The sequence below is a fragment of the Leptospira saintgironsiae genome, assembly GCF_002811765.1.
GTDB lineage: Bacteria > Spirochaetota > Leptospiria > Leptospirales > Leptospiraceae > Leptospira_B > Leptospira_B saintgironsiae.
The window spans coordinates 57,672-115,342 of the sequence record NZ_NPDR01000003.1; the positions used below are offsets into that span (position 1 = coordinate 57,672).

The following is a 57,671-nucleotide window of genomic DNA, read 5'->3' on the forward strand; positions in this document are numbered from 1 at the left end:
GCTTCCGACCAGCTTAATAATCCATTTGGGGTCGCAGTGGATCCCAATGACGGAGGAGTCTGGGTCGCAGATTATTGGAATAACAGGGTTATGCATTATAAACAGCCCATTACAAACAGCATGCAGGCGGACATAGCAATTGGCGTACTAAGCTTAAGTGGCGCAGGAAGCGGGGCCGCGTCGAATACTACAATAAGCAGTCCCACTGGCGTTGCAGTCGATCGAGCAGGAAATCTCTGGGTTGCAGATTGGGGAAATAATCGGGTTTTACAATTTAAGCCTCCTTTTGCAACCGGAATGCAGGCAAGTATGGTTCTAGGGCAGCCTAATTTTTCTACCTTAGGTGGAGGAACAAGCCGCTTTGCCTTACAGGGCCCGAATGGAATTAGCATCCAGCCAAATGGGGCAGTTTGGGTAGCCGATGCGAATAACGGAAGGGCTGTCCGTTTCTCCCCTCCGTTTAGCCTTGGGCAAGGAGCAGATAGAGTTCTTGGCAAACCTGATTTTAATGCCGGCTTTGACGGCACTGCTACTGCAAAAAATATTGGAAGCGTTGTTTCTGTGGTAGTTGCTCCTTGCGGTCTATGGGTAACTGATTCTTTTAATAGGCGAGCCCTCTTTTTTCCTTAAAAGATTTTTGGCGAACCCGCTTTGTATTATTTAAAATTATAATTTTCTAATACAATTGCAATTCCTTGTCCTCCTCCAATACAAAGAGAGGCGACTCCATATCTTAAATTCCTGCGTTTGAGTTCGTAAGCGAGTGCTAATGTTACTCTGGTCCCACTTGCTCCAAGTGGATGGCCGATAGCGATTGCTCCACCGTTCACATTTGTTTTTTCTGGATCCAATCCTAATTCTTTGATCACTGCCAAGGTTTGAGAAGCGTATGCTTCATTGATCTCGAAAAGATCTATATCTTCCAGGCTTAGTCCTGCATTTTGGAGAGCCTTTGGAACTGCGAACACCGGTCCTAATCCCATCATTTTAGGATCGCAACCCACATTAGCATAACCTAATATGGAGGCTAACGGTTTTAATCCGTTTTCTTTTGCCCAACCTTCTGAAGCGAGTAGAACAGAGGCTGCTCCATCATTGATTCCTGATGCGTTTCCTGCAGTGACTGTCCCATCTTTCAAAAATGAAGTTGGTAAATTTTTCAATTGAGGTAAACATTCTTCTCCTCTGATTTGTTCGTCTTTGTCTAGTAAGAAAGGTTTTTTACCTCCAGTTTGAATGGGTATGATTTCAGAGGAGAAGGTTCCGCTTTTTGTGGCCTTCTCCGCTCTTACTTGAGAAATTCCGGCCCATTCATCTTGTTCTGATCTTGAGATTTTAAAATGTTGTGAGATATTCTCCGCAGTCATTCCCATGGTAAGATCTGCAAAACAATCTGTGAGACTTTGGGCCAATCTATCTTCTGCAATTGTATCCCCGTATTTGTTTCCCCATCTGGCACCTTTTAATACAAAGGGAGCATTGCTCATGGATTCTGTTCCTCCGGCGAGGATAAGATCGTTTTCTTTGGAGAGAATTTTGCGCGCTCCAATTAGAATACTTTCGAGTCCAGAACCACAGAGCCTATTAACTGTAAGCGCACTAGATTGTTCTGCAAGCCCGGATCTAAGAGAGATATGTCTAGCAAGATAAGCAGAGTCTTTATTGTCCTGTATTACATTTCCATAAATAGATTCTTCTATTTTAGATGGGTCCACTCCAGTTTTACGAATAGTTTCTTTAGCAGTAATCACTGCCAAGTCAGAGGAGCTATAGTCTTTTAATCCTCCGCCAAATTTTCCAAAAGGTGTTCTTACCCCGTCCACTATGACTACCATCTTTTGTCTCCTCATATGTTGTATATGCACTATATATTGCTTAAAAGTCTATCAAATTCAATTATTCATTAGACCTGGTTTTGGGTTTCCAGAACTGGAATTTTTCTGACTTCTGAAAGTATCCTTAAGGTTTCCTGGAATTTAGGTTTTCCTAATGATTTAGTAAGCTCGCTTTGTGCTTCTTCCCAGAGTAGAATAGCCTCTGCTAATTTGTTTTCTCCCTTTTTAGTAAGAGAAAGATTTCGGATATTCCCTGCTTCTTTTTTTTCTATCCGGATCAGATTATCCCTTTTTAGGATCTCTAAACTTCTTTGCAGGGTTGTTCTATCAATATCAGTGAGCCTAGAAAGATCTGTGATACTACATTCTTCTTCATGTCCAATTCCTACTAAGATGCTGAATTGTGTGATCCTAAGCCCAGAAGGTTTAAGTATAGAATCATAATAGGAAGTAACTAATCTTGCAGTCCTTCTTAAACTTACGTTTAGACAAGATAGTCCTATTTTTTTGAGTTCTAAAGAGGAAGGTTTAGTTTTCATATCTTCTGACCAAATGGTGTGTATGCACTATTCTCGGGTCAAGCTTAAAAATGCTCATAGAGCTAAGAAAGACCAGCTAAAACCGGAAGGTAATTTTCCCGATTTTAGATGATCGTCTATACTTAACTCTTAGCGAACTGCTTTCATGAGTTCTACTAATTGGTCTAGAGCTGCGTTCCAACCGTCGTGAAAGCCCATCTCTTCATGTTTTTTTCTCGTCTCTTCGTCTTTATGACGAGCAAGAACATGATACTTAGTTCCATTACCATGTTTTTCTAATGTAAGTATCGCTGTAAAAAATCCGCCACTAACAGTAGGTTTAAAACCTGGTTCGAAAATATCTGTGAATACAAGTCTCTCATTTTCAACGATATCTAAAAAACATCCACTGTTCGGGAATTCTTGTCCTTCCGGAGACAACATTGTTGTACGGAAGATCCCACCTGGCTTAAGATCGATCTCACAATCGATAGTTTTCCAAGGGGCAGGGGTAAACCATTTTAGGATATGTTCCGGAGTGGTCCATGCTTTCCAAACAAGCTCTGTAGGAACATCCACGATCCTCTCAAGAACTAGATCTGTTTTTGGGTCCGGTTGGTAATAGTTAGTTTTTGCCATTTTCTTTCTCCTTCATTTCAAGTAAGTAACTGTCCAGTTGATCGAGCCTTCTGTCCCAATGGGTGCGTTGTCTGACAAACCAGTCTTCTCCCGCTTTCATGGTGTCTTGGGTAAGTTTATAAGTTCTTACACGACCCACTTTTTCGGAACGAACCAGAGAAGAATCTTCCAACACACCTAAATGCTGCATGAGAGATGGAAGGGCCATTTTAAAAGGCTCTGCCAATTCTCCTACGGTCGCGGGCCCCATGCTCAAACGTTCTAAAATGGACCTCCTTGTGGGGTCCCCAAGAGCATGAAACATATTATCCAGACTGTTACTATACTTAGGCACTTACCTAACTATAGCATAAGAATAAACTTAGGTAAATACCTAAGTTTAAAAAATATGAGAATTTTGGGAAAAAAGTTTGGGGATGTCGAAGTTACTACATTTGGGAATTTTTGCGATCTTAGCGGCTTTGTGTGAGTTTATTGCAGCCCAGCGCCAGGAATCGAAGCGGAAATCCGGCGGTGCGCCGTTTATGGCGAACCGCTGATTGGAGCGGAGAGTCCGGTGCCGTGAAACGGCAGGCGCCCAGACTCTTTAAAATTGAAATCTATGATTTAAAAGGAAAATCTCCCAGATAATCTTTCTTCCCAAGTTCGACTCCGTTATGTCTGAGAATATCGTAAGCAGTTACTATATGAAAGAAGAAGTTCGGGATCATATGATGAAGAGCGTATTCTTTTCCTGTCAGGGATTTGCCTTCCCAACGAGGTAGAGAAATTTTAATATCGGAAGCGTCTTTATAATCTTCCGGTTTCAGCCCTTTCAGAATGCCTACAACGGAATCGATCCGGTCTGTTATTTCAGAAAGAGTTTTTTCCTTATCATCATGAGATTGGAATTGTTTTCCGGTTAAGCGAGCTGCACCTAATTTTGCTGTATCGCAGGCCAACTGGATTTGGCGGATAAAATTGTATTGGTCCGGAGCGAGTCTTGAGTTTAATAGAACATCTATTTCGATCTTTTTGGATTCGGCGAAACTTTTGCCCTTATCTATAAATCGTTTTAGATGATCTAAATTTTTGATTACTTGTGTTACTGTGATTTCGTAAATCGAAATGTCTGACATACTTCCATGGAAAGCTCCGATAAGGATCCAGCAAGCCTTTAATCCGATTGGATTGTTGTAAATTTTATTGGTCCTTGGTATAAAACTTCAGAAACAATCTGAATCTGATTCTATTGCGCCTATTGAAATGGATCCGGCTCCGGATGGAGTAAATGGGCTGGACGAATTTGTTCTTATGCTTCCATAAAAATCAGTTTGTATAAATGGGAATGCAGTGATCGGAAGTGTAATTGTATTTAGATCAACTCCACCATAGATAGAGGAACATGGAGAATTTGCGGATGTTGGAATTCCAACGGGAAGATTAAAATTCCAGATCTTCTCTATATCAATCGTATCTGCAAATTTAGGATCTGCACCGTAACTATTGGAAAAGTCTCCTACAGATTGTCCAGAAATTGGATGAGCACAATCTTCTTGGTTTAATGTGCTTCCGCAGAAGATATATTGGTCGAAACCTATGACAACTGGAACACTTACAAAATAATTATTTCCTCGAATGACCGAAGGTGTCTCTGGAGGACTTCCAAAAATAAGCCCAGCACTATTCGCTGCTAAATTTCTGGAGAAAATTTGGTTATTTAGAATTTTATGAATTCCGAATCCTGCCTGAGTAAATATTCCTGCGGATGTTCCAATGGAAGAATTTGTAGAATTCCCTATATAAATATCATTATTTATAATATTACTAGAATCTACTGCGTCAGTAAAGATGATCCCATAAGAATTTTCAGAAACCAAACTTGGATTTAAGTATTGATAAGCATTGATTTTATTTTCTGAAATGATCGCTCCTTCAAAAATTCCTGTTTCTATCCAAACTCCTGCGCTAAATCCTGCAGGTTCTATACTAACCAGTCCGTCTAAAATATTTCTGGAAAGTATGATAGGTTGTGCAGCGGAACCGGATCCTTCTAACATTGCTCCTATAGAATGAGATCTTCCTGAACCTCCTCTTAGCCAATTTTCAGTCACGATCACATTATCAGATTGATTGATTATGAGTCCTGCACGGATCCCAAATCCATTTGAGTTTGTTTCATTTCCAAAAATCATATTTTTAGAAATAATGATTTGTCCTAGATTGTTCCTTGAATCTAAAACTTGGATCCCAGTGGAATAATCTCCTATCAAATTCATCTGTATTTGAAAGCCGCTCACCGAAAGATTTGTAGTGGGAGAACTTAAAGAGGTAGTGGAGATCAAAATTGCATTACAAAAATTTGAGAAGGAAGTCCCACAACTGGAAAGAGTATCATCTACAATTCTTGTAGGATGAATGCTTGGATCAGAATCCAGATCCGGAAATCCAGGAGCAAATCCACCGAATAGGGAAGTAGTTCCTCCTAAGAAAATTTGGGAGATGGGAGTATAACTTCCTTCTGCAACAAAAACTGAACAAATAGATCCACTTAAATCGCATTCTTGGACACCTTTTTCTATACTTCTACAGAAAGCACTTGGACCAAAACCCGTTCCACATCCTGGATCATCTATTCCATTATTTTCATCTACTAAACGAATATTCGAAGAAGTTACAAAATCATAATGGATTGGATTTCCATTTTGGATAGGAATGCTTTTTGCAGTACAACCGATTAATTCGAAAAATGAATTTCCAGGAGGTCCCCATTTATCTGGAGAATTCGGAAGGATTACAATTGTATCGTCATCAGGACCGGAAGGATAAGTGATACTTGGTGGATTCCCAAGAGAAGCCACATTATTTTTTCCAGCAATTATAATCGGATCGAAACTACAACTCCCAGGATCTACTCCATGAAAAGAAAGCCGGATAGAAACTTTACCATTCGGAGTCAATATCTTGGACTTAGGAAAAATTTCTAAAATGGAAATACAATCCAGAAGAAGAGTTAGTGCGGCCCCGGACATGTTTCCATTTCCCGAACCATTCGGAATAAAAGAGCAGGAATGACTTGTAGGAATCGATACAAAACTAACGGAATAATTTGCGGAATCTCCTACTTTATGTGCGAATGTTTTTGTTCCATCTCCAGTAAAAGTGATTTTATCAGATTGATTCTGGAGAACTAAAGGAGAAGTTCCTGCAATCGAAGGATCTAAACCGATCACTTTGACTGATAGATCATAGAATACTTTTCCACAACTTATAAATATTACAGTTCTTGGATATATAATTGGTCCATCCGGATTGCTGATCTTGCATTGTTGTTGGACAGAAGCTCCGGATATTCCTATTACGGAAACTGAATATTCATTTCCCATTTTGACCAGTGTGGGGAATGTTTTAGACCCATTACTCGGAAAATCCAAAGTTTCTCCTAATAGATTGGAAACAGTAAGAGTTCCTGAACTTAAGCCCGAAACTTGGACAAAAACTTTGATAGGAGTATTGAATGCATCTATATCTGTTTTTAAAGTGAAAAGATCTAAAAGTGTAGATGCTTGTGGCGGTTTATAACAATATATATTTGATAGAAAGAAAAGAAGAAAAAATAGGACCCTGTAAGAATAATATTTCATTTTTCTTAACAAGGATCCGCTTAAAGTTTACTGGATGGAAGTCTGGGGTGGAAAATCCACAGAATTCCCTGGAGAAGAGATTTTGATCGGGTAGAACGTATGAGTGCTTCCATCAAAATTAGGATCGAAAATATAAACTCCATCTCCTAATGCGCCTGCACTTGTATAACATCTGGAAGTTCTGCAAGTAGTGGAACTTCCCATCGTAAAGTTCATTCCAAGTACACTTCCTGAATAATTTGTAACAGTTCCGAGAGCGCCACTGGTAGAATTCAAAGGAGAATGATATACATCAAAGAATGAGGAACCACTTTGGGTACATCTTAGATCATAACCCAACAAAACTCTTGAACCTATATTTCCTGGAGAAGGAACATAGGTTTGGAATCCAGTGCCGTTTGGATTACATCCATTTGGGAGCGTATCCCTTCTGATCTGTGTAGGAACTCCTGACAAATTTCTCCATTCCATTAAGCTGGAATCGATTGTGTTATCAGTGATTCCCATATTGGATCTATTAAAGAAAAGCCATACATCTGAAGAAGTTCTTACAAATTTTGGATAAGCTGCACCAGCAGAACTTACTGGAAAGATTGCCCCGGTGGAACCGGTTCCGGAAGATAAGAACAATTGATTTACCTGAGTTGCTGCAGCATCCGTAAAACGATATACAGCTAGGTAATTATTAGGTGCATCATCCGTATCATTATCATGAAATTCGAATGCAGTTACATATTTACTTCCATCCCAAATTACATCTGAATATCCGAAAGTGGATCCTACTGTTCCAAGAACTGATTTGATGGTTGTAGGAGTTCCAATTAATGTCCCATCCGGATGAATTCGTACATATCTTGCTAAATTTGGGAAAGAAGTGCTTCCTCCGAACTCTACAAACACAACTACGAACTCGTCCAGATCAGCATTATAAGCAGAAGATAATGTACTGATCTTAGCACCCGAACCTGTGGAAGCGGTTCCTGAAACAGTAATATCTGAACCTATAGCAGTTTGTTCTATATCCAAAAATCTAGCTTTGATTGTATTTCCTGCCGAGGTCCAAACCGCTAGGTATTTGCTTCCTGACCAAACAAGATCTAACATAGGCAATCCTGCACTTGTGCTGAAAAACATAGGAGTTCCTACAACACTAGAGGTCTTCTGATTCACCTGATATAGATTCATGACCGGAACACTTCCAGAAAACCAAGTCCCGAAAACTGCTAAATTTCTTTCGCAGTCAATTTTAGAAGCAGCAACTAAACCTGCTTTTCCTGAATCCCCAGTAAGAGTGCAATTCTGCCCTCCAGTAAAAGTTCCTAGATCGATTGTAAAATTTGTGCCTGCATCTAATGCATCTGCGAAGGAGAAGGTTCCGTTATCCGAAATTTGGAGTGTTTGGGTCTCTGAAGTATCCGTATTTGTCAAAGTTAGATTCATCTCTTTACCTGATTTATTCAAGTATCCGATAACGTTAACTTTAACAAGAGAAGGTCCTGGAGTATTACTCCCAAAAACTCCTATGTTTCCGTCGAATGCGATTGCGCCTATCGCAGAGGAACTTGCGTCTATACTGACTGCTTTTGCGTTATTACATCCAGTAAAAAGAAGTACGATCAAGAGTAAGACGGTCACGAATAGGGCAGCTTTTAGAAGAATATCCTGGACTTCCTCGTCTTTCAGAAACTTTTGCATGTCTTAACTCCCTCGTATAACTCTCGTTTGTTTTAGGGTCGGCTTCTGAAAAAACAGACAAGTCGTTCCGGTAAATTTGATGGGAAAACGTGGCTGAGAGGGGAGTTCGGAACGAACGTTACTGATTGCGGAATGGGAGTATGGTTAAGAAATCTTCTTGGTTTTTGTTCCTAAAAATATCCGTTCAACTCTATTAGAAATGCGTGAGGATTAAAATTACTTCCCTTATAATTTGGGATCTGGTAACCGAATGAGATCGAATATTTTTCACTTACATTATAGGAAAAGCCGCATACGGAAACTCCTAGAGAATTCACTCCGGAGATACTATCACATAAAAAATCCAAACGATTCGGAATGATCTCCACGCTGAGTCCGTACATAAACCCGCTTAACTGGACACCGGGTTCTGGACTCGGAAGTAATTTCTGTTTATATCTTCCGAAGAACGCGTTATTTCCCATGTAGGCCCCTAAATAAAATTTCGCACCCAAACTTTTTAGCTCATAAGAACTCATACCAAAATTGAAAGTGGCAAAATTTGAATCGGAGGCTGTCTGGGCGAGACTTACGCCTGACTTTGTTCCGAAACTGAACGCGAGAGATTCAGAAACTTCTATTTTTTTCTGATAAATTAAGAGTAAGTTTGGAGAAACATAAGCTTCTGGATATAAAGTATTAGTAGTTGGGTAATTTCCAGTTTGGGGAGAGTAGGTTTGCAAAAAATAATTACCAGCATACAATCCGATCTCTTGGTTATCTCCTAATCCATACATATACGTTGTATCGAACTGAGTTCTATCAGAATAGAATATGACTTGTTCTTGTAGAAAATTTCTGTCTTTTCCGGTGATTTTCATGTCCGGCACATTGAATAGATCTTGCTGGGAAAATATAAATCCGGAAGGAAGCAAGAATAGTTTAGAATATATGAATACCCTTTTAATAGAAGGGAAAAATTTTTGGCTCAAATAGAATTCCTTTGATCCGTAAACGCATAAATATCCTTACAAAAAAGAATATTTGAGATTTATAATATTCTCCGCATCAAGCGAAGGTTTGGATTAGGAAAGAATAGGCGGGGGTCTTGCGAATAAATAAGGTTCTAATTTAAAAGAACGAAGATCCGTTCTGGAAAAATAGATGAAGCAGATTAAAAAAGATCTTTTTAAATTACCGAAAGAAGAGGGATCTTTTTTGTTCTTATCCTTTTGATGATAGTCTTCATTTTGATCTAATTGGGTAGAATGGTTCGAGGAAAATCTAGGTTTAGATTTTTGAGAAGGAAGTCTGAAACTGGAGGAATGACTTCTTTTATAAAGTAGATAGTTATTATATGCAGTTTCCTCGTAATCGTTTGGTGCAGTCAGGAAAAATGCAACCAAGGCCAGGATGAATAGATTCAAGCGAGGCATTCAGAGAAACCTAAGGACATTTTTTAAAAACCAGCCAAAATGAAAATTAGAAATTTCGAAGATATCCCTCAAATGAGGGAGTAAGTTTTTTTTTCTAATTTTCCGGTTTGTTTCTCAAATTTTTATAATTGGGTTGTAACAGCGTCTGCTATCGAATGTAAATATATTTGCATGCGAAAATTTCTGGAAAAAGGAATTCCTTACGGGATAGCGGCACTTCTTCTTTTCTTTTTAGAATCCTGCTCGCTCAAATCCATGAATCTTGCATTCGAAGCTCTGCTTGAGGCTCAGATTGCATGCGTAGTTGCAGGAGATACCTGCGTAGACGCAAGCACCACTCCACCGCCCGCTGATACAACTGCTCCTACAGTCACACTCACAAACCTTCCCACCACCGGGAGACCTACAGTGGAAACAGGATTTCTTATAGGAACTTCTTCTGACGATACCTTGGTTTCTGCAGTGCAGATTAGTATCGATGGAGGGGCTTATAGTACTGCGAGTGGAACTACTAATTGGCGTTTTGCATTGCCTACAGGTTCTTTAACTTGGAAGCATGGATATTTTCATTCTATCGATATCAGAAGTGTGGACTCCAGCGCAAATATTTCTACAATACTGAGTTTGAATGTTAGAAAAGGTTATAATCGAGATCTGAACGGGGACGGTTATGCCGATATAGTCGTCTTGGCTCCTGGAGATGCTTCCGGAATGGGAGCGGCCTATATTTTTAATGGAGGAGCATCCGGAATTGCTGCGACAACTCCAAGTGCGGCGGACCATTCTATCACAGGACAAGGAAGAATGGGATATGCATCCGCGATGGGGGATGTAAACGGGGATGGTTACGGAGATCTTGCGATAGGAGCTTCAGATTATTCAGGATTACAAGGGATCACTTATATATTTCACGGAAGCACTTCTGGTATTATTACGAACACAGCTGCAGGTGCAAACCGGATCTTAAATTATGCCGGTTCAAATGAATTCGGTTATGCGATTGCACTCGGGGATGTGAACGGGGACGGATATGATGATCTTGCAAATGGTGCCTATCATGTTTCCGGATATTCAGGACTTGCATTTATTTATTATAGCACAGGATCTGGAGGGATTTCCTCAACCGCTGGCACTACTATTTCAGGTCCAGGCGGAAGTAATTTTGCCTGTGGGCTAGGACTCGGAGATATAAATGGAGATGGATTCTCTGATCTGATCGTAGGCGGAAATGCATATGCAGGTGGTAATACAGGAGGAGTCTGGATCTTCCATAGCGCTGGATCTGCCGGAGTCACGGTGAGCTCCTATACATCAGCAAACACTACAATAGTTGGAGAGTCTGCGAGTAATTTTGGGATCCGTATATATACCGGAGATGTGAACGGGGACGGATATGCAGATCTTGCTGTAGGAGCTCCTCAATACGGTAGCTATTATGGAAGAAGTTACGTATTCAATAGCACCGGGACGACAAGTGGGATCACTGTTTCTGCAGCTACAAGTGCAAACACGATAGTCAGTGGCTTTTCTGTAAGTGCTGTAGGACTCGGTGTTGCGCTTGGAGACATTAACGGAGATGGATACGATGATTTTGTTACAGGCGCTCAAAGTTATTCTTCTTCGCAAGGGAGAGTTTATGTAAATTTAAGCGATGGTGCTCAAGCCTCTAACGGTTCTGTAAATTTAATTGTGGGGGAATCTACTAATCAATCTTTTGGAAATGCTCTCATGATCTCCGACATAAATGGGGATGGTCTAGGAGACTTGATTGCTGGAGCAGTTACTTATCCGGATGGGGTTGCATTATCCGGAAGAGTTTATATTTTTCACAGTATCGGTTCCGGGTATCTGGCGACAGTTGCAAGTTCTGCAAATACGATTATATCAGGGGGCACTGGAAGTGAATTCGGAAGTAATCTCGTAGATGCAAATATTCCGAAGGACCTATATCCTAAATTTTTAGGAGTTTGGACCTTCGGAAATTTAGAGAATTATAGGATCCAAATTTAAGAAATCTGAATATTTAGGTCAGTTTCGGTCTTCTTTTTTCCTTCAAAGCACTCATTGCTTCTAATAGATTTGCGACTACTTTTGGATCTTCAAAACTACTCTTAGTAAATTCCAACTGGGATTCGAATTTATCATTGATCTCTTTATTAATTGCAGCCTTGGTTCTTCTATACGCGCTTGGAGCAATCGCCATTACTTCATCCAATTTTTTCAAAACAAGTTTACGTAAATCTTCCTTATTTTCTGCAGTTTCGTTGATTAAAGAAATTTCCTTTGCTTCTCCTGCTTTATAAGCAGTTCCCAAAAGACAAACCTCGTTTAAATATTCTGATTTTACAGTGATCTTCAATTTATCAATAAAGCTGATAGGAAGAGGAAGCCCAACAAGAACTTCAGTAAATGCAATCCTTGCCTTACCTTCTAACATAAATTTGAAATCGCAAGCGAGAGTCATAACTGCACCGCCGCCCATAGCGTAACCGGTTACTTCTGCAAGAAGTGGTTTTCCAAAACTCAATAGTTTGCCGAATAGGATCACAATTTGACCCATCTCCGCTGTGAGTTTTTCTCTAGGAGTATTTAAGATATTCTCTGCATCAATTCCGTTGGAAAAAAATTTAGGATTATCGGAACTTAGAAGGACTGCACGGATGCTATCGTCCTTATCGATCTCAGCCAGGATATTTTCCAGCTCTATCATATTCTCTCTGGTTAGAGAATTCTGATCGTTAGTTTGTATTTTGATACATTCTGCTCTGCCGTTTTTTAATTGGATTGGTTCCCTTAAATAGTTCATAGGGCATGATTAGGAACTCTAACATAAGTGAGCTACTCGAATTTTATGGTTTAAATCACAAACTAATCATGCCCGTGCATTCTGATCTTAAATTTTATCTAAAACCTCCGGATGCGCTTATTCTTTCTCCAGTAAGCCAATAAGAATCTTCTGAAGCTAAGAACAAAGCCACCTTTGCGATATCGTCTGGTTGACCTAATCTTCCCAGAGGAGTTTTAGAAATAATCTGTTTCTCCATATCACTTCCGATCATCCCAAGTCTATGAGCTCCTTCTGTTTCCACACCGCCGGGAGCGATCGTATTCACTCTAATCTTTTTAGCACTAAGCTCCAATGCCAATACTTTGGAAACAGTATCAAGTGCTCCCTTAGTAGAAGCATATACAACTGAATTCGGTACAGGAATTTCACTGACTACAGAACTAATATTGATCACTGATCCACCCTCAGGTGCAAAATGGCTCAAGGATTCTTGTGTCGCAAGAATCGGACCAAGGACATTCGTATTCATTTGTCTATGGAATTCATCTTCCGTAACTGCTTCCAAAGGAGCGAAGTCGAAAATTCCTGCGTTATTCACTAGGATATTTACCGAACCGAAAGCCTTCTTTGTTTCTGAAAATAAACGTTTAACGTCGGAAGATTTAGACATATCACCTTGCACTGCGATTGCCTTACCTCCACTTTTTTCAATTTCTGCTACGACCTTCTCTGCTCCTTCTTTACTAGAAGAGTAGTTCACTACTACGGATGCACCTGCGGAACCTAATGTTTTTGCGATACTTGCTCCAATTCCTTTGGAAGCTCCTGTTACAACTGCGACTTTACCTTTCAACTGACTCATAAGATCACTCCTGATTATTCGGATCTAATAATTTTATAGTTAGACAAGTATCAAAGTATTTGTTTTGAAAAATATTTCGATATTTCGATAATTATCAAAATAAGGAACGAAATAGGCGTCGGTCGGTTTTATTTATATTTGGGAAAGTTTGTCCAGATAGGCTTTAAATACATCCCTTCTTAGGATAATATTTACGAATTTGCCGTCTTTAGAGGTTTCTATCAGACCTGCATTTTCCAATTCCTTAATATGATGAGAAAGAGTAGCAGGGCTTATATCTTGGGATTTGTTCAGAGCACTGCAGGCAGTAGGTTCTTTAGTTGAGCCTATACATTGTAAAAGTTGAAATCTTCTAGGCTCAGCAAGTGCTCTAGAAATTTTAGTAAATTCCTTTTCAGTGAGTTTGACTGGCTTTGGGTTAGGCACTCTCTCCATGATTACTTCTTTAGACGGTTCTGTCTAAGAGAAATTTTCATTTTTGAGAGCCCCTTTTTTTCACGAATAAGCTTCTGAAACAGAGACAATTCTTCTTACTGCTGAACACATATGAACTTTTTGGAAACAGAGCAGCTATCATTGCCGGAGCTGATGGATCCTGAGCCCAGAGCATTTCCAATTCCATACTGTCCTGTAATCCCTGAGCTGATATCGTCAGTCCACATATTACAATGATTACTCGCGGTGGTCCAGTTGGAGTTCAAACCTGTCCAGAAAGAGTCGGATCCACTTGCACTGAATGCTGTGGTCAAACTTCCAAAACTGAAAAGTTTAGAAGAATTTGTAGTAAATACTTTATTAGAATAAGGTAAACTACCACTCTTCAAATAATAATCTCTACTAGCATCTAAGACCCAATTAGTTTGTCCTGTTGCATTCGTTCCTGTAGTAGTGGCAACTCTTGTGGAACCATCTACGATCAAAGCCTTATATGTGGCACTGCCCATATCTGTTGGTTTATTTGGATCAGCACCATCATTACAACTATCATCTGCGACTGTCATTCCTGAGTTCAGGTTCCCACTTTTCGTAAGTGAAGTCACCCAAATCAGCTTATCATTATCCAAGTTTTGGACTCCACAATAATCGGGTGGCTGATACTGGTCAAAAGTTGCATCGCTGCTTGTTAAAAGACTGAAAGATACACAACTATTCTGGGTTCCATCTACTCTATTATCATTTTTACCTGTAATAGTAATGGTCTTATTCACATTATAATCAGAAGAGGTGAATGTAAGACTTGTAGGACTCACATTTGCACATTCGGTGCTTCCAGATTTGCAGGAAAGAGTGAATGTGACATCTCCTGTAGGTGGAGAAGCAAGTCCAAGTTTTACTTTGAATGTCGCACTTGTACCGTCTTCACTCGTATCTCCTGATATATTCGAGAATGTTAATACTTGCTCGTCGTCAATATTTCGGATAGGGGTAGAAGGGGCGGTATATGTTAATCCTCCTGTTGCTGCCCCATAAACGATATTATATAGAACATTTCCATCTACAAGTGCATCGTCCACACCAGTTGCTACGATCTTATTTGTTCCAGAGGAGATCATAGTATTCCAGTTTCCGGAAGTGATTGTTGCAGAGGCAGACACATTTCCTTCTGTAGTATCATCACTGGAAGCAGGGACTGTTACTGTAGAACTTGGAGAAGATTGTGAGATTAAGTAAATAGTCGCAGTTCCTCCACCTTCACTTGTGGAGAATCCTCCGGATCTTCTGCAGGAAGAGATCAAATTAGAAACATCATTATCACAACTATAATATACGAAAGAAGGATTTTTGACGAATGTGGTGCTTCCATATTTATCATCAGTAGTCGTTGTAGAAGTGGAAACCGTATAATCATGGTTTCCTTCATTTGCACCATTGGAACTTCCTGTTACATAAACTTCTCTATCTTGGTTCCATCCTCCTGCGACATTTTTAGCAGGAGTAAATACTAAGCTAGAAGTATTTAAGATTCCATCGTTAGTAGTGCTTCCACTAGAAAGATTTAAAGTAACATTAGAAAGAGGCTGAGATCTTAGTCGGATGGTAAACTTGGAATATGTTTGAGGGTCCAGTTTGGCTGAATCATCAGTAGCAAACCCATTGAGGGAGACCGAAGAATTACTTGTGAGAGTAGTATTTCCATTCGCAACGATCACAAAACCAGCGGTATCATCATCCAAATTGTTTACTGTAACAAAATTCGGACTAGGAGTTCTGTTGCTGTATTTAGAATCAGAACTTGTTGCTTTGTTCACTCTAACTTGGTACTGAACATTTCCGTCCATCACATCATCGTCTACACCTGTTACCACAACGGATTGAGGTGTATTCCAATTAGAAGGAGTGAATATAACCTGTGTTTGATCGATCGTACCTTCTTGGTTACTTGAGTTTACAGAGTCTTTCTTTTCGTTAAAAGAAACAGTGACATTGGATGTAGGTTCACTTGTAAGAACTACTGTGAAAAATGCATTTTGTCCCGCTTCATTCGTATTCGTGCTTAAGGTAGAAACTGTAATCCCTGGGCTATCATCGTCAGTAATATTTACTTTTACATCAGGAGGATTCTCATTTCCATAATCTGTAGCTGTTCCTAAAACTACATTTACGATCACGTTCCCATCTGCGATCTGATTATTGATTGGAGTTACAGTAACAGTTTGAGGTGTATTATAATTTGCTGGAGTGAATGTAAGTAGAGAAGTATCTACAGTTGCCCTGGATAGATTTGAACTAGAGACTGGAATTGTTACATTGCCAGGAGGTTCTACAGTTAATACTACTGTGAATGTTTTTGCCGTTCCTGCTTCATTGATATTTAATGTAGTAGGCGTGACTATTATTGCAGGTTCTTCATAATCTATATTAGTGACAGAAACAGAAGGTAATATTATATTATTATAATTTGTATCTGGGCTGGTGGTATTTCCTAGATTGATCTTGTACTGGATATTTCCGTCTGTAAGGACATCATCCACTCCGGTTATTGTTACAACTTGAGGAGTGTTAAAATTCCCACTAGTAAAGGTTAAAGAAGAAGGGGATACTGTTCCTTCTGAAAGATCGGAACTTTGTATAGTAGGAATTACAACATTGGCAGAAGGTGGCTTACTCAAAACTACAGTGAAGCTGGCCGTATTTCCTTTCTCGGTAGTTATCAGGTTTTTTTTAGGAGAAACTACAATACTATATGAATCATCATCTATCACTGTAATCCCTATAGAAGGAGTGAATAAACCATTATATGATTTGTCCTCGCTTGTCGCTTTTCCTACGTAAAGGGAAATGTCTTTGTTTCCTTCTATAGCTAAATTGTCTATACCTGTGATCGTAATTGTTTGAGGAGAATCCCAGTTGCCCGCAGTAAAAGTCACCGTAGGAACAGAAACGGTGGCGCGATCAGTATGGCTCAGGCTAAGAGGTAGGGTAACGTCCGCGGTCGGGATCTTATTCAGTCGTATCTCTATATCCAAGGTCCCGTTCGTAGGATTTTCGGGAACTGCATAAGAATAATTGGGAGAAGTAATAGTGACCCCGTTTGCAGCCTGTGAATATTTTTCACTCACTCCGAAGAGTATATAATCCAAAGAATTCGTCGAACCCTTACATTGTAGCAAAAGTAAAGCCAAAAGAATAGAGATAGAAATTGGATGCCTTTTACGGATTCGTTTCATCGACCTCGGTCCAGTAATATTCTGTGATTAAGTCTACGCATTCTCAGACGAATATTTACTCTAACCTTTTTCAGATATTTCGTAAAAAAGTTTTAGACTATTCCTTAAGTGCCAAGTGATAGTTTTCTTTTTAAGAAAATTTTAGAACTTACATAAGACTTTGCGAATATTATAAAAAAATAGTATCTTATCCGAGATCCATCCTGCACAAGGGTCATAACTTTCTTCTACTATCCGAATTCGAGTGCTGATTTATAATTCTCGTATATTATTTCTATTCTTCTTAGCCGTATCGTTTTTCTTTCTGGACTGCGCTCGGACTAGATATGCCATCGTTGAGTCTAAAACATTCCAAAAATTTTGCGGATGTGTTCCAGAGGATGAAATCCCTGCTAACTCTAAAGAAGAAGCCTTAGGTAAATTAAGCGAAGGCTCTTTAGATGATTTAGGAACTCCTAATTACCTGGAAATCATGTATAGGGGTTTGAAAAAGGCATTCGAGTATTCTGGTACAACATTTGAGCAATCAGAAGAAGGGCTGAAAGCCCCGGGTGTAGAGCTCAAACGAATAGAAGAAGATAAAAAATTAAGAGAACTTTTGATCATCATAGACGGGGACGTTGCATTTCCTTCCGGTAGATCTACTCTGACCCCCAAGGCAAAAGAACTTATCTCTAAAATCGCGGACGCGTTAGTTGCTTATCCTGAAACGAATGTTCGGATCGGTGGACATACTGATACTCCAGGTTCTTTCACTTCAAATTTAAAATTGAGTAAGGAAAGATCCCAGGCAGTAAAACAAGAACTTAAACAATCTCATGAGATTGCAGAAGAAAGATTTAAGGAAGTGGATGGATACGCAGATTTGCGTAAGATCGTAGATACTTTCTTCTCTGAAAAAAAGAATCGAAGAACCGAAGTATATGTCGGAACAGTTCGGATCGTGTATTAAGAGGATCCGAATGAAGTTCTTTCCAATTTTGAATTTTAGAATTTTATTAATCTTCTTCCTATTATTACCTTTTGTAAATCCAGTTTTTGCCCAAGGCCAAGAACCTGAAAAAGCAGAACAACAGCCACTGCCTAAACAGGATGATACTCCTAAAGAAACTTCTTCTTGGTTTAATGATCAGAATGATAAGTTCAGTAAAGTTTTTGAACATAGGCTGATGTTTCGTACAGGTGCAGGGATTGGAAATCTTTCTCCTGCAGTATTGAATGAAACAGGTCCCGCTTGGTCCAAGGATTCTATTTTAAGAAATATAATGGATCCGGATTCTCCTCCTTCTTTCCCATATAAAGAAGCTAAATCCTTAGGAGTCCAAACCCAGGCTTGGGATATCAGTTATGGGTGGAAAAATCGTTTTGAGATCCAATCTGCAAGAAATTCTGCATTAGGAAAATATGGTAAAGAAGAACCTGCTTCCACAAGTTTTATTACTCCTAGAACGGATCTATATTGGACTTCCGCATTCGAAGGGAATCGGTTGCTTAGATTTAATGGTATAAATGATCATTTAAGATTTTCTTATATTCATCCATTTACTTCTAGATTCAGGATCGGGCCTTCTATAAATTTTCATAGATATACGGAACAGGATACTAGTTCTTATGGATCTTATTCCACTTCTCGTCCTGGTGCTCCAGTGCCAGATAAGGCGACCTGGTCTGTTGGCGGAAATGTGGAATCTAATTTTTCCATGAAGGGAATACTGCCTGGGATCTATCTGAAATTCAAAATAACTGAATGGTGGGAGATCCGTTCTCGTTTGGAATATTTGGATAGAAAGGGAAATTTTTCCGCAATCGGGACCCAAGTATTGCAAGAGTCAGTTTCAGGAGGACCTGGAACGTATAGTATTTCCGTTCCGGCTTATGGCGGTAAAGTTTCAGATAAGGGAACGATCTTTATGTTCGAGTCTTCCTTTAGATACTGCAGATTTAGTCTCGATATTGGACTGATCCGCCAAGATATTACTAGATCTTATTCCATGTACGTGGGTGATACTGTTGGAACTGTTTCTACAAACGATTATCTATTACGTTTCCCGAATATAGATTTGGGACAAATGAGTCATCATTCCAAACAAATTTTAACTGAAATTTATATTATGCCAGGAGCCTCGTTTTTCTACGATTCTGACGGCATCTATTGATCCATTCTATATTTCCTCCTTAAAGTCCATTTAGTCGATTCACCTTCCTGGTTTTGTAACCAAAGACTTTTTATATAAAATTGCATAATTTGAGTTATTTTGACCCAGATTTGAAATAAATAGTTGATTTCAATTTCCAAAAAACCGTAGAATATCCCCTCGGTTTGGACCTGGGAAGTTTTATAAAAAGTTAAAATATGGCAGCTAAGGATAGTACCGAGATAGAGATGCAGTTCCAACTTCTACATAATAAAAGTTTTGCAAACGATCTTTTGCATGATCTATCCATCACAGTCACGGAGATGTTCCGAGACCCTGGTTTTTATAGATCCATTCGAGATAAGATCATCCCCATTTTTAAAACTTATCCATTCATAAAGATCTGGCATGCTGGTTGTTCTACTGGAGAAGAAGCATATTCCATGGCAATCATTCTAACAGAAGAAGGTCTTATGGAAAGAACAACTATCTACGCTACTGACTTTAATCAAAGAGCATTGGATGATGCTAAACAAGGTATATTTTCGAATAATCTAATAAAGGAATATACCGCAAATTACCAAGCTTCAGGGGGAAGGTCCTCTTTCTCGGATTATTATACCGCCGATGAAAATATGGCGATCATGAATAAAAATCTAAAAAAGAATATAGTCTGGGCTCCAAGGAAGGGATGTATTTTAGCGAATTAAAGGATGTATACCAAGAGTTGGACTCTAGACAGATAATATTCAAGAAGAAGTATTAAAGGTTTTTAAAGTAATTATGGGATACAGTGCAATTGTAATTGGAGTTTCTTCTGGAGGGCTAAATGCTCTTGGGAAAATTTTACCTTCTTTGCCTCAAAATTATCCAATCCCGATAGTGATCGTGCAACATGTAAGTCCTCGTTCAGACGGATACTGGGTAGAGAGTATGGATAAGGCCTGCAAATTATTTGTGAAAGAGGCGGACGAAAAGGAAAGTATAGAAAGAGGAAATATTTATATGGCTCCTGCAAATTACCATCTACTGGTAGAGCAGGATAGAACATTTTCCTTAAGCACAAAAGCAAAGGTAAATTTTGCAAGACCCTCCATAGATGTACTTTTTGAATCAGCAGCAGAAGTTTATGGAAAAGAATTGATCGGGCTTATTTTAACCGGATCCAATTCAGATGGGGCCTTGGGCCTAAGAAAAATAAAAGAAGAAGGTGGACTTACAATCGTACAAGACCCCGAAACAGCGGAATCATCTTCTATGCCAGCACATGCTATTTCTACTTCTTCCGTGGATTATATTCTTCCTTTAGAAGAGATCCAAAAATTGCTGATCAAATTAGGCGAGAGTGATTAAAGTGGATTTGAAAAACTTAACGATCCGAGCTAAACTCTTTTTAGGTTTTTCCATTTTGCTCATTATATTCGTGGGCACTTCCGTATTCGTAATAGATAAACTCTCAGAATCAAATACTCGTTTAATTAGGATTGTAGATGGTTCTGCTAAAAGGGTGAATTTATCTAACGAGATCAGATTCCATTTATTTTTTGATCTCATCGGTTATCGCTTGTGTGGGAACCGTTGTCGTGATATCTATCTGGATCATTCGAAGTATAACTGCTCGGATCTGATAAAGATATCTTGGGAATGGCATTGCTGAAGATGGCCCAGACACTGCGGCTGACAACTTCTAAAAAAGAAGAGCCGATCGTAGAGATAGGGTGCAATCAATCTGATGGAGAAAATACTTACTTCATAAAAGACAATGGCGCTGGTTTTAATATGAAATACCAGAACAGACTTTTTGGGGTGTTCCAAAGATTACATGATAATCGAGACTTCGAAGGAGTGGGCATCGGACTTGCGATCGTTCATAGGATTGTCACTCGTCACGGCGGAAAAGTTTGGGCAGAAGGTGAAGTGGGTCAGGGGGCGACCTTCTATATTACACTTCCTCATATCCAAGAAATTTAATTTTGTTTTTTAGGTTTACCCATCCAGCGTAAAGGGCCGCTTCCATATCTTCCTAACTTATCTTGAGGGTTTGCTAATTTACAAGTGAGAAGGGAAAGGCAACCACAACCAATACAAACAGAGAGTCCATTTTTTAATCTGTGAAGTTCCGCAATCTTCTCCTCTATACGTAAACTCCAAGTTTTAGAAAGTTTAGACCAATCTTGCCCATTAGGAGTATGATCTTCTGGCAATTTTGAGATTTCCGCAGCAATCTCATCCAATGAGAGTCCCACTCTTTGTGCAAATACTACAAAAGCGATCCTTCTCAAAACGTGTCTTGGATATTGTCTATGACCAGAACCTGCTCTTACTGATCGGATCAATCCTCTTTCTTCATAAAAACGTAATGCAGAGGAGGCGACCCCGCTTCTTTTGGATACTTGCCCGATACTTAAAAATTCGTCTTTATCCACTACATTCTCCTAAATCTAAACTTAAAGTAAACTTTAGGTTTAGATTTTACTAAAATAGCGATTTAAGCACAAACATTTTCGAATTTTTTCCGGAAAAATCGTAAAAAAAACGCCTCAGACTCTTTACTTCAAGTTCACTTTAACTTGTATAATTTGATTACCTAAATAAAGAAAGGGTGTTCTATAATGTTATTAGAAAAGATCAGTACCGGCTCTGGCCTTAGATTAGGAATTATTTTAGCGAGTACCAGAAAAGGTAGATTCGGAGAAACGGTCGCAAAATGGTTTGAAGAGATCTCTAAACAAGATTACAGATTTGAAACTGATTTAATCGATCTTTCTGAATTTTCTCTTCCGTGGAATATGTCAAAGGATATGGACTCGGATCTTCCCTTATTCTCGGATAGAATCGCAGAAGCAGATGCTTTTGTAGTAATTACACCGGAGTATAACCACGGATATCCTGCTTATTTAAAGTTGGCAATTGATTCACTTCATGAAGAATGGAATGCGAAGCCTCTTGGATTCGTTTCCTATGGAGGAAGTTCAGGCGGTTTAAGAGCGGTGGAGCAACTTCGCAATGTATTTGCGGAATTAAGAATGACTACCGTTCGTAACTGTGTTAGTTTTCATTGGGCTCATGCCAGATTCCATAACGGAAGACCTACAGAGGAATTTCGTTATACATCTGCAGCTGAGAAATTATTGAATGAATTGTATTGGTGGGGAAACGTTTTGAAACAAGCTAGAATGAATTTCCCACAATCTGTTCTTAGGTCCTGATTTTAAGGAATAAATATGAAATTTACGTTTAGTAAATACCAAATCTTTGTAGTCGCCTTATTGGCATTTATCCAATTCACAGTGGTTCTTGATTTTATGATCTTATCTCCATTAGGAGTTCAGGTCATGGACCAACTGAAAATATCCACAACCAAGTTCGGTCTGGTAGTTTCTGCGTATGCATTTAGCGCGGGGATCTCCGGGATCTTGGCTGCTGGTTTTGCAGACAGATTCGATCGTAAAAAGATGCTACTATTCTTTTATACTGGTTTCGTTTTAGGAACGGTTCTTTGCGGTATTGCACCAAATTACGAATTTCTACTATTTGCAAGAATTGTAACCGGCCTTTTCGGTGGTGTAATCGCTTCTATCAGCTTTGCGATCATTGCAGATCTATTCCCTATGGAAGCAAGAGGAAGAGTGATGGGACTTGTGATGACTGCATTTGCCGCAAGCCAAGTTTTCGGCCTTCCGATTGGTGTGTTCTTCTCTAACCTTTGGGGATGGCAGTCTCCTTTCTGGATGATCGCTATTATCAGTGGTCTTGTTGGAGTTGCAGCTTTATTTAAATTAGAACCAATCGTTTCTCACTTAAGTGAAGGAACAGAGAATAAAGCGATCAAACACTTGGTTTCGACTGCTGGAAATTCAAATTATCTTCCTGGATTTTTAGCAACAATGCTTCTCGCAACCGGTGGATATATGCTTATGCCTTTCGGTTCTGCATTCAGTGTTCATAATTTAGGAATTACTTTAGAAGACCTTCCTTTAGTATATTTTGTGACAGGGGTTGTAAGTATGGCTGCCGGTCCTTTGATTGGTAGGGCTGCGGACAAATTTGGAAAGTATCCAGTGTTCTTTATTTCTTCCCTAATTGCTTGCGGTATTCTTTTCTATTATACTGCAATGGAGATCACTCCATTATGGTTTGTTATTTTGATTAACTCTGCGTTATTCGTAGTGATTACAGGTAGAGTGATTTCTGCTCAGGCATTAAATTCTGCGATGCCGGAACTAAAGGATAGAGGAGCTTATATGGCAATCAGCTCTTCACTTCAACAGTTATCCGGAGGAATTGCTTCTTATGCGGCAGGGCTTATTGTAGTCCAAACTCCAAGCGGATATATCCAAGGTTATCCAAATCTAGGTTATGTTGTGGTTATAGCTATTCTGATCACTGTGGCTATCATGTATAAGGTAAACGAATACGTTTCTTCAAAACATCCAGCTCCAGTCAAAGGTGAAAAAGAAGCTGCATTAGTTTCCGAAACCTAATAGATTTATATTTCAGGGGAGAAGGTTCGCTTCTTCTCTGAAAATTCCAAGATACGATTTAAGATTGCATTAAAAAGCAGATTTCCTATCCTCTTTACCTTATGAGCGATATAGAAGTTAAAGTACTTAGCACTCCTGAAAATTACAAAACAATCCTACGTAGTAAAAATCACGAAGTAATTGCAGACGAATCCAAAGAAGATGGTGGAGGAGATCTGGGACCTTCTCCTCATGAATACCTTCTTCTTTCCTTGGGAGCTTGCACTGATATCACTATCAGAATGTATGCCCAAAGAAAAAAAATGGATCTAAAAGAAGTGATCGTAGAATTAAATCTCACCAAATGGACAGATCATACTGAGATTGAAAGGAAAGTAATATTAACGGGCAATTTGAGCGAACAGGAAAGAGAAAGACTTTTACAAGTTGCAAACGCTTGCCCAGTTCATAAAACTCTGACCCATCCTATCCAGATAGATACAAAACTGGGTTAAAATCATTTTTCCAAGCCTTCTACCTAATCTTTAGGAAACGAAGGTGCGGAAAACCAGGTCCAATAAGTCGAATCCAGTTTCGATTGTATGAAATTCAATATCTCTAAGATTATTCCATTTTCCTTTTTACTATTTTTTGCATTTTTCATTTCCTGCCTTTCTTCCGTAAAAGATCCAAAAGACGAGTTTGTATATGTGCAAAACGTACAAGGCAAAACTGAAGAAGAATTAGAATTAAACGCTAAACGAAAAATACTGGAGAATGGATTAGGGGAATTGATACAAGGGCGTTCGAGTCTTAAGAACGGAAGATTGGAAGAATTTGTCACCAATTCCTCCGTAGAAGGATTCGTTACTCAATACACCAAAATAGGTTCCACTCGTGTGTCGAACGGATTCTTAGAGATAGACGCCAAAGGAAAAGTAAATAAAAAAGCGGTCGAGAACGCCTTAAAAGAAAGATACAAAGAAATCGGAAGGCCTAAATTTTTAATCCTTGTCGAGGAAAGAATATTAGGAAAACGAAATGAAATCGAATCCGTAAGTATTACTGAGAATGAATTCGTAAAAAATTTTCCGGAATTCGATTTTTTAGATAAGGCGAAATTGAATTCTTTTAATAAAAGTTCTAAAATATTCGATCTTTCAGATTCAGAACAAAAAGTTTTGTCCAAAGCTTCTTCTTCGGAAGCGCAAGTTTTAGTTTTAGGCCAGGCGGAAGTGACCGATCTCGGAAAAATCATGGATAGCGAAATCCATTCTTATCAATCCGTTCTTCGTTTCAAAATTTTCGATGTTCAGACTGGAAGAGTAATTGCCGCAGAGAATTCTTCCGGGGTGTACCCTCATGTAAATCCCGATACTGGAATTCAGGAATCGATTCGTAAGGCGGTAGATAAGATATATCCTAAGATAAAGGAACAGATTTCAGTAAAATGGAAGCCTGGAAATTTAATACGGATTTCTATCGAAGGGATCAGATATGACGAATATGTGAGCCGCGACATACGAGGAATTTTTCGCTCCGTTCCAGGAGTGAACTCGGTAAACGAATTCTCGGATAAAAATTCCAAGGGACTTATCGTATTGGAAGTGGAAGCATTATTTAGCGGAAGCATTCTATATCAGAAACTTCAGGAGAAAAAAGGGGAGTTCGGTTTAGAATTTTTCCAAAAGGAAATAACGCCAAGCTCCCTTTATCTTATCTTTAAAAAAGGGAAATAAGTTTTATTTTCTATTTGCCAAGCGGATTCGTTGAAAGACAGTGCTTGGTCCATACGAATGTTAGAACTTACAATTCATTCTGTAGGAAGATTAACTCCTACGATCCTTAGTTTTTTAATCGCAATTCATTTATGGTTCAGAAGGCCAAAAGATAATGCGACAACATGGCTTGCGTTATATTTTAGTTTCTTATTTTTATTCAATCTTGGTTACTTTTTAGGATACAGCATTTATTCGGAGGCAGCGGCATACGCTTGGATATTTGCCTGCAGTATTTGTTTCGCTTCCGCGGCTAGATTGCAACTTTCTTACCATTTTGCAGAAACTATCTTTAAAAGGGAGGCAAGATGGGTGTTATGGATTTCGTTTTTGATGGCGGGTATTGCGCTTATAGACTATCTGTTTCATTTTCAAGAAGGTAGAAGATGGTTATTACCAGTTCATTCTTATGGCTCCACATATATTTCTATTTTGGTTCCTTCTATATCCCTTCTATTTTATTGCGGAAGTTTAGTTGTAGGAATCAGAAAAATGTTCTTTTTCTATTCGAAGTCGGGCTCTAAAAGGCATGGGATTCAAAATTTCAAAGATGTATGGACGCGAAATATAAGTTTTAAAGCAAATTTTTTTCTCACATGTATTACGATATTTGAAATTACTTTAAACGTTCTGTTTCTTTCCGCATACGTATATTTGATCGGAAATGCTGCGCTTGCAGAATGGATGAATTTCGGAATTCTTTTGATATTCTCCGCGTATGCCTTGGTTTATACACTTTCTCCTGCTGGAAGGACTGGTTTTACTCCGCGTTTGACCGGAGTCGCTTTGGTATTCGTATTATTATTATGCGGATTTCCGGGAAGATACTATCAAGAGAAAGATTTAGATTCTTTTAAATCCGAATTGGATAATCAAAAGCCTGAAATTTTTTCCAAAAATACGAATCGAGAAGAACCGATCTTTATCCCGAATTCAGAAATTGAAAATTTCAAAGTAAATCTAATCCAGAGTTCTTATGACAATAGATTTACTTTTTTTGAATTTCATTCGAATCCTGTTTTTGGATTCTCTTCCGAGAAAGATGCCGGTTGGAAGATTTATCCTTATACCAAATTCAGAATTAGAGCGAATGAATCAGCGAGTATTGTTTCTATTTGGATCTTAATATCGGTTGTTTCTTGTTTATTATTTCTTCCCTTATTATTCAGAGCTAGCATTATACTTCCTTTAAGACAATTGAAAGAAGATATTGAAAGAAATTCCCGTGGAATTGTTTCTTCACCTATAAGCGGCATGGATGAGTTGGAGTCCCTGAGGGGTTCTTTTCGGGAAATACTTTCTTTGTTGGAAAGGGCAAAACAACATATGCCTGAAGTGAGTGAAGAAATTCTTAATCTTAAGGAAAGTATACATTCTGAACCTAAACGATTAGAATTCGGGGACAGAGTCTTAGTATATAAAAGTTCTTTAATGTCTAAGTTGCTGGAAGACGTAGATAGAGCGAAGAACTTCAGATATCCTGTCTTAATTAACGGAGAGACCGGTTCTGGAAAGGAGCTTATCGCAAGACTACTTCACGGAAAGGAAAATGATTCTCCTTTCGTAGCAGTTAATTGTGCGAGCATTCCTGAATCATTATGGGAATCGGAAATCTTCGGACATAAAAAAGGTGCGTTTACAGACGCTTATTCGGATAGAGCCGGTAAAATTTTAGAAGCTTCCGGTGGAACCATGTTTTTCGACGAGATCGGAGAGATGCCTTTATCCATGCAGGCGAAACTTTTAAGGGTATTACAAGATAATGAATTTGCTCAGGTGGGTTCCGAAAAAGTTTTAAAAGCTGAATGTAGATTTATATTCGCGACACATAAAGATTTGGACAGAGAGGTTCTTCAAAAAAGATTTAGAGAGGATTTATTATATAGGATCAGGGTTTTCTATTTGAGAAGTCCTTCATTAAAAGAGAGACCGGAAGATATTCCGTATTTGATTCGTTATTATTTGGAAAAATTCTCTGTAGAAATAGGCAGGCCTGCTCCTGAATTGGATTCTAAAGTTTTTAGTTTGCTCATGAATTACTCTTGGCCAGGTAATATCCGAGAGTTGGAACATACAATTTTAAGATCTATGGTTTCTGAACAAGATGGGATTCTGAATTTAGAATCTTTTCCCGAGATCTTGAAAAATTCTAAATCGGCTTCCAGAAAGTTTTCGATTAGTACATCTAAACTTCAGAAAGTTCAACTAGATGAAGAAATAAAATTTTATACCAAATCCTTAGTGGAAGAAGCTTTAAGATTATTTGATGGAAACAAAACGAAAGCTGCTGAATATTTAGGGATTAAAAGAACAACTCTTACTTATCGTATTAAGGAATTAGGAATTTCGGAAGAAAGACACTGACAAAAAACTGTCATCGTCAAATCTTCGTCGTCAAAAATTTGTCGATCCCATCCTAAATATCTTTCTGCTTTATCACAAAATACTCTAAATAGCCGTTTAACGCTATTTTATGTATGATAACTGTTATTTTAAAAATTGGCACACCTATTGCTAAGGGCTATATGCCCGATCGGGCGAATAGGAGAGATGTTTAAAATGAAACAGAAGATATGGATTCTATTATCCTTGTTCTTACTTTCTGCTTCTTTGCATGCGGAGAAAGTTATTTACGTTCATGGAATGAGTTTGACCGAATCAAACGAGGCCTGCCAAGACAAAACGGTTTGTGCTTATTGGAAAGTTCCTCCGGTAGGTGATTACGTGTATGTTGGTTATGACGGTAGGAGAAATCCGTTCGTTTCTGATTCAAGTGGCGGAAGCGTAAGGCTTTTGCAAATGTTGAATAAGTACTGTCGCAAAGACCAGGGGAAGTCTTGCAGATTGATAGATGACTCGTTAGGAGGATTTACCGGAGCGGGGACTGTTTCGATGTATAATAAAACAGGAATTTATAATATTCTGTATGCGACACAAATCGTTTCTGCAGAAGGGGGTTCCGAGATTGCAAACCTAGGCGATACTGCAATTGATATCCTTAAAGTTGTTTTTAATATCCAAGGCGGACTCGGTGACGCGTTGATTCAATCTAGGGACGCGATCCAGTCATTAGTAACTACTTCTGCCCGTTCCTTATTCGATCATAATCGAAATAATGGGACCTTATTCTATCATTTGGCTGCGAAGAAGAGTATCTTTATCGCAGATCCGTTTCTACCAGGTGAAGATGATAGTCTAGTCGCATTTCATAGTTCTTGCGGCTATAGATCCGTTGGTGCGTTTTCCAAATGTATGGGAGAAAAAATCAGAAGTTGTGCATTATGTTTTTGGGAAACTCCTAAGCTGATCACCCCTTGGGATGGACATTATATGCATCCACTGGTTCCGATCACAGGGTTGGATATCCCACATGCAGAAGGTCATAACGACGTAAAATATCACGGGGTTCCATAATAAATAAAGGGTCCGTATTTTACGGACCCTTAGAGGTATGATTATGAAGAAAACGTTATTCTATATTTTATTCACGATTTCCTTTCTTTCTCTTGGATTATATATATTTATAAATGATTCGGAGAATTCTAATCGAATAGAAATATCCGAAAAAAATCCGTTTTATGATCCTAGTTTGGGCGCCGGAACTTCCGGATATTCCTTTTGGAAAGAGCCGGATCCCGACACAATTATATCAGATTATAAAACTTGGTCTGAATTTCCTCCGGACAGCAGGCCTTTATCCAGAATGGATATAGACATTTTGGAATTTAGAAAGATCGGAGTCCCTCCTCAAATCATGCCTGTAAAATCTGGCGGAAATTATAAGGACTCAGGATTTTTATGCAGTTTACAGCCTGAATATCATTCTTTGGTGGAAGGTGAAAATATGAGAATATTCTTATATTGTTTTCGAGCTGGATTTAGTGCTAAAGAAAGATTAGATCTGAAATCGGTTCGATTAGAAGCGAGAGCGGGAGCTAAGAAATCCAATCTGGATATGGATTTCGGAAACGATAGCGGTTTATCAGGAGACGAAATTTCAGGAGATGGAACTTATACGTTTCTGTTTCGGCCAAGAAAGGAAGATTGGGCGGATATGAACTTAACCGTTAATTTTAAAATTCCGTCGGATTCTAATTCCGCCGAATATTCTCTTTCGGCAGCATTCTTCTCTTCTCCCGTTTCTCCGGCAAAATTCGTATCAAATAAATTCTTTGATAAAATCGAAGAAGGTTCTTTGGAAATTTTTACGGAGATGGATGTGAAAGAGCCCGGAGAATATACTATACAGGCAAATTTGTACGGAGCCGGAGAACCGATTGGAACTTCTCGAAAAGAAATCTATTTAAAACAAGGAAGGCAGACGATCGGATTGGAATTTTTCGGACGTTTGTTTTGGAGATCCAGGCAATCAGGTCCTTATGTTCTAAAGGATTTGAGAGCACATTTAAATACGGATGTAATTCAATCTGACTCTTTAACAGGAAGCCAAGAAGAAGTGGATAAATTTTTATCTGGAATCAAAGACGATAAACCTAAACGTAAATTGGTACCTTATAGTACGGAAGAATATACTACGAAGTATTATCGTCTAGAAGAATTTGCTGAGAAAGAATATGATTCTATTGATAAACGAAAAAGAATCGCAGAATTGGAAAGTCTTAAAAAGAATTTAGGTCCTTAAGTTTCACATATTACTATTTTCTCATTTATGCCTATTTTAAAGTTCCTTTATCGATGAAATAGGCTTTTTTGTTGAGTAACCCCCTATCAAAAGTATGTAATGTTTTCCGAGTTTTTAGTATTGTTAGGCGAAAAACAGATTGAAACTTGAAAATTTTAGGAAGATAATCGCGGTGTGCAAGGCTTTTCGAATATCGACCAAGAGCCGAGTTACGGTTCTTTCTCGGAGTCCTTTTCGAGAATAAGTGAGGATTTTTCAACGGAAGATTCCTCACAAGATCTTGATATACCCGACCAAAATACAAAAGACGAACTCTTAAAAAAGATCTCTGTTCTAAATCTTCTACAACAAGTGGCTACCGCCGCAAACGAAGCAAATGATGTGGAGTCAGTGCTTCAATTTTCTGTAGATAGGATCTGCGTGATTGCCGATTGGAAATTAGGTTTAGTATGTTTAGTGTTGGAAGAATCTGAAAGACCAGAATATTCTTCTATCTCTTTCTCTAGGGAAGAAAAATTCCTAAAAGAGTTTAGGAATTTATTAAGGACCAAATCTAAGAAACAAGAATCTATTCTTACTGAAAGGGTTAGAAGTGGAAGAAAACCAATCTTACTTGAAAACTTTCCTTCTTATTTAAAAGGAGATATAAAAGAACTTTCGATTAAAGCAGGTATCAAAGAAGCAATTGGAATCCCGATCTTAGTTAAGGAAAACTTAGTAGGTGTCTTAGAATTTTATTCCGGAAATGAATCTACTGATCCTTCTTTTTTCGAAGCCGTTTCTCATATCAGTTCCCAAATAGGAAGGGTATTTGAAAGAAGGGATGCAGAGAATCATCTGAAAACCTCTGGCGAACAATTAAGAGCTTTATCTGCAAGGCTACAAGAGGTAAGGGAAGAAGAAAGACTTCTCATCGCAAGAGAAGTTCACGACGAGTTAGGGCAATTATTAACTGTTCTTAAAATAGATCTTACATTACTAAAAAATAATTTTCAAAAGTCTAAGGTTTCCGATTCAAAATTGGTATCCGAACTTCTGTCCATGATCAAGGTAGCTGACTCAGGCATCGAATCTGTGCAGAGGATCGCCACGGAGCTTAGGCCCCTAATTTTAGAGGATTTGGGCTTATTAGAAGGTATAGAATGGTATGCCAAAGATTTCGAAAAAAGAGCGGGAATTCGCTGCGAAATCAAGATCCCTGCAGGAATTCTATCCTTAGAAAAAGATGCATCCATCGCAGTGTTTCGTATTTTCCAAGAAGCGTTAACTAACGCAGCCAGACATTCCAAGGCGAGTTCTATCCAAGTCTCTTGTTTGGAAGAAGGGCAATTTCTAATTCTAAAAATACAAGACAATGGAATAGGAATAGATCCTAAAAAGATGAACCAATCTAAATCTCTCGGGCTAATTGGAATGAGAGAAAGAGCAGTGGTCTTAGGCGGAGAAGTTTCCATCTCAGGTGAACCAGAGAAAGGCACAAGTGTTATAGTAAAAATACCAATCTCAAATTGAAATAAGGAGGAGTTCCTATGATTTCCACATTGATAGCTGATGATCATTTATTGATCCGAGAAGGTTTAAGAAAGATCCTTTCGGAAGAGGAAGATATAGAGATCGTTTACGAGGCGGAAAACGGGCAGCAGGTTTTGGATTATCTTGCGGCTCAATCTGTTCAAGTTTTGATCCTCGATATTAACATGCCATTGATGAGCGGTTTGGATATATTAAAATATGTTCATAAACTTTCTCCAGATACTAGGGTGCTTATCCTAAGCATGTATCCAGAAGATAGATTTGCAGTTCGAGCTTTGAAGGCGGGTGCATCCGGTTATATCACTAAGGCAAGTGCCGGAGATGAACTCATCTCTGCAGTGCGTAAGGTGATCGAAGGTTCTAGGTATATTAGTCCGGAAGCAACAGAGATGTTGGTAAGAGAACTTTCTAAACCAACGGACAGACTTCCTCATGAAACTCTTTCAGAAAGAGAATTTCAGATACTAATGCTTTTAGTGAAAGGCAAGAACGTTCGATCTATTTCTGAAGACCTTGGTTTAAGTGTGAATACAGTAAACACATATAGAGCTAGAATTTTTGAAAAGATGAGTTTGAAATCCACGCAAGAGCTTGTTCGTTATGCTTATGATCATAAACTTCTGGAATAAATTTCTAAACTTGAAGTAACTTGTTTTTCTAATGTCCTTTAATTTCTGTCACATTTCCTGTGACAGAAAAATTCCTCGTTTAACGTAGTCCATACGATGTATCTATGAAATAATTTTTGTTGTTATTCCTTTAATTTTACGCCATCATTCTCCTTTGTGCTCATTAACCTTTTGTTATAGGTTTAGGTCCTACCATGAAGAATGCCCCTACAATAGACCCCAAACAAGATAAAGATTCTATAAATCCAAAACAATTATTGGAAGTTCTCACTGCGTTTAAGCGTGGAGATTTCTCTAAACGAATGCCTTTAGATCAAGTAGGGATCGCTGGTAAAATTTCAGACTTATTAAACGATATCATGGACCAAAACGATAGAATGGTCAAAGAGTTCGAAAGGATCAGTAACGAGGTAGGGCAAGAGGGTAAAATTTCCCAACGGGTAAGTGGAATTTCTTCTATAGGTTCTTGGGGAGCCTGTATGAATTCAATCAACTCTCTGATTGGAAATCTTGTACAACCAAATACGGAAGTTATGAGAGTGATAGGTGCCGTTGCAGGCGGTGACCTTTCTCAGAATATGTCTTTGGAAATAGACGGAAGACCTCTTAAAGGAGAATTTTTTAGAACAGCCAAGATCGTAAACATCATGGTGGATCAGCTAAACTCATTCGCTTCTGAGGTGACTCGGGTTGCAAAAGAAGTAGGAACTGAAGGTAAACTTGGTGGTCAGGCAGATGTTCGAGGAGTTGCGGGAACTTGGAAAGACTTAACAGATAGTGTGAACTCGATGGCGTCTAACTTGACTGGTCAGGTGCGTGATATCGCAGAAGTTACAAAGGCGGTTGCAACAGGAGACTTATCTAAGAAAATCACAGTGGATGTTAAAGGAGAGATCCTAGAACTCAAAAACACGATCAACACGATGGTAGACCAGCTTAATTCATTCGCTTCTGAGGTAACCAGGGTTGCAAGAGAGGTAGGAACTGAAGGTAAGCTTGGTGGACAAGCGGATGTTCGAGGTGTTGCGGGAACTTGGAAAGACTTAACAGATAGTGTGAACTCGATGGCATCTAACCTAACCGGTCAGGTTCGTAATATTGCCGAAGTTACTACAGCGGTAGCTCGAGGTGACTTATCCAAGAAGATCACAGTGGATGTTAAAGGAGAGATCCTAGAACTCAAAAACACGATCAACACGATGGTGGATCAGCTAAACTCATTTGCATCTGAGGTGACCAGGGTTGCAAGAGAGGTGGGAACTGAAGGGGCCTTGGGAGGACAGGCGGATGTGCAAGGTGTTGCGGGAACTTGGAAAGACTTAACAGATAGTGTGAACTCGATGGCATCTAACCTAACCGGTCAGGTGCGTAATATTGCCGAAGTTACTACAGCGGTTGCACGAGGAGACTTATCTAAGAAAATCACAGTGGATGTTAAAGGAGAGATCTTAGAACTCAAAAACACAATCAACACGATGGTGGATCAGTTAAACTCATTTGCTTCTGAGGTGACCAGGGTTGCGAGGGAAGTAGGAACTGAAGGAGCCTTGGGTGGACAAGCAGATGTGCAGGGTGTTGCGGGAACTTGGAAAGACTTAACAGATAGTGTGAACTCAATGGCATCCAACCTAACAGGTCAGGTTCGTAATATTGCCGAAGTTACTACAGCGGTAGCTCGAGGTGACTTATCTAAGAAGATCACGGTAGATGTTAAAGGAGAGATCCTCGAGTTAAAGGATACCATTAACACGATGGTGGACCAGCTAAACTCATTTGCTTCTGAGGTAACCAGGGTTGCGAGAGAGGTAGGTACAGAAGGTAAACTGGGTGGACAGGCAGATGTGCAAGGTGTTGCGGGGACTTGGAAAGACTTAACAGATAGTGTGAACTCGATGGCTTCCAACCTAACGGGACAGGTTCGTAATATTGCCGAAGTTACTACAGCGGTTGCAACAGGTGACTTATCCAAGAAGATCACAGTGGATGTTAAAGGAGAGATCCTCGAGTTAAAGGATACCATTAATACGATGGTGGACCAGCTAAACTCATTCGCTTCTGAGGTGACCAGGGTTGCGAGAGAAGTAGGAACAGAAGGTAAACTGGGTGGACAAGCAAATGTTCGAGGAGTTGCGGGAACTTGGAAAGACTTAACAGATAGTGTGAACTCGATGGCATCTAACCTAACAGGCCAGGTTCGTAATATTGCCGAAGTTACTACAGCGGTTGCAACGGGTGACTTATCCAAGAAAATCACAGTGGATGTTAAAGGAGAGATCCTAGAACTCAAAAACACGATCAACACGATGGTGGATCAGTTGAACTCATTCGCTTCTGAGGTAACTCGGGTAGCGAGAGAGGTAGGTGCGGAAGGTAAGCTTGGTGGACAAGCAGACGTTCGAGGAGTTGCAGGAACTTGGAAAGACTTAACAGATAGTGTGAACTTCATGGCCGGTAACTTGACTGGTCAGGTTCGTGATATTGCAGAAGTTACCAAGGCAGTGGCAACAGGAGACTTATCTAAGAAAATCACAGTGGATGTTAAAGGAGAGATCCTAGAACTCAAAAATACAATCAACACGATGGTGGATCAGTTGAACTCATTCGCTTCTGAGGTAACCAGGGTTGCGAAAGAGGTGGGAACAGAAGGTAAACTTGGTGGACAAGCGGATGTTCGAGGAGTTGCGGGAACTTGGAAAGACTTAACAGATAGTGTGAACTCGATGGCGTCTAACTTGACAGGTCAGGTGCGTAATATTGCTGAAGTTACTACAGCGGTTGCTCGAGGTGACTTATCCAAGAAAATCACAGTGGATGTTAAAGGAGAGATCCTTGAGTTAAAGGATACCATTAACACTATGGTGGACCAGTTGAACTCATTTGCTTCTGAGGTGACCAGGGTTGCAAGAGAGGTGGGAACTGAGGGAGAGTTAGGTGGCCAGGCAGATGTGAAGGGTGTTGCGGGAACTTGGAAAGACTTAACAGATAGTGTGAACTCGATGGCATCCAACCTAACAGGTCAGGTTCGTAATATTGCCGAAGTTACTACAGCGGTTGCACGAGGAGACTTATCCAAGAAGATCACGGTAGATGTTAAAGGAGAGATCCTCGAATTAAAGGATACCATCAACACTATGGTGGACCAGTTGAATTCCTTCGCTTCTGAGGTAACCAGGGTTGCAAGAGAGGTAGGTACAGAAGGTAAACTTGGCGGACAGGCAAATGTGCAAGGGGTCGCAGGTATCTGGAAAGACTTAACAGATAGTGTGAACTTCATGGCTAATAATCTCACCACACAGGTACGGGGCATCGCTAAAGTTGTGACCTCTGTTGCGAACGGAGACTTAAAGAAAAAGTTATATTTGGAAGCAAAAGGAGAGATTGCAGAACTCTCGGATACGATCAACGATATGATCGATACTTTAGGACTTTTCGGGGACCAGGTGACTACGGTTGCAAAAGAAGTAGGTATTGAGGGAAGATTAGGAGGCCAAGCGAGTGTGCCTGGTGCCGCAGGTCTTTGGAGAAACCTTACAGATAACGTGAATCAGCTCGCTTCTAACTTAACTACTCAGGTAAGGGCGATTGCAGAAGTGGCAACTGGTGTGACCAAGGGAGATCTCTCTCGAACAGTAACCATCCAAGCTGCTGGAGAGGTGGCAGCCTTATCAGACAACATTAACGAAATGATCCGGAACTTGAGAGAAACTACTCGGATCAACACAGAGCAAGACTGGTTAAAAACAAACTTAGCAAAATTCACAAGACTATTACAAGGACAAAGAAACTTAGTCAACGTAAGTAAGCTAATCTTATCTGAACTTGCGCCTCTTGTTTCTGCACAACATGGAGCATTCTTCATTACTGAAAACGTGGAAGAAGGTCCATTACTTAAACTACTCGTCAGTTACGCTTACCAAGAAAGGAAGAATGTATCCAATCGTTTCTATCCGGGAGAAGGTCTGATAGGCCAATGTTTCTTGGAAAAAGAAAGGATACTAGTCACACAAGTTCCTTCCAGCTATATCATGATCAATTCAGCTTTAGGAGAAGCGCCGCCCATCAATATAGTCGTCTTGCCGGTGTTATTCGAAGGAGAAGTGAAAGCAGTGATCGAACTTGCCTCTTTCTCCAACTTCACTCCGATCCATTTGAACTTCTTGGATCAGTTGACTGAAAGTATCGGGATCGTATTGAACACAATTGCAGCAGGGATGAGAACAGAAGAACTTCTGATCCAATCCCAAACTCTGACTGAAGAGTTGCAAGGAAGACAAGAAGAATTGACTAATACCAACCAACGTCTAGAAGAACAAGCCAAATCCCTGAAAGCTTCCGAGGATATGCTCAAGGACCAAAGGGAAGAGCTGCAGGAAAAGAACGAAGAGTTGGAAGAGAAAGCAAGACTACTCGCCAAAAAGAACAGTGAGGTAGAGAGAAAAAACAGAGAGGTAGAACAAGCAAGACACTCCTTAGAGGAAAAAGCTCGTCAGCTTGCACTTACTTCCAGGTATAAATCTGAGTTCTTGGCAAACATGTCTCATGAGTTAAGAACTCCTTTGAACAATATGTTGATCCTTTCTCGTTTATTGTATGATAACGAGAGTAAAAACCTGTCTGAAAAACAGACCGAATACGCAAAAACAATCCATAGTTCCGGAAACGATCTGTTACAGTTGATCAATGACATATTAGATCTTTCTAAAATTGAGTCTGGTAAGATGAGTGTGGATTTGGATTCGGTTTCTATAGAGGAGTTGGGTGGATATTTGGATCGTTCTTTTAGGGAAACTGCAAGAAATAAGGACTTAAAATTCCAAGTAGAAATAGATCCAGAACTTCCTTCCAGGATCACTACTGATTTGCAAAGATTGCAGCAGGTTCTTCAGAATCTTCTGTCAAACGCATTCAAATTTACTCATAAAGGCGGAGTAAAATTAAGGATAGAATCTTCTCCTGCCGGCTGGAGTAAGGATCATAGGATCTTAAACCAAGCAGGTGGTGTGATCGCATTCTCTGTGATAGATACTGGAATTGGTATCTCTCCAGAAAAGCAAGGCTTGATCTTCGAAGCATTCAGGCAAGCAGATGGAAGTACAAGTAGAAAATACGGAGGAACAGGGCTCGGGCTTTCTATTAGTAAAGAAATCACTCGTATATTAGGTGGAGAATTAAAACTGGAAAGTGAACCGGAAGTTGGAAGTAAATTCACCTTATATCTTCCTTTGGATTATATCCAAGTCGAAGAAAATCCAATCGAACCAGATTCAATCAAATGGTCTGAGAATCCGGATAATGATTCTTTCGGTTCCAGCGATTCTTATGTAAGAAGTAAGATTAAAGCCACTCGAAGAGTTTTGGAAGACGAAACCCAAAACGAATTTAAAGAGAAGGTTTTGATTATAGAAGAGGACGAAACATTCGCTAAGTCTCTATTAGAAATTGCTAAAAGTAACGGGTTTAAGGGAACAGTTGCATTGGACGGAAAGAGCGGGATATCTGCATTACAGGAATCATCTTTTAATGCAGTCTTGTTGGACGTCCAACTCTCTGATATGGATGGAAGTTTGATCCTGAATTGGTTAAAACGCAATCCTAAACTTAGACAACTCCCAGTTCATGTTCTTTCAGGAGAAAATGATTGGAGAAGAAGTTTAGAGATCGGAGCAATCTCTCATCTGAGAAAACCAGTAGGGATCGAATCTTTGAACGAGGCATTCGAGAAGATCAAAACCTATTTACATAAAACGGACAAAACACTTTATGTTTGTGGAATAGATAAGGAACATTCTGAATTCCTAATGGAAAAACTTACTTCAAAGGATCTTGTTTTGAAAAGTATCGATTCAGGCCAGGAACTTTTGGACATTCTTCAAAAAGAGATCCCTGATTGTATACTGATCGGTAACGAATTCGATGACATGTCTGTTTCAGATTTGGTTTCTAAGGTCACACTATTGGATCCAGAGAGAACATTGATTTTATTCTATTCGGACAATGAGAATGGATCGGAAAGTTTTCAGAAACTTCTATCCTTTAATGGTTCGAATATTCTAAAATTTGTAAATTCTTATGCGACTTCTTTAGAAGAGATTAAGATCCATTTACATGAACCCGAGTCCATTTCTAAATCGGGAGATACATATTCTCTCGAAGGGCATAAGGTCCTGATCGTAGATGACGATGTAAGGAATATATTCGCTTTAACGAGTATGTTGGAATTGCATAAAATGAAAATACATTATGCGGAGAATGCATTAGACGGAATTAATATTTTGGAAAAAAATCCAGACATAGAGATCGTTCTCATGGATGTGATGATGCCAGACATGGATGGTTATGAGGCTATGAAAGTAATCCGTTCAAAAGTCGAATTTACAAATCTCCCAATTTTAGCGCTTACAGCGAAAGCGATGAAAGGGGATCGAGAGAAATGTATAGAAGCCGGTGCGACCGAATATATAACCAAGCCGGTAAGTGTAGACCATTTGCTTTCTCTGCTTCGGGTGTTATTGTGCAGGTAGAAGATATGGAACAGCCAATGAAAGTGAGTATTTTACTAGTAGATGACCATGCGGATAATCTGCAGGTAATGGAGCATATTCTTAAGAGCCCTGAATTAAATTTAATTAAGGCAGGTTCAGGAGAAGAAGCATTAAAGGCACTGCTGGACGAACCAGATGAAGTCGCATTGATCTTCATGGATGTAAGGATGCCCGGAATGGATGGTTTTGAAGCGGCGGCACTCATTCGACAAAGGGAAAAATGTGCTAAGATACCGATCATCTTTCTCACTGCTTACGCAAATAACGAAACTGGAATGTTCAAAGGATATTCTTTAGGGGCAGTGGACTTTTTAGTAAAACCTACTGCACCAGAGATCCTAAGATCTAAGGCTGCAGTATTTGTTGATCTCCATAAGAAAAACAAAATATTGAGGATCCAAGAAGAACTTCTAAGGCAAAGCCATGACGAGTTGGAGATCCGTGTAGAAGAAAGAACTTTCGAACTACATAGAGTAAACAATGAGTTGATGACAGAGATCGCAGAAAGGAAAAGAGCGGAAGAAGCATTAACTGCTTCCTTGAAAGAAAAAGAAGTTCTGCTAAGAGAGATCCATCATAGGGTTAAGAATAATCTTCAGATTGTTTCTAGTATACTTAGTCTGCAGGGAAACTATATAACGGATCGTAAGTCTTTAGAAATGTTCCAAGACTGCCAATCTAGGATCAAGTCTATAGCTCTGATCCATGAGTTGTTATATCAAAATGAAGATCTGGCCCACACTGACTTCCAGGAATATCTGAACAGTTTGGTTACCAACCTTTTAAGGACCTATAGAGTAAATTCAAGAATACGATTCGAAATACATGCTGAATCTGTTCATCTAACTTTGGATACTGCGATCCATTGCGGCTTAATTGTTACCGAGCTTGTTACAAATTCGTTGAAATACGGGTTTAGGGACAGAGAGGAGGGTACTATCCAAATTTCTATTACATCTAAATACGAAGAGTATTCTTTGACTGTAGAAGATGATGGGGTAGGCTTTCCGGAAGAAATTGACTATCGACAAACGGATTCTTTGGGTTTACAATTAGTCAATACTTTGACCCAGCAAATAGACGGAAGTTTGATCTTGGATCGGAGCAAGGGGACCAAGTTTACCTTAGTCTTTCGAGAAAGGAGCCGAGTCAGAAAATGATCTCCAGCGAAGCAAAGATATTGATCGTAGAAGACGAGAGTATTGTAGCCAAGGATATACTTAGTAAATTGTCTGATCTTGGTTATGATTTTGTAAGTATCGCTTCTACAGGGAATGAAGCATTAAGAAAAGTTTATTTAGATAAACCGGACCTTCTGCTCATGGATATCATGTTATCCAGAGGGAATTATGACGGGATAGAGACAGTCCAGGAAATTTTAGATAAAATGGATCTGCCAGTGATCTATCTTACTGCTTACGCAGACGAATCTACTCTTGTTCGTAGTAAACCTACAAGACCGTATGGGTATCTATTAAAACCTTTTCAGACCAAAGAATTGCAAATAGCGATAGAGATTGCTTTAAACAAACATGGTCTGGATAAAAAAAGAAAAAGAGAAAGAAGGAATATGTCTGCCATACTCCATGGAGTAAAGGATCTGATCAGAACTTCCTCGGAAGAAGCTGGTGTTTGATCTAATTTTAGAAATATTAATATTCGAATTTAATAAAATTAGGATATTTTCGGAGATGAAATGAAGGACACTCGGATTTTGATCGTCGAGGATGAGGGACTTGTTGCCCAAGATATCCGTCATAGATTGATAAGGATGGGATATCCTGAACCTAGTATTGCTAATACTGGCGAGACAGCAGTCAAACAGGCAATTGCACTCCAGCCCGATCTGATCCTGATAGATATAGTTCTTGCAAACGGATATTTGGACGGAATAGACGCTGCAAAAAGGATCAGAAAGTTTTTAGATGTTCCAATTGTGTATATCACAGCCTCTTCTGATTCTCAAACATTAACCAGAGCCAAATTAACAGAACCTAATGCTTATATTTTAAAACCTTTTCAGACTCGAGAGTTGCAAATAGTGATCGAATTAATCCTGTACAAGCACGAGGTCGAAAAGGAATTAATGGAGAAGGCGAGACTCGTTTCTGCGGAACTACGAAATATGCACGAGGGAGTGATAGCTTTTGATTCAAAGGGACAAATTTCTTTTATGAATTTATCCGCGGAGAAACTCACAGGTTGGTTGGAATCTGATGCGATTGGAAAACCTCTCGGTGATGTATTGAGTATGAAAAATCTTCCTGATATGGAAAGTTTTGAATTAGATAATCATTTAGTGGAAAAAATCCCAATGGGATCAGTTCCTTCTCATGGGCTTTTACTTTCTAAAAATGGACTAAGCACTGAAGTATTTACTTTTACCAAATCCGTTCCTAGAAATAAGGAAGTAGACGTAGATCGTATTTTGGTGATACGAGACTACGTCAAAAAATAAATCCTAAAAAGCTGCCCTCATAGAAAGTCGGATCGATCTAGGCTGAGCAGGGTGGGTATGTATATCATTATATCCTCCTTCATTCGGGCCGACAGGTTCATTTTTCAGTCTGGAAGCATAATAATAATCAATATCACTTACATGAGTATTCAATAAATTGAATACTTCAAAAACAACACTAAGATCTTCTCCAAAATTCCTTCCAAACTGAAGATTCACTGTAGTTGTTGCAGGAGAACGGACAGTATTGTCTTCTATTAGAGAACGATTTCCGAAATACCTTACCCTAAGAGATCCAAAAAAACCATCAGGATTTTTTATCGTGATCCCTGATGCTAATGTATTGCGGATGGATCCTGGTATATAATTCCCGGAAGGATCTTCATTTCTAAACCTGGATCTGGAAGTGGCAAAATCAGCATCTATCATTAGCCAAGAGTTATAAGAATAATAATTGGCCCATTCGAATCCTTTTCGAGTGCTTGGTCTACTTGCTTCTGTGGTTCCATTATCTCCTGTAAACAAAAGTTCGGAATTCATATCCAGTTGCCAGACCGAGAATGTGGATTGCCACCCATGAACAGGCTCTGTCCTGAGTCCAACTTCTCCGCCTCTTGTTTGTACGAGTGGATCTGCAGGATCTGTTTTTTGCACCACACCTCTTGCATCGTTACTATGGAATCCGTATCCTCCGCTTATATAAAATTCGGTCTTGAACCAAGGTCCTATGATAATACTTCCTTTGGGGCTATAGAGACTAGCGTTCCTTTCCGATTTTTCCTTACTTCCCCAATCATCTACGTTAAATTTATAATAATCTCCTCTTACGCCGAGTACTGTCCTGAATTTTTTGGACCATTGTATCTTGTTTTCATAATATATACCTGTGCTAAGCTGTATGATCCCGTCTTCTCTGACCGTTTCTAATCTTGCTCTTTTTTCGGTGTGAAAAAGACCGTTCTGGATAAAATCTCTTCTGACCTGAAGTCCGACCGTATTTTCCATACGGATTCCCCAGAATTCACTGATATCCTTATAACTTGATTTACTACCTGCGATTGTTCTTCTGTCTGCTTGTTCGTGCTGGTCTCCTCTCACTGGATCATCCAAATAATAAGTGAAGTTTGCGAATAATCGTAAATCGTAATATATTCCGTAAAATTGTGTCTTTGCTTCGTACTCTTTTTCTAAACGATGAGCTTCGAAATTAATACTGGCCCTATTGGACCATCCTCCATCATTATGATCCACACTTTCAAATCGACTCAAACCCGAATCGGGATCTAACCAAGAATCTCCCATCCTGAGAGCTCTTTTAGGTGCTTGTCCTGTGGAATGCCAACTACCTCTATAACCCATAAGGCTGATGCTGAATCCTTTCTGCTTATCACCTACAGAATAACTCGTGACACCATTTACCCTTCTGAAGTTGTCAGAAATTACCCAAGGACCGTCATTATGAGAAGCCTCGAATGCGTATAAAAGATCTCCTGGTCCAACTTTATGTGACTTAGCTATGAGAGTTCTTGCATAACCTAAGGTTCCACCTTCTACATTCGCGATACCCTTTGCTAAACTTTTAAAATAAGAAATATTGAATGCACCTGCAGAAGCAAAATCTCCTTGGTCAGCGTAATAAACACCTTTCTTATATTGCATTTGTTCCACGAGTTCTGGGATAAGAAAGTTTAGATCCGTATAACCTTGACCATGAGCATGGCTAACATTATTGACGGGCATTCCATCTACATTGGAAGCAAGATCTGTCCCATGATCTAAGTTAAAACCTCTTAAGAAAAACTGGTTTGCTTTTCCTCCGCCACTATGTTGGGTTACGATCACACCTGGGATTAACTCTGCAACCTCTCCCTGTCTCATAATAGGTCTTGTTTTAATTTGATCGGCACCCACCACACCTTCACTCGCAGAAGAAGCAATCCCAATAAGATTTGATCTTCTGTCTCTGATCACGATTGCATCTGGTCTGTATTCAGAGATCTTTTTTTTAAGCTCTAATTTTTCTGCTTCTGTTCTTTCTTTGCCGTTAGTCGGTTTTGTTTCTTCATCCTGAGAATGGATAGGGAAGAAGATTGCGCACATAAAGTACGATAAGGATATGCCTAGGCCGGCAATCCGAAGAATGTTTTGCCTCATTTTTTCGTCCGTTTTCTTTGGAAAACTTCCGAAACAAAGATAAATTAACGAATGTTAGTCTAATTTATGATAAAATAAGAATATATAACTATTCTAATGTACAAAATTAGGAATTTACCCTGGTTTGCGGGAGCCCCGATTTTTAACTTTCGGGGCCCTTCGCGAATGCACGGACGTGCTTGGCGAGAATGCAAACTTACCTATCCTCGAGGTTTAAGTCTGCAGGGAGATCTGGCTTGCGAGATAAAAACAAAAAGATAATATCTTTCTGATTATTCCGATCACAGTTGCGGGTCAGCGTGGGAGTTACACCCAACTTCATCCTGAAAGTTAAGACGATCTTTTGAATCGTCTCATTTTGTTCAATGAAAAAGTTTTATAAAATTTAAAAAAGGTTGTTCTAATTTATATTAATTATTGATAAATTTTTTCTGAAATATCCAGCGAAATAGATAATTCCAACACTTCACAATTTCCAAGTTTAGAATGAGAAAATTTTTTTAAAGAATATTGTTCATAAAATCTGGAAAGAACGAATCCATGACTGCATACGGCTACATTTTTTTTGCCATACATTTTCAATAAATTTAATATAGTTTCGATGATCCTTGATTCTGATTCCAATTTACTTTCGCCTCCTGGAAATCTGAACTTATCGTGAATTTTATCTAAACTTTTCCAAGCAGTGTAAGACCTTTCTCCAAATATATTAGAAAGTTCAAATTCTGAAATTCCTTGTGCTTCTCCTAAATGGATCTCTCTGAGTCCTGGATGATATATTATCTCTATTCCTAATTCATTGGCGATTTTTTCGGAAGTTTCTTTTGCTCTTTTTAGATCACTGCTGAAGATGATCTCTATCCCTCTATTCTTTAAACTATCAGCCAATATAGAGGCCTGTTCTATACCGTATTCAGATAGAGAAGTATCGATTTGCCCTTGTAACCTTCTTTCTTTATTCCAATCGGTTTCCCCATGTCTTATTAGAAAAAGTTGATATTTTTCTTTTTTCATAAGATTAGTTCAAGATTTGAAAAAGGTCCCAATGATTAGATGAGTTACCTGTCCTAAACCTAAAAATAGAATGGAGGATAGGATGGAGGTTAAGAATATAATTTTATTTGCATCTAAGATTAGATTTGGAGCCAAATTTCGATCAGGATCGCCTAATTTTGGCTTCTCACTTGGAACTCCTGAATAATAATTTCTGCCTCCTAATTGTATTTTTAGTGCTCCAGCCAAAGCAGCTTCGCAAAGCCCTGAATTGGGACTTGGATGTTTTCTTCCGTCTCGGATCAATATTTTAAAGGATCTTAATGGATGAAAACCTAATATCGCAGAGGAAATACAAAGTATAGGAGCAGTTAATCTTGCCGGGATATAATTTGCTAGATCGTCAATTCTTGCAGAGACCCAACCGAATTTCAGATAGGTTTCATTCTTATAACCAAAGAGTGAATCCAATGTATTGATGGATCTGTAGAGCATTGCAAAACTTGGGCCTCCGAGCGCGGCAAAGAAGAGCGGGGCAGTGATCCCATCTACAAGACTTTCTCCTACACTTTCTAGGCCGGCTCTGACTATTTCAGGTTCTTCTAAATTTGTTGTGTCTCTACCTACAATTTTTCCCACCATGGTTCTGGCTTTTTCTAGATCATTTTCGTGAAGTGCCGAATGCACATCCTTGCTATGATCCAATAGGTCTTTTAAAGCGATGCTTGTATATATGATAAATGCGGAGGCTAATTCTGCGAGGAAAGGATGGATATAACGGGAAAATTCTATAATGATCCAAGGGAATATAAAAGAAAGTGAATATACTGAGAGCGCGGTAAGTGTTCCTGCGAGTCTTTCAGAAGAAATATAGTTTCTTGTGACCTTCTCCATGTATCTTGCAAATTTTCCGATAAGCCTAACAGGATGAGGAAAACCCTGAGGGTCTCCCAAACCCAAATCAAGAAGTAGAGAAGCAGGAAGGATCCATAAGGAATTCATTAGAGACCTAAAATCCTATAAATCTCAGGCATATTCACCGAGTTTCTGACTTCGTCTGCTAAACGATCTAGGTTGGTTTCCAACTCATATTTTGCTTGGATCTTACCCAAAGGTCTCATTCCTTTTTTAACTCGGATCTTATCTAAGAACCATCTTCTGAACTCGTCCTCGTCGAATACTCCATGCAAATATGTTCCCCAAACTCGTTCCGAAATCCCTTGATGACCTAAACTTTCGCCAAATTCATTTTGAAATATGGATTTGGCAGAGATCTCTTTAGTATTTCCATGATGTATTTCGTAACCGGAGACTTTTTTTCCGGAAAGAATGTGAGTGCCTTCCGTTTGTTTTAGTAATTTTTCTTTTTCTAATACTGTTTTTACTCCGATTAGATTTAAACCTTCTGCGGAGCCTAAATTACTTTCTATTTGGAATGGATCATGAACAGACTCTCCCAACATTTGGTAACCGCCACAGATCCCGATAATTTCTATTTTTCCTTCTTTATAGAAATTTAAAATACTTTCTGAAATACCTGATTCTTTTAGATAGTTTAGATCTGTGATTACATTTTTACTTCCAGGGAGAATTATTACGTCTGGATTTCCGATTTCCTCTTTTCTTTGCGCAATTCTAACTCTTACATCCGGCTCTATTCTAAGTGAATCAAGATCTGTATGATTAGAGATTCTTGGTGTATCAATTAAAACTATATCTATCCTATCTCCCAACGGAGAAGTATCGCTCAAACTTCCAGATTTAAATTCCAAGGAATCTTCTTCGGGTAATCTTAAATCGTTTAAAAATGAAATAATCCCAAATACGTTTTTGCAAGTGGTCTCTTCTAAATATTTAATTCCCGGATCTAATAGACTTTTGATCCCTCTGAATCTATTAATTAGAAAACCCGAAACTAGTTTTCTTTCCCATTCAGACATTGTTTCCATAGCACCAACGAAAGAACCAAATACTCCTCCATGATCTATATTGCCGATTAATAATACTTTAGCTTTGGCATATTCTGCCATTCTCATGTTTACTATATCTTTATCTTTTAAATTGACCTCTGAAACTCCGCCGGCTCCTTCTAAGACCACCATGTCAAATTCTTCCGCAAGTGAATCGTAAGATTTTTTAACCTCGTCGAATGCGCTTAACTTGAATTTCATATAGTCTCTGAAATCCATTGCTTCCACTGGTTTTCCATTTAAGATAACTTGTGAATCCTTTTCGCTGGAAGGTTTGAGAAGGATCGGATTCATCCTGTAATCCGCTCTGATCTTGCAAGCCTGAGCTTGTAATGCTTGGGCTCTACCTATTTCAGCACCTTCATAAGTTACAAAAGAATTTAATGCCATATTCTGTGATTTGAAAGGTGCAACCTTTAATCCGTCTTGGGTGAATATCCTACAAAATGCAGTTGATAAAATACTTTTTCCGACATTGGAAGCTGTACCTTGGAGCATTAATGCGGGTTTTGATTTTTTTATTTTAGAAGGTTTCGGATTTTTCTTAAATATAGAACGAAGTGCTTGTATAAGTTTTTCGTTCTCCTCTTGAGTTTTGATTGCTATCCTTATATAATATTTTTCTAATCCTATAAAATTGCTGCAATTTCGGATCCCAATTTTGAACTCTTTGAGAAGAAGGTCTTCTAATTCAGAAATATTATATTTTAGGTCAGTGAGCTCCAGCAAAATGAAATTTGACTCTGTATTTAAGATTTGGAAAATTCCTAAATCTTCCAGTTCACTTTGCAGTGTATTCTTCCATTCAGAGATTTTTTCTTTGGTTTTAAGTAAGAAATTTTGATCTTTTCCGAATTTTTCTATGATAGAAGCACTTAAACTATTCAAAGACCAACTGGGAAGAAGTTCAGAAATTTTGGAAGAAATTTTGGGGTCTGCTAACAGAAGGCCAATCCTAAGCCCAGGAAGAGCTAAAATTTTGGTCAAAGACCAAAGGACAGCCAGATTTTCAGATCTATAATTTCGGAAAGAAACATCTCCTGAACAAAAGTCTATAAAAGATTCATCTATTACGAAAAATGAATTTTTATATTTGGAAGAAATTTTTAAAATCTTCTCTCTATCCAATAGTTTTCCGGTAGGATTATTTGGATGTCCCAATAGAACTAAAATTTGTTTTTCAGAATTATTTTCTAAAACCTCGCTTAGTTCCTCATAGTTTAGTTCAAAATTAGATTCTTTTTGAAGATTGATTTCTTGGATCTGCAACCCGGCTAATTTTATACTTTTTTGATAATCTATATAAGAAGGCTGAGCAATTACAGCTAAGTCAAACCTTTTGATCTTTGGGAGAATATGTATGAGCTCCGAGGCGCCATTTCCAAAAACAATTTCATCTTTTTGGATATTCCAATTTTTTTCTAAGGAAATTCTGGCCTTTGTATAATTTGGATCTGGATAGTGTATTAAATCGCTGATCCTGGAATTTATCAATGGACGAACCCAATCTGGAAAGCCAAGAGGATTTAGGTTAGAAGAAAAATCTAAAATTTCTGCGGGATCAACTCCCGCAAGATTCGCCATCTTAAATAGATTTCCTCCATGCTGTTCTATATGATCAGATTTCATAGATTGATTTTCGGGGATGATTTGATCCTGATCGGGATCCCGCTCACTAAAAAATATACTTCGTTTGCAATGGAAGCGAATATTTGATTGCAGATTCCTAATAGATCTCTATATAATCTTCCTTCCTTATTTTCCGGAACAAGGCCCATTCCAACTTCGTTTGTGACTAAAAATACATTTTCCATTTTTGAATCGAGGATATGTTTTCCTAAATTTAAACAAACATCTTTGATTTGATCTTGGGTAAGATTTAAACTTTTTTTATTTGCTTCAAACATCAAATTATTGATCCAAAGGCTTAAACAATCGACCAATACAACTGATTCAGAAGGGATAGAGTCAAATACAGGAGAAAGTTCTAATTCTTCTTCTATCGTATTCCATCCTATTCTTTCTTGTTGATGCCTTTGTATCCTTTCATCCATTTCCGAATCTATACGAGGGCAGGTGGCCAAAAAGAATTTTGTATTTCCAACAGAATTTGCCTTTTCTAATGCAAATCTGCTTTTCCCACTTCTACATCCACCTGTGATCAAAATTATCCTGGCCATTCAGATCTCCTTATTGAAGAATTTCTAATGAGATCAGTTAGGATTGCTTGCCCATTTTTGTGAATATCTAAATAAATAAGTGTAGAAGGTGAAAGTTTAAATTTTGTATAGAATGAATGAGGAAGGTCCAAGAGAGAGCAAAGTAGAGTGGAAAGAAATCCTCCATGACTTAAAACAAAAATATTGGAATCTGTAGAAGAAAGAATATACTCTTTGAATATTTCCACTCTTGACTGGAATTCCCGCAAACTTTCTCCATTGGGAAATCTAAAAGACAGGGAGAAGTCTGCAAATTTTTTTAAACCTTCTAAATTTAATTCTGCGAGTTCCGAAAAAGATCTACCTTCCCAGTTCCCGAAGTCTAGTTCTTGTAATTCATCTTTAAATTCGTGCTTTGATTCATTCGGAAATCCTAGTGCTTCAAAAGTTTCTCTGCATTGTTTTGATGGACTTGAATATACTTTTCCTTTTAGGAATTTGTCTTGGACTTTTTCTTTGATTTTCCCTATTTCTTCGATTCCATTTTCAGAAAGAGAGACTTCTTTTCTTCCCAAGTATCTTCCTGAATATTCAGGAGAAATATTCGGATGTCTAAGTAAACATAATGATTTTTTCATATATTTGCTGGTCTTGAAAAGGACAGATTTCTGGCATTCTTCCATTTAAGGATACCTTGACTCACTGCTTCGTATACGGTAGCTCCAATCAAATGTCCAAAGCTTGTATGTTTTCCCACATAATCTATTCCATTCGTTCCAACCGGAGAAATTATACCGATACAATCTGTGCCGGTGCCAGTCGCAAAATTATTTTCGCTTTGTATAGAGATCTCTGATTCTAAAACCGCAAGTGTCCTTGCCTCGGACGCTATAGATATCGCTTCTATACTTGCGGAGAAGGTAAGTGTTTCGGAAGTTTGAATAAGTAAATTGATTGTCCCTACTTTTCTAATTTGTTTAGGACGATCTCCCACTCTGACCGCATTTCCTAATCCTACTGTCGCGATAGATCTAATGTGTAAACCATCGAAGTTTTTTTCGGATACGGAGTGATCCAAGAGGGAAGCGCTTGTCATAAAGCCCAAGACTTCTTCTCTTTCTCCTATTTTCACCAGTCGGTTTCTATAAAATTCTTCAGGTATAATTTCAGTATTTAAATCTGCATTGGAAACTTTTAGCCAATACACTTTGTTTGTGGTTAGATATCCTCCGCCAACTACTGCCCAGCTTAAGGAAGTATGAGGTTTAGAAAGTTGGAGTTCCAACCAAGTTTCTGAAACTCGGATATGATCATTTTGAAAAAAGCTCAAACTTTAAATCTCCTACAAGAATCTATAAAGTTTTTCGGGATTTCAGGATTGGAGGCCCAATGTGCGTGCACATAACTCGCCAAAACATTGGAAACAGTATATCCTTCTCTAGTGGTTTGTTCAGATTTACGTTTTCTGATATGGTAGGAAAATAACGAATCATCTTCATTTTCTAAAATCAAATCTGAATATCGAAATTGATGTCCTCTGAAACGAATTCCTGCCTCGCCCAAGATAGTTCTTTTTTCTGTATGAACTTCTACATAACCTAAACTTTTGAGTTTTGGGCCCATGACCGCTCTACCTGGTATTAAGCCGAGCATAGAAAAATTTTGTCCTTCTATGTTTTGGATTTCAGAAGAAAGATACATCAATCCTCCACATTCCGCATAGATTGGCCTTTCTGAATTTGCAAAACTTCTAATCTCTTCAGTCAGATTTTTATTTTTTTCTAATCTTTCGGCAAACAACTCTGGATATCCACCTCCGAAGTATAATCCATCTACTTCAGGAAGTTTTGTATCTTTTAGAGGAGAAAAGAAAATAAGTTCGGCTCCATAGTCCCTTAATTTTTTGAAATTTTCTTCATAATAAAAATGGAATGCTTCATCGTATGCAATTCCGATCTTACAATCTTTGGTTTTTTCCTGAACTATTGTGGGACTTTCTGAAAGAATAGGTGGCGCAGAATTTGAGATCTCTAAGATTTTATTTAAATCCAGCCATTCTTCAGATAGGTTTTTCCAGAATGATAACTTTTCTTCAGTTAGAATATCAGGCCCTGCAGAACGAAGTCCCAAATGTCTCTCTGGAAAGGAGTGTTCGTAAGACTTAGGAAATCCTCCTAAAATTGGTAAAGGGATACTTGCAGTTTCTATAATGGAGAGATGGCTCTTACTTCCTAAAAAATTAGCGACAAAACCTTGGATTGGAACTTGAGGATCATGATTTTTGATACCAGAAGCAATTGCTGAAAAAGTCGCTGCCATTCCTGATGCATCTATCAATATGATAGTAGGGACCTGGAGCCATTTTGCAATTTCTGCAGTGGAGCCTGCTTCTCCATTTGGAGAATGACCATCGAATAATCCCATCACTCCTTCTATGATTGAAATGTCTGATCCCTGGCTTGCGCTTACAAAACTGGAAATTACTGATTCTTTTCCCATCAACCATCCATCCAGATTTTGACAGGTTTTACCCGTGACGAAAGAATGATAACCTGGATCTAAATAATCAGGCCCACATTTGAATACGGAAACTTTTAGGCCTCTTGATTGTAATGCCTTGGTAAGAGCTATTGTAAATGTGGTCTTTCCTGTTCCGCTTCCCGTTCCGGAGATCAGTATTCTTGGTATTTTGATCTCTTGTATCATAATTTCTTAATAATCAATCCCAAGTTGAGCGGGGATCCCATTTTTATATGGGTGTTTGGGCGATTCAATATGGCTAACTAGATCAGCCATATCCGTTAAAAGGTTGGGACAATTTCTTCCTGTAAGAATAATATGAAGATCTTCAGGCTTCTTAGCTATAACTTCTGAGACTTCTTCTGGAGTAAGCCATCCATAATGAAAAGCATAAGTAATCTCATCTAATATGAGTATTTTATAATTTTCTGAAAATATCATCTCGCAGGATTTTTCCCAGGCTGATCTTGCTGCTTTTTTGTCCCTGTCAAGATCATCACTTTCCCAGGTGAAGCCGAGTCCCATTACATGGAAGTCCAGATCCTCAATGGTTTTTGCAAATTTTCTTTCTCCAGTTTCCCATTTCCCTTTAAGGAATTGGACAACTCCACATTTCATTCCTCTTCCTAATGCCCTAAATAAAATTCCTAGAGCCGCGGTAGTTTTACCTTTTCCTGGGCCAGTGAATACTAAGATGAGTCCCTTTTTGTCCGGTGTAGAATTCATTTGGTTTCCGAAACGATTTGTTTCTTATTTGCTTTTCTGAATTTATGAGAAAAGTCAGAAGCATAAAGTCTGGAGTCTGCAAAATCATGGCAGTCCAATACTTTACCTACAAAGATGATCGCAGTGGCTGTGATCTTTTCTTCTTTTACTTTAGCTACTATACTTTCCAAGGTTCCAGTAACTATTTTTTGTTCCGGCCAAGTCGCCTTCTGAACAACAGAAACGGGGCAATCCTTACCATAATGAGGAATAAGTTCTTCTACAATTTTGCGAATATGTAAAACACTTAAAAAGAATACTAGAGTAGCCCCAGTGGAGGCGAAGGTTTCTAACTTCTCTTTTTCTGGCATAGGAGTCCTTCCTTCTGCCCGAGTAATGACAACGGATTGAGAAACTTCTGGAAGTGTAAGTTCTTTCCCGAGCATTGCGGCTGCAGCGGTAAAAGAGGAAACTCCAGGGACGATTTCGTATGGGATGTCTAATTCATCCATTTTTCTCATCTGCTCGGCTGTTGAGCCAAATATAGATGGATCTCCAGTATGGACTCTCGCAACATCCTGGTCCTTCTTCTTAGCTTCTTCTAAGATGGAAATGATATCTTCCAGAGTCATTTTAGAAGAATCTAATACGGTTGCAGTAGGAGCTGCTCTTTCTATCACTCTTTGTGGGACAAGTGAGCCTGTGTAAAGAACGATGGGGCAGGTTTCCACGAGTCTTGCACCTTTGATTGTGATCAGATCCGGATCTCCAGGACCTGCGCCAATAATATATACTTTCATAATACTCTCAGTCGCATTTTAAAATATTATCTCTGAAGGAAGACCAAACTTGTTTAGGAGAATGTCCTAGCCATCTTGCGTCTGTGTATTCTCTATTTTCCCAGAGAGTCTTTTTGCTATTATCTAAAACATAATTCCAAAGCCTTTCGCTAATGGATGAATTTCTGTAAATGGAGAATAGATCATAAATTTCTTCAGGTGAACCTTCTGAAGAAAAGGAAATCAACGTATTGAATTGATTTTTAGAAACAATTTCCTGGTCTTTAATTTTCAGTTTTATCCATTTCTGGTCTTGTTCAATTGTATTATAAAAACCAAATGTTTCTAAATCAGTGGGTTTTTTAAATTTTCCTATCTGATAGTAGTCTTCGTTGTTTTTATAAAGAATAGCTCCGCCTATACGTCCCAAATATTGGATTTTTTCTTCAGATTTTAATTCTGATATTTGAGTTTCTTTCTTTTGAGGAGAGATTTCTAAAAATTGTAATGCCTTTAATGCAGTGGCCACTGAAGAATCTTGGGTTTCGATCCCTTCTTCTTTCTCTTGTTCGAAAATTGTGGTGCTTGATTTTACGAATGCACCTTGTATTTTAGTGATATTTAAATTAGGAGAAGGTGATTCTTTCGGGATCCTACTCGCAAGATCATTTTCTGTTCTCAAGGAAACTGCTCTATTTTGCCCAGGCTTTAGAGAACCATCTTCTAAAGAGTATTTGTTTCCATATCCTCTTGGAGTTACAAAAAAACCTTCATAAACGAAAGACTGAGAGGATCCTATGATAACGGTTGTATTCATTCCGATCTCGAATTCTAAAAAATGATCTAAGTCGGAAAATTGAATATTCTCCTGTCTACGATATGCGCTCTTTACAAGTGCAACTGGAGTAGTTCCAGGTCTGTATTTTTTAATGATACGAGAAGCTTCGACAATCTGTCTTTGTCTTCTGCCGGAGGCTGGATTATATAAATTAATTACAAAGTCTCCTTTAGCAGCAGATTCGATCCTGTTCTCTATCACTGTCCACGGAGTTAGAAGATCGGAGAGAGAGATCCTGGCAGAATCATGTACCATAGGAGCTCCAACAAGGGAGCCGCATGAACTGTCCGCGCTAATCCCTGGGATCATTTTGATCTCCGGAGAATCTCCTTTTTTCCAACCTGTCTTTCTTAAAACTTCGAATACGAGACCCGCCATTCCATAAACGCCTGCATCTCCCGAAGAAATTAATGTTACAGTTTGTCCCAACTTCGCTGATTCAACTGCAGTTTGAGCCCGAGTGATCTCTTCTGTCATTCCTGTTCGAGTGACTTGTTTTCCGCTTAGATGATGTTTTACAAGATTTATATAAGTTGTGTATCCTATTATGGAATCCGCCTCTTTGATAGCGGATAACGCAGCAGGAGTAATATGGGAATCGTTGCCAGGACCTATTCCTACAATATTCAATTTTCCTTTTGGAGTTTCGTTCATACCTTCTCCAGACTTTTAGAATGAATTTCCGATCTTGTAGGGAATGGGATCCTTGCAATTGCTACTGTTAGGTTTTTTCCACCTTCCGTTTCTTTATATTTCTGTTTGGTTACTAGTAATTTATCAGCCCCAGAAAGAAGAAGAGCAGAAGCTTCACTTACAGAGCGAGTGCCCACATATTCTGACGCAGCTTTAGAAATTTCCGAAATTCCTTCCACTTGGTCCAATTTTTCAGGGGAGAAGGTTACAAATTCCCAGCCATACTTTTCTGAAATTTCTAAAAATGCAGGTTCTTCTTTTTTAACATCAACACTTGAAATTGCTTTTATACTTTCAAAAGATAGATTATATTCTTTTAATACTTTTTTGATTCCATTCTCAACGATATCTGTAGGAATTCCCTTATCGCAACCCAATCCCAAAATCAAGGATTTAGGTCTGTAGATCACAGAATTGGAATATATATCTGGAGTTTTAGTTTCGATGTCTGTTCTATCAGTTGCGATTAAAAGAATTTCGTAATCTTTAGGGTTTACATTTTCTAAATTTGAAGAATATTCTACTCCCTTAGGTAGACCTTTTTCCAGGGACCAGAAATTCGGCTCACCAGTTTCCTGTACGAATAGAACTTTAGTTTCATTTACTACGGCAGCGCAGGCTCTGGTTACGTTCCTATCTTGATCTTCTAAACTCCAACCCAGGTCCCTTCCCAAAATATCCACAGTCAAAGTTCCGGAAACGTCGGAAGCAGTTGTGATTACTGGAATATTTTCCAAAAGATCAGAAATTTTTTGAGTGAAGAAATTGCCTCTTCCTACATGACCAGACAAAACGCAAATTGTAAATTTTGCCTGGTCATCAATGCAGAGAACCGCAGGATCTGTCTTCTTGCTAACCAAAAGTGGAGATATCATTCGAACAACTGCGCCTACACTGATCACAAAAATATGGCAATCGTATTCTATAAAACTTTCTCTTAATGTAGGTTCCATTGGTAAGCTTAAAAGTTTGGATTCTTTCGGTGCTTCCGAGATGAATTTTGGAGAAACGAATATATCCGCGCCGCTTAAGGAATGAAATAATTTTGTCCCGGTATTTAATCCGTGTTTAGTGATTACATAGATTGCGTAAGGTTTTCTACTCTGAATCATCCGAAATACCTCTTAAAATGCCTTTTCGTTTTCGGATAGAAATGACAACCATGGAAAAATAATCACAGGTCTCATTCTTGATAGACTCAATATCTTTTACGATCCTTTGACGATCTGTAGTTCCATAAGAAACATAGGTTGCATTTTCTAGAATATTCTGCTCTTTTAATATTCTTATTAATTCTGGAACTACTTGTCCCACCTTTGTTAGAACGATTGTATCAAAATCTTGGATAAGTTTTTCCAAGTCTTCTAAACCATAGGTTGCGGGAAGAACACAGAATCTTTCTCTTCCGTCTGCAAGCGGTGTTAGCAAACTTGCAGGAATAGCAGTGATAGAAGAAACAGCCGGAACAATTTCTATTTCTATTCCTGGCCATCTATCAGGAGCCTCTTCTAATAAGTAACTCCAGGAGCTATATACGGATGGATCTCCCTGCGTGATAAATGCAACATCCAAACCTTTTTCTAATCTTAATCCTATTTCTTTGAATGCTTTATCCCATGCTGGGATTAAGATGTTCGGATCTTTGGTCATTGGAAAATGTAAGAATAATTTTTCCTGTGTTTCACTTTCTTGAACTACTGGAGAGCATACTCTCCAAGAAAAAGAGGGGAGTGATTCGCTACTTTTGGGAATAGCAAGCACCGGAACTGTATTTAAAACATTTACTGCTCTAAGGGTGATTAGGTCGGTCGCCCCGGGGCCGACTCCGACCCCGAATAATTTTCCGTATTTTGTTTTTACAGACATAAAATGTATTATGATTTCCTAATTTTAAATATATGGATTGGATTTAATGCTTCGTATCTAAGATAATCCGCGAGTTTTTGGCCTCTGGAAATATTGATCAGGCTCACTTCAGGGATTAAATCCATGTCTCTGAATGTTTTGTATGCCTCTGCAACATTGTCTAAGGTGATTGCATTTGCTACTAAACACCCGCCTTGGCTTAATCTATCGAAAGAAAGTTCAATGATCTCTTTCATGTTTCCTTTGGAGCCGCCTATGAATACACAATCTGGAGCGGGGATGTCCATTAGCGCCTGAGGAGCTTTTCCGTGTATTAAGAAAACATTATCCGTTTTATGTGAGAGCATGTTTTGCTGGCAAATTTCTATTCCTTCGGAATCTACTTCTATTGCGTAAACCTTTCCTTCTCTTGCAATCTTGGCTGCTTCTATTGAAACTGCACCTGAGCCTGCTCCAATATCCCAGATCACAGAGTCTGGTCGGATTTCTAACGCAGAGAGAGAAAGTATTCTTACTTCTTTTTTGGTAATAAGTCCCTTTTTCGGAAGACGTTTTGCATATTCGTCTTCTCCTAAAAATGGAAGAAGTGGATAAGGTTTCCAATTCGGGTCTTTTCTAATAAGTATAATTACATTTAAGTCTGAAATGTTTGGAGTCTCTGCCAAAGTTTCAAGTTCGAATTCACGGACCTTCTCTTCTTTTCCCCCTAAGTTTTCACAAACGAATACTTTCCAATCTGTTTCAGAATAATTTAATAAGTATTTTGCGATCTTGGAAGGTGAGTTTGTTTCGTCTGTAAGACATGCAATCTTGGATATAGTTTGTAATTTTGTAATAAAACCTTCGATCGGTCTGCCATGTAGAGAAATAAAAGAAGCGTCATCCCACTTGACCCCAATTTTGGAAAAAGCATTTTGAACAGAACTTGGAGCTGGAATAAATTCCACATGATCTCTTCCTACTTTTTTTAAGATCAGATTTCCAATTCCGAAAAATAGAGGATCTCCTGAAGCAAGAACACATATCGTATGCTCTGCAGAAAGTTCTGCGATCTTCTCCGCTGTTCGAACAATATTATTTTTGATAACGATCCTTTCTCCATCAAATTGAGGAAAAAAATCTAGATGCCTTTCTCCGCCAGCAAGTACTCTCGCTCTTGCGACTGCACCCATTGCTTTGCTCGAGAGTCCGACACATCCATCGTCTCCGATCCCTATTACGGTAACTGCTTTCAAAATTTTTTCTCCGTAGAAAGAAGTAGAAGTGCATGTATAATTGAAACTGCGATCGTGCTTCCTCCCTTTCTTCCTCTTGTAAGAATATAAGGGATAGAATATTCAGATTGGAATTTACTATCTAATAACGCTTCTTTGGATTCTGCAGCAGATACAAATCCTACAGGAACTCCGATCACTAGAGAAGGTCGAACTCCTTCTTCTTGCACAAGTCTTACTATTTCTAAAAGTGCTGTGGGTGCGTTTCCGATCGCGATCACACTTCCATTCAAAAGCCCAGAACTTGAGGCCTTGCGCATTGACTCTATGGCTCTTGTGGAATTATTTTCTTTTGCTCTTTGGATTACATCAGGATCACTAATAAAACTATAAGTTTTACAACCATACGTTTCTAAACGGTCACTGTTCAAACCGGCAATAATCATCTGAACATCACAAATGATGGGGCATCCATTTTTTAATGCTTGGATCCCATCACGGATCGCATTCTGGTGGATTTTTGTTAAATCTTTATATTCAAAATCTGCAGTGGCATG

General features: G+C 38.8%; 48 protein-coding genes and 2 pseudogenes (2 of these 50 cut by a window edge). 20 read left to right on the top strand and 30 right to left on the bottom strand.

Annotated features, from left to right (window positions below; all coding sequences use genetic code 11):
* A protein-coding gene (locus tag CH362_RS07880) for an NHL repeat-containing protein (protein WP_244280523.1) crosses the window boundary here: on the top strand, positions 1-630 show its 3' portion. 279 nt of this gene lie to the left of the window's left edge; only the last 630 of its 909 coding nucleotides appear in the window; its start codon lies off the left edge, out of view; the stop codon is at positions 628-630.
* A gap of 26 nt (positions 631-656) precedes the next feature.
* Here CH362_RS07880 and CH362_RS07885 read toward each other — a convergent pair whose 3' ends face one another.
* The 9 genes from CH362_RS07885 to CH362_RS07925 form a co-directional block, all read right to left on the bottom strand.
* On the bottom strand, positions 657-1,835 hold the full coding sequence (locus CH362_RS07885) for a thiolase family protein (RefSeq protein WP_100709823.1): 1,179 nt from the start codon (positions 1,833-1,835) through the stop codon (positions 657-659).
* 68 nt (positions 1,836-1,903) lie between these two features.
* On the bottom strand, positions 1,904-2,374 hold the full coding sequence (locus tag CH362_RS07890) for a MarR family winged helix-turn-helix transcriptional regulator (protein WP_100709824.1): 471 nt from the start codon (positions 2,372-2,374) through the stop codon (positions 1,904-1,906).
* A gap of 129 nt (positions 2,375-2,503) precedes the next feature.
* Complete coding sequence (locus CH362_RS07895; protein WP_100709825.1) at positions 2,504-2,992, bottom strand: SRPBCC family protein; 489 nt, start codon at positions 2,990-2,992, stop codon at positions 2,504-2,506.
* The gene (locus tag CH362_RS07900; RefSeq protein WP_100709826.1) at positions 2,979-3,296 is read right to left on the bottom strand and encodes an ArsR/SmtB family transcription factor; all 318 of its coding nucleotides are present in this window, start codon (positions 3,294-3,296) and stop codon (positions 2,979-2,981) included. Before CH362_RS07900 ends, CH362_RS07895 begins: the two co-directional genes overlap by 14 nt.
* A gap of 295 nt (positions 3,297-3,591) precedes the next feature.
* Positions 3,592-4,110, bottom strand: a complete 519-nt coding sequence (locus CH362_RS07905; RefSeq protein WP_100709827.1) for a DUF1993 domain-containing protein — start codon at positions 4,108-4,110, stop codon at positions 3,592-3,594.
* Between the two features lie 87 nt (positions 4,111-4,197).
* Complete coding sequence (locus CH362_RS07910; RefSeq protein WP_100709828.1) at positions 4,198-6,615, bottom strand: hypothetical protein; 2,418 nt, start codon at positions 6,613-6,615, stop codon at positions 4,198-4,200.
* Between the two features lie 27 nt (positions 6,616-6,642).
* Positions 6,643-8,310 carry a hypothetical protein gene (locus tag CH362_RS07915; protein WP_100709829.1) on the bottom strand — a complete coding sequence of 556 codons (1,668 nt, stop codon included), beginning with the start codon at positions 8,308-8,310 and terminating at the stop codon, positions 6,643-6,645.
* A gap of 170 nt (positions 8,311-8,480) precedes the next feature.
* On the bottom strand, positions 8,481-9,281 hold the full coding sequence (locus CH362_RS07920; RefSeq protein WP_100709830.1) for a hypothetical protein: 801 nt from the start codon (positions 9,279-9,281) through the stop codon (positions 8,481-8,483).
* 93 nt (positions 9,282-9,374) lie between these two features.
* Entirely contained in the window at positions 9,375-9,725 is a 351-nt protein-coding gene (locus tag CH362_RS07925) for a hypothetical protein (RefSeq protein ID WP_100709831.1), read from the bottom strand.
* Positions 9,726-9,896: 171 nt separating this feature from the next.
* On the opposite strand from CH362_RS07925, the gene CH362_RS07930 reads away from it, so the two are divergent.
* Positions 9,897-11,735 (top strand): FG-GAP-like repeat-containing protein, encoded by a 1,839-nt coding sequence (locus CH362_RS07930; protein ID WP_100709832.1) that lies wholly within the window; start codon positions 9,897-9,899, stop codon positions 11,733-11,735.
* 13 nt (positions 11,736-11,748) lie between these two features.
* On the opposite strand, the gene CH362_RS07935 is transcribed toward CH362_RS07930, so the two are convergent.
* From CH362_RS07935 to CH362_RS07950, 4 genes are all read right to left on the bottom strand, one after another.
* Positions 11,749-12,531, bottom strand: coding sequence for an enoyl-CoA hydratase/isomerase family protein (locus CH362_RS07935; protein ID WP_100709833.1), 783 nt, complete (start codon positions 12,529-12,531; stop codon positions 11,749-11,751).
* Positions 12,532-12,625: 94 nt separating this feature from the next.
* Positions 12,626-13,375 (bottom strand): SDR family NAD(P)-dependent oxidoreductase, encoded by a 750-nt coding sequence (locus CH362_RS07940; RefSeq protein WP_100709834.1) that lies wholly within the window; start codon positions 13,373-13,375, stop codon positions 12,626-12,628.
* A 132-nt stretch (positions 13,376-13,507) separates the two neighbouring features.
* Complete coding sequence (locus CH362_RS07945; protein WP_100709835.1) at positions 13,508-13,810, bottom strand: ArsR/SmtB family transcription factor; 303 nt, start codon at positions 13,808-13,810, stop codon at positions 13,508-13,510.
* A gap of 95 nt (positions 13,811-13,905) precedes the next feature.
* On the bottom strand, positions 13,906-17,043 hold the full coding sequence (locus CH362_RS07950; RefSeq protein WP_100709836.1) for a DUF1554 domain-containing protein: 3,138 nt from the start codon (positions 17,041-17,043) through the stop codon (positions 13,906-13,908).
* Between the two features lie 244 nt (positions 17,044-17,287).
* Here CH362_RS07950 and CH362_RS07955 point away from each other — a divergent pair, with 244 nt between their 5' ends.
* The 4 genes and pseudogenes from CH362_RS07955 (at position 17,288) to CH362_RS07970 (ending at position 20,531) form a co-directional block, all read left to right on the top strand.
* Entirely contained in the window at positions 17,288-17,995 is a 708-nt protein-coding gene (locus CH362_RS07955; protein WP_244280524.1) for an OmpA family protein, read from the top strand.
* Positions 17,996-18,005: 10 nt separating this feature from the next.
* Positions 18,006-19,199, top strand: a complete 1,194-nt coding sequence (locus tag CH362_RS07960) for a hypothetical protein (RefSeq protein ID WP_100709837.1) — start codon at positions 18,006-18,008, stop codon at positions 19,197-19,199.
* A gap of 197 nt (positions 19,200-19,396) precedes the next feature.
* A pseudogene (locus tag CH362_RS07965) lies at positions 19,397-19,858 on the top strand (CheR family methyltransferase); the annotation flags it as partial.
* A gap of 103 nt (positions 19,859-19,961) precedes the next feature.
* A complete protein-coding gene (locus CH362_RS07970) occupies positions 19,962-20,531 on the top strand; it encodes a chemotaxis protein CheB (RefSeq protein WP_100709838.1) in 570 nt (189 codons plus the stop codon).
* On the opposite strand, the gene CH362_RS19160 is transcribed toward CH362_RS07970, so the two are convergent.
* On the bottom strand, positions 20,514-20,732 hold the full coding sequence (locus CH362_RS19160) for a hypothetical protein (protein WP_125169715.1): 219 nt from the start codon (positions 20,730-20,732) through the stop codon (positions 20,514-20,516). The genes CH362_RS07970 and CH362_RS19160 overlap by 18 nt on opposite strands.
* A gap of 129 nt (positions 20,733-20,861) precedes the next feature.
* Here CH362_RS19160 and CH362_RS07980 point away from each other — a divergent pair.
* Positions 20,862-21,149, top strand: a pseudogene (locus CH362_RS07980) (sensor histidine kinase); the annotation flags it as partial.
* On the opposite strand, the gene soxR reads toward CH362_RS07980, so the two are convergent.
* A complete protein-coding gene (gene soxR / locus CH362_RS07985; protein WP_100709841.1) occupies positions 21,146-21,604 on the bottom strand; it encodes a redox-sensitive transcriptional activator SoxR in 459 nt (152 codons plus the stop codon). The pseudogene CH362_RS07980 and the gene soxR sit on opposite strands and share 4 nt — an antisense overlap.
* A 186-nt stretch (positions 21,605-21,790) precedes the next feature.
* On the opposite strand from soxR, the gene CH362_RS07990 reads away from it, so the two are divergent.
* From CH362_RS07990 to CH362_RS08050, 13 genes are all read left to right on the top strand, one after another.
* Positions 21,791-22,387, top strand: a complete 597-nt coding sequence (locus tag CH362_RS07990; RefSeq protein ID WP_100709842.1) for an NADPH-dependent FMN reductase — start codon at positions 21,791-21,793, stop codon at positions 22,385-22,387.
* 15 nt (positions 22,388-22,402) lie between these two features.
* Positions 22,403-23,662, top strand: a complete 1,260-nt coding sequence (locus CH362_RS07995; protein WP_100709843.1) for an MFS transporter — start codon at positions 22,403-22,405, stop codon at positions 23,660-23,662.
* A 101-nt stretch (positions 23,663-23,763) separates the two neighbouring features.
* Positions 23,764-24,156, top strand: a complete 393-nt coding sequence (locus CH362_RS08000; RefSeq protein ID WP_100709844.1) for an OsmC family protein — start codon at positions 23,764-23,766, stop codon at positions 24,154-24,156.
* Positions 24,157-24,243: 87 nt separating this feature from the next.
* Positions 24,244-25,380, top strand: coding sequence for a hypothetical protein (locus tag CH362_RS08005; protein ID WP_100709845.1), 1,137 nt, complete (start codon positions 24,244-24,246; stop codon positions 25,378-25,380).
* Positions 25,381-25,410: 30 nt separating this feature from the next.
* Positions 25,411-27,783 (top strand): sigma-54 interaction domain-containing protein, encoded by a 2,373-nt coding sequence (locus tag CH362_RS08010; protein WP_125169716.1) that lies wholly within the window; start codon positions 25,411-25,413, stop codon positions 27,781-27,783.
* 195 nt (positions 27,784-27,978) lie between these two features.
* A complete protein-coding gene (locus tag CH362_RS08015) occupies positions 27,979-28,833 on the top strand; it encodes a hypothetical protein (protein ID WP_100709847.1) in 855 nt (284 codons plus the stop codon).
* A 43-nt stretch (positions 28,834-28,876) separates the two neighbouring features.
* Positions 28,877-30,061, top strand: a complete 1,185-nt coding sequence (locus tag CH362_RS08020; RefSeq protein WP_100709848.1) for a DUF4785 family immunoglobulin-like domain-containing protein — start codon at positions 28,877-28,879, stop codon at positions 30,059-30,061.
* A 174-nt stretch (positions 30,062-30,235) separates the two neighbouring features.
* Positions 30,236-31,573 carry a GAF domain-containing sensor histidine kinase gene (locus CH362_RS08025; RefSeq protein WP_100709849.1) on the top strand — a complete coding sequence of 446 codons (1,338 nt, stop codon included), beginning with the start codon at positions 30,236-30,238 and terminating at the stop codon, positions 31,571-31,573.
* 17 nt (positions 31,574-31,590) lie between these two features.
* Positions 31,591-32,223, top strand: a complete 633-nt coding sequence (locus tag CH362_RS08030) for a response regulator (RefSeq protein ID WP_100709850.1) — start codon at positions 31,591-31,593, stop codon at positions 32,221-32,223.
* A gap of 194 nt (positions 32,224-32,417) precedes the next feature.
* The gene (locus CH362_RS08035) at positions 32,418-38,744 is read left to right on the top strand and encodes a HAMP domain-containing protein (protein WP_100709851.1); all 6,327 of its coding nucleotides are present in this window, start codon (positions 32,418-32,420) and stop codon (positions 38,742-38,744) included.
* Between the two features lie 17 nt (positions 38,745-38,761).
* Positions 38,762-39,925: a sensor histidine kinase gene (locus CH362_RS08040; RefSeq protein WP_100710233.1), complete on the top strand. Its 1,164-nt coding sequence runs from the start codon at positions 38,762-38,764 to the stop codon at positions 39,923-39,925.
* Entirely contained in the window at positions 39,922-40,401 is a 480-nt protein-coding gene (locus CH362_RS08045) for a response regulator (protein WP_100709852.1), read from the top strand. The genes CH362_RS08040 and CH362_RS08045 overlap by 4 nt, the downstream gene beginning before the upstream one ends.
* Positions 40,402-40,461: 60 nt before the next feature.
* On the top strand, positions 40,462-41,223 hold the full coding sequence (locus CH362_RS08050) for a response regulator (protein ID WP_100709853.1): 762 nt from the start codon (positions 40,462-40,464) through the stop codon (positions 41,221-41,223).
* Positions 41,224-41,226: 3 nt separating this feature from the next.
* On the opposite strand, the gene CH362_RS08055 is transcribed toward CH362_RS08050, so the two are convergent.
* The 15 genes from CH362_RS08055 to CH362_RS08125 all read right to left on the bottom strand — a co-directional run.
* Positions 41,227-43,377, bottom strand: coding sequence for a TonB-dependent receptor (locus CH362_RS08055; protein WP_100709854.1), 2,151 nt, complete (start codon positions 43,375-43,377; stop codon positions 41,227-41,229).
* Between the two features lie 414 nt (positions 43,378-43,791).
* On the bottom strand, positions 43,792-44,391 hold the full coding sequence (locus CH362_RS08060) for a histidine phosphatase family protein (protein ID WP_100709855.1): 600 nt from the start codon (positions 44,389-44,391) through the stop codon (positions 43,792-43,794).
* A gap of 9 nt (positions 44,392-44,400) precedes the next feature.
* Positions 44,401-45,372: an adenosylcobinamide-phosphate synthase CbiB gene (gene cbiB / locus CH362_RS08065; protein ID WP_100709856.1), complete on the bottom strand. Its 972-nt coding sequence runs from the start codon at positions 45,370-45,372 to the stop codon at positions 44,401-44,403.
* Entirely contained in the window at positions 45,372-47,969 is a 2,598-nt protein-coding gene (locus CH362_RS08070; RefSeq protein ID WP_100709857.1) for a cobyric acid synthase, read from the bottom strand. Before CH362_RS08070 ends, cbiB begins: the two co-directional genes overlap by 1 nt.
* Complete coding sequence (cobU, locus tag CH362_RS08075; protein WP_100709858.1) at positions 47,966-48,520, bottom strand: bifunctional adenosylcobinamide kinase/adenosylcobinamide-phosphate guanylyltransferase; 555 nt, start codon at positions 48,518-48,520, stop codon at positions 47,966-47,968. The genes CH362_RS08070 and cobU overlap by 4 nt, the downstream gene beginning before the upstream one ends.
* Complete coding sequence (locus tag CH362_RS08080) at positions 48,508-49,137, bottom strand: histidine phosphatase family protein (RefSeq protein ID WP_244280525.1); 630 nt, start codon at positions 49,135-49,137, stop codon at positions 48,508-48,510. Before CH362_RS08080 ends, cobU begins: the two co-directional genes overlap by 13 nt.
* Complete coding sequence (locus CH362_RS08085; protein WP_100709860.1) at positions 49,134-49,829, bottom strand: adenosylcobinamide amidohydrolase; 696 nt, start codon at positions 49,827-49,829, stop codon at positions 49,134-49,136. Before CH362_RS08085 ends, CH362_RS08080 begins: the two co-directional genes overlap by 4 nt.
* Complete coding sequence (locus tag CH362_RS08090) at positions 49,826-51,205, bottom strand: cobyrinic acid a,c-diamide synthase CobB (protein WP_100709861.1); 1,380 nt, start codon at positions 51,203-51,205, stop codon at positions 49,826-49,828. The genes CH362_RS08085 and CH362_RS08090 overlap by 4 nt, the downstream gene beginning before the upstream one ends.
* Before the next feature lie 6 nt (positions 51,206-51,211).
* Positions 51,212-51,745 carry a cob(I)yrinic acid a,c-diamide adenosyltransferase gene (cobO, locus tag CH362_RS08095; RefSeq protein WP_100709862.1) on the bottom strand — a complete coding sequence of 178 codons (534 nt, stop codon included), beginning with the start codon at positions 51,743-51,745 and terminating at the stop codon, positions 51,212-51,214.
* Positions 51,742-52,524: a precorrin-4 C(11)-methyltransferase gene (gene cobM, locus CH362_RS08100; protein ID WP_100709863.1), complete on the bottom strand. Its 783-nt coding sequence runs from the start codon at positions 52,522-52,524 to the stop codon at positions 51,742-51,744. Before cobM ends, cobO begins: the two co-directional genes overlap by 4 nt.
* A 7-nt stretch (positions 52,525-52,531) precedes the next feature.
* Positions 52,532-53,995 carry a precorrin-3B C(17)-methyltransferase gene (gene cobJ / locus CH362_RS08105; RefSeq protein WP_100709864.1) on the bottom strand — a complete coding sequence of 488 codons (1,464 nt, stop codon included), beginning with the start codon at positions 53,993-53,995 and terminating at the stop codon, positions 52,532-52,534.
* Complete coding sequence (locus CH362_RS08110; RefSeq protein ID WP_100709865.1) at positions 53,992-55,146, bottom strand: cobalt-precorrin 5A hydrolase; 1,155 nt, start codon at positions 55,144-55,146, stop codon at positions 53,992-53,994. The genes cobJ and CH362_RS08110 overlap by 4 nt, the downstream gene beginning before the upstream one ends.
* Entirely contained in the window at positions 55,133-55,900 is a 768-nt protein-coding gene (gene cobI / locus CH362_RS08115) for a precorrin-2 C(20)-methyltransferase (protein WP_100709866.1), read from the bottom strand. The genes CH362_RS08110 and cobI overlap by 14 nt, the downstream gene beginning before the upstream one ends.
* A gap of 8 nt (positions 55,901-55,908) precedes the next feature.
* Positions 55,909-57,135, bottom strand: a complete 1,227-nt coding sequence (cbiE, locus tag CH362_RS08120) for a precorrin-6y C5,15-methyltransferase (decarboxylating) subunit CbiE (RefSeq protein ID WP_100709867.1) — start codon at positions 57,133-57,135, stop codon at positions 55,909-55,911.
* A protein-coding gene (locus tag CH362_RS08125; RefSeq protein WP_100709868.1) for a precorrin-8X methylmutase crosses the window boundary here: on the bottom strand, positions 57,132-57,671 show its 3' portion. 129 nt of this gene lie beyond the right edge of the window; 540 of the gene's 669 nt are visible here — the last part of the coding sequence; the start codon falls outside the window, past its right edge; it ends in the stop codon at positions 57,132-57,134. Before CH362_RS08125 ends, cbiE begins: the two co-directional genes overlap by 4 nt.

Bases quoted from the DNA above. Each gene is read 5' to 3' on its own strand.
- CH362_RS08090 (WP_100709861.1), bottom strand. From the start codon at position 51,205: ATGATACAAGAGATCAAAATACCAAGAATACTGATCTCCGGAACGGGA.
- cobO (WP_100709862.1), bottom strand. From the start codon at position 51,745: ATGAATTCTACACCGGACAAAAAGGGACTCATCTTAGTATTCACTGGC.
- cbiB (WP_100709856.1), bottom strand. From the start codon at position 45,372: ATGAATTCCTTATGGATCCTTCCTGCTTCTCTACTTCTTGATTTGGGT.
- CH362_RS07885 (WP_100709823.1), bottom strand. From the start codon at position 1,835: ATGGTAGTCATAGTGGACGGGGTAAGAACACCTTTTGGAAAATTTGGC.
- CH362_RS19160 (WP_125169715.1), bottom strand. From the start codon at position 20,732: ATGAGATCAAAAAATAAATGGAATCTGATCTCGTTAGATAAATTCACC.
- cobJ (WP_100709864.1), bottom strand. From the start codon at position 53,995: ATGAACGAAACTCCAAAAGGAAAATTGAATATTGTAGGAATAGGTCCT.
- CH362_RS08040 (WP_100710233.1), top strand. From the start codon at position 38,762: ATGAAAGTGAGTATTTTACTAGTAGATGACCATGCGGATAATCTGCAG.
- CH362_RS07895 (WP_100709825.1), bottom strand. From the start codon at position 2,992: ATGGCAAAAACTAACTATTACCAACCGGACCCAAAAACAGATCTAGTT.
- CH362_RS07970 (WP_100709838.1), top strand. From the start codon at position 19,962: ATGGGATACAGTGCAATTGTAATTGGAGTTTCTTCTGGAGGGCTAAAT.
- CH362_RS08080 (WP_244280525.1), bottom strand. From the start codon at position 49,137: ATGAAAAAATCATTATGTTTACTTAGACATCCGAATATTTCTCCTGAA.
- CH362_RS07925 (WP_100709831.1), bottom strand. From the start codon at position 9,725: ATGCCTCGCTTGAATCTATTCATCCTGGCCTTGGTTGCATTTTTCCTG.
- CH362_RS07890 (WP_100709824.1), bottom strand. From the start codon at position 2,374: ATGAAAACTAAACCTTCCTCTTTAGAACTCAAAAAAATAGGACTATCT.
- CH362_RS08030 (WP_100709850.1), top strand. From the start codon at position 31,591: ATGATTTCCACATTGATAGCTGATGATCATTTATTGATCCGAGAAGGT.
- CH362_RS07915 (WP_100709829.1), bottom strand. From the start codon at position 8,310: ATGCAAAAGTTTCTGAAAGACGAGGAAGTCCAGGATATTCTTCTAAAA.
- CH362_RS07900 (WP_100709826.1), bottom strand. From the start codon at position 3,296: ATGTTTCATGCTCTTGGGGACCCCACAAGGAGGTCCATTTTAGAACGT.
- CH362_RS07905 (WP_100709827.1), bottom strand. From the start codon at position 4,110: ATGTCAGACATTTCGATTTACGAAATCACAGTAACACAAGTAATCAAA.
- CH362_RS08060 (WP_100709855.1), bottom strand. From the start codon at position 44,391: ATGAAAAAAGAAAAATATCAACTTTTTCTAATAAGACATGGGGAAACC.
- CH362_RS08045 (WP_100709852.1), top strand. From the start codon at position 39,922: ATGATCTCCAGCGAAGCAAAGATATTGATCGTAGAAGACGAGAGTATT.
- CH362_RS07935 (WP_100709833.1), bottom strand. From the start codon at position 12,531: ATGAACTATTTAAGGGAACCAATCCAATTAAAAAACGGCAGAGCAGAA.
- cobM (WP_100709863.1), bottom strand. From the start codon at position 52,524: ATGAAAGTATATATTATTGGCGCAGGTCCTGGAGATCCGGATCTGATC.
- CH362_RS08110 (WP_100709865.1), bottom strand. From the start codon at position 55,146: ATGATTCAGAGTAGAAAACCTTACGCAATCTATGTAATCACTAAACAC.
- CH362_RS07950 (WP_100709836.1), bottom strand. From the start codon at position 17,043: ATGAAACGAATCCGTAAAAGGCATCCAATTTCTATCTCTATTCTTTTG.
- CH362_RS07995 (WP_100709843.1), top strand. From the start codon at position 22,403: ATGAAATTTACGTTTAGTAAATACCAAATCTTTGTAGTCGCCTTATTG.
- CH362_RS08050 (WP_100709853.1), top strand. From the start codon at position 40,462: ATGAAGGACACTCGGATTTTGATCGTCGAGGATGAGGGACTTGTTGCC.
- CH362_RS08055 (WP_100709854.1), bottom strand. From the start codon at position 43,377: ATGAGGCAAAACATTCTTCGGATTGCCGGCCTAGGCATATCCTTATCG.
- CH362_RS08005 (WP_100709845.1), top strand. From the start codon at position 24,244: ATGAAATTCAATATCTCTAAGATTATTCCATTTTCCTTTTTACTATTT.
- CH362_RS07960 (WP_100709837.1), top strand. From the start codon at position 18,006: ATGAAGTTCTTTCCAATTTTGAATTTTAGAATTTTATTAATCTTCTTC.
- CH362_RS08020 (WP_100709848.1), top strand. From the start codon at position 28,877: ATGAAGAAAACGTTATTCTATATTTTATTCACGATTTCCTTTCTTTCT.
- CH362_RS07940 (WP_100709834.1), bottom strand. From the start codon at position 13,375: ATGAGTCAGTTGAAAGGTAAAGTCGCAGTTGTAACAGGAGCTTCCAAA.
- cobU (WP_100709858.1), bottom strand. From the start codon at position 48,520: ATGGCCAGGATAATTTTGATCACAGGTGGATGTAGAAGTGGGAAAAGC.
- cobI (WP_100709866.1), bottom strand. From the start codon at position 55,900: ATGTCTGTAAAAACAAAATACGGAAAATTATTCGGGGTCGGAGTCGGC.
- CH362_RS08035 (WP_100709851.1), top strand. From the start codon at position 32,418: ATGAAGAATGCCCCTACAATAGACCCCAAACAAGATAAAGATTCTATA.
- CH362_RS07930 (WP_100709832.1), top strand. From the start codon at position 9,897: ATGCGAAAATTTCTGGAAAAAGGAATTCCTTACGGGATAGCGGCACTT.
- CH362_RS07910 (WP_100709828.1), bottom strand. From the start codon at position 6,615: ATGAAATATTATTCTTACAGGGTCCTATTTTTTCTTCTTTTCTTTCTA.
- CH362_RS08000 (WP_100709844.1), top strand. From the start codon at position 23,764: ATGAGCGATATAGAAGTTAAAGTACTTAGCACTCCTGAAAATTACAAA.
- CH362_RS08070 (WP_100709857.1), bottom strand. From the start codon at position 47,969: ATGAAATCTGATCATATAGAACAGCATGGAGGAAATCTATTTAAGATG.
- CH362_RS07990 (WP_100709842.1), top strand. From the start codon at position 21,791: ATGTTATTAGAAAAGATCAGTACCGGCTCTGGCCTTAGATTAGGAATT.
- CH362_RS07945 (WP_100709835.1), bottom strand. From the start codon at position 13,810: ATGGAGAGAGTGCCTAACCCAAAGCCAGTCAAACTCACTGAAAAGGAA.
- CH362_RS08015 (WP_100709847.1), top strand. From the start codon at position 27,979: ATGAAACAGAAGATATGGATTCTATTATCCTTGTTCTTACTTTCTGCT.